Below are 45,765 nucleotides of genomic sequence, written 5' to 3' on the forward strand. Positions count from 1 at the left end.
TAGGCACGCCGCCAGCGTTCATCCTGAGCCAGGATCAAACTCTCCAATAAAGTTAGTTTGTCTAGCATCTAAAATAAAAATTGACGTTTCACGTTGTTTGTTTCGTTCAGTTTTCAAAGAACTACTTAGTCGCTCATTCGCGACTTCCTTATGTTAACATCTTCATTTTTCAATGTCAACTAAGTTTTTCAATTTCTTTTTTGTCGTTTTCTGCGTTTCCGCATCAGCGACGGTTATTAATATATCATGCAGTATATACATGGTCAATACTTTTTATAAAAAAAATTCACATCCCGTTAAAAACTTAAAAACCGCTGTAAAAATCATTATAGCGTCCATTCATTCTTCATGGTCCCCCTCCTATTCATTTCATATCTTATCCCTTTATCAATTTACACGAGAGTGAAAATTCTAAATTTTATGTTATATTATTAGTATAGGAGCGTGGTGAGAATGAGCATTAAGTATTCAAACAAAATCAATAAAATCCGGACCTTTGCATTAAGTTTAGTATTTATCGGCCTCTTCATTGCATACTTAGGTGTCTTTTTCCGCGAAAACATTATTATTATGACAACGTTTATGATGGTTGGCTTTTTAGCTGTTATCGCTAGCACTGTCGTTTACTTTTGGATTGGTATGTTATCTACTAAGACTATCCAAATTATTTGCCCAAGCTGTGATAAGCCAACAAAAATGCTCGGCCGTGTCGATGCATGTATGCACTGCAATCAACCTTTAACACTAGATCGAGATCTAGAAGGAAAAGAATTTGATGAAAAGTATAATAAGAAGAGTTATAAATCATAAGTATCAAGGGAAATACGAATTTGCAACACTACAAACGTTTCAACTCATTAAAAAGTTGATTTCTTAAAAATCAACTTTTTAATTGTTTTATTAAATTTATTACACCTATTTTTTCGAAATAACAGTAAACATCCCTGTCATATTAGGCGAATAATCTTTAAAATCATATTTTTCGTAGAATGATGTTTTACCTTGCGACGCAAACAAACCAATGAATGCTTTATCTGGAGCATTCTGATTTAAGTATTCTACTAAAGTATTCATTATTTTCTTTCCAATACCATTCTTTTGATACTCTGGATGAACCACTATATCTTGAATATAGAAATAGATAGCCCCATCACCAACAATTCTCCCCATGCCGATGATTTGATTATTATCCTTGACTGTTATACAGTAAATCGAATTTTGAAGTGATATTTCCGCCACCTCAAAGTTCATATAATTAGTCCATCCCACAGAATCACATAAATATTTATATTCTTCCAATGTTGGAATGTTATTTTTAATCTCATATTTCTTCAAAATGTCCCCTCCCAGAATTCATTTCCACTAACACAAAGTAAATTCGACAAACTTTTATCTAACCCTCCTTACTAACTTAGCACTGTAAATCCCGATTAACCTCACGCTAATCCTTATATAATAAAGAAAGAGGCTGACGTATAGCCGTCAGCCTCTTTCTTTATTATATATTACGCCTTATGACACTCTGGACAAACGCCATAAATTTCTAAGCGATGACTATTGATAACGAAGCCTGTCGTTTTCGCAGCTTCCTCTTCCAGCTTTTCCAAGCCTCCATAAGGAAAATCAACAATCTTACCACATTTTTCGCAAATCACATGATAATGTTGACTTGTAACATAATCAAATCTACTTGAAGCGTCTCCATAAGTTAATTCCTTTACAAGTCCAACCTCTTTAAACACACGTAAGTTATTATAGACAGTTGCAACACTCATATTTGGAAACTTACCTTCTAATGCTTTATAAATATCATCCGCTGTTGGGTGCGTCATTGATTCCACAAGGTACTCTAAAATAGCATGACGCTGTGGAGTAATGCGTACACCCGTATTTTTCAGCATTTCTAGCGCTTCTTTTAATTCTTCTTTGACCACCGTCATGCACCCCGATTCTATACGGATTATTATTTTATAATTCTTATAAAGAGTGTACTCCTTTTCTTATAAATCGTCAATATTTCTACTATAAGTATGTAGTTTATTTTTATATTCAGGACTTGTTTTTATGTATCTTTCCCTTTTTTCTTCATATATTCCATAGAAAAAAGTGCGACATAATCGCACTTGGAATACTATCATCTGAGGAGGTATGCCCTACACTTCCACTTTATGTAAGGGAGTAAAATATGTATAGACACTTGCCTTGTTTCTGCATATTTTATCTCCAATGTAGATTTATTTTATATAAGAAAGAACATCCTCAATATGTCCTTTCACTTTCACTTTACGCCACTCTTTTACAAGTTCACCGTCTTTATTAATAAGGAATGTAGAACGCTCGATTCCCATATACTCTTTCCCAAAGTTCTTTTTTAACTTCCAAACATCGTATAACTCTGCTACTTTATGATCTTCATCTACTAAAAGTGTAAATGGCAATTCATGTTTCTCAATGAATTTCAAATGTCTATTCGCTGAATCAGGACTTACTCCAAGAATAACCGTATCCTTCTCTTGAAATACTCCATACGCATCACGAAAATCACATGCTTCAGTTGTACATCCTGGCGTCATATCTTTCGGATAAAAATAGAGAACTACATTTTTACCGCGGAAATCAGCTAGGCGAACTTCTTCTCCGTTACTTCCCTCTAATGTGAATTCTGGTGCCATTTCTCCTACTGTAATCATAGTTATCACTCCTACTCTTTTCCTTTACTATAACAAATGCTTCCTTATTTTTCATTGTCTATTACAGACCTCATCACAAAAGCAAAAGGGAGTGTATATCCAATTAGCGCTTCTGCGATTGCAATCCATCGCCCAATTCCAATCGGAGATATGTCACCATATCCAACAGACAATAAAGTAACTGCGCTAAAATATAAACAAACTTCGACGAGTTGAAAAGAATGAGCGTTCAAACTTTCTCCGTCCTCTTTCAAAACTGCGAAACCCATTTCCTCTAATACAACGTAACTTAATCCAAATGCGATTAGTACTGTTGTATAGATTAAAAATAATGTGGCCAAATTATAGAGCGAAAAAAAACGCGTTGAATCCGAATAGGAACTCCATAATAATTGGACACTTTTCAAAATAGCGATTGCTGCAATTAATAGAATAAATCCCCATAACATGTCCTCCACCTCATTTTATATGTATGAGGTGGAGAACTGATTTATCCCTTAGAAACGAACAAGCTTCTATAATTAATTACCCGCGCCACGATACCTTTTTACCCCTTGGTTCCAGAGGGTGATTGCAATCGTAAAACAGATAATACCAACCATTGGCGTCGCAAATGCATAACTATTCCATTCTGTTTTTCTTAAAAAGTATGCCGCTGGATATACTCCAACAAATGCAAACGGTAAAACAAACGTTAAAATGAAACGAATTACACGATTATAAATATTAACAGGATAGCGCCCGTAATTACCTATGTTATACATAAGAGGCATAATTGAACTTTTCGCATCCGACCAAAAACCAAGGCTCGCCAGCGTAACAAATATCCCTCCATATACAAGTGCTCCTCCTCCTACCATCAATATAAATAAGAAGAAATCATACCAGTAAAAAGATAATTGTAACTCCACAGCTGCATATCCCATTACAACAATCCCTGTAATAGCTCCAATTAAAGATTCAAGTTCCATTCTTTCTAATATAATTTGAAATAGGCTATGGATCGGTCGCGTTAATACACGATCCATCTCCCCTTTAATAATATATCGATCATTAAAATCCCATATATTAAAGAAAGCTGAAAAGATGGCAAATGGTACTAAAAAGAAACCATAAATAAAGATTACCTCTTCTCGACTCCATCCCTTCAATGCTTGTGTATGCCCAAATACAACGAGAATAAATATTAAATTAACTGCTTGAAGCGATAAATCAGAAAGTAAACCAACGATAAAATCGCCTCGATACTCCAATTTCGTTTTTATATATTGACTTGCATATTGTAAAAATAAGTTTATATATAGCATCTCATCATCCCCCTTGTACAATTAGACGTTTTCTCGCCGTTCTCCACATGAGTACAATTGGAATAATAAGTACAATCGCCCAAATCACTTGAAATACTAAAGCCTCATACAACTTACTCCCCTGTATACCTTCAGAAAAAATCATACTTGGAATATAACTAATAGCCTGAAACGGTAAAAACATCATTGCTTTTTGGGCCCATAACGGATAAAAACTAATTGGTAATAATAGACCTGAAAATAAATCAATAACAACGCGTTTTGCATACATAATTCCACTATTATTAAATAGGAAAAACGTAAGCATTCCCGTCATTAAATTAATTTGTGTATTAATAATAAAGCTAAATATTAAAGATAAGAAGAAATATAACCAAGTTTGAAAATTCGTTGTAATTTGCAACGAAAATAATAACGTAACGATAACCATGCCTGGAATGGAAAAGAAGGCAAAACGGAATATTCCCTCGCCAAGACCTTGCATAACTTTCATTCCCAAATAGTTATACGGACGAATTAATTCTACAGCCACACGTCCTTCTTGAATCTCCATCGCAATTTCCCTATCTATATTATTAAAATAGAAGGCACGTGCCATCCACGCGATTGCGATATACGTGGTCATTTGCGAAATAGATAAACTTTCAATATTCTCTTTTCCGCTATAAATTGCTTGCCATAAAAAATAGTAAGCACCGATATTAATCGTATAAATTAAAATCCCGCTATAGTAATTTGTACGATACGCAAGCATCATTAAAAAGCGAATTCGAATCATTTCAATATACTTACCCATGCGTAATACCTTCTTCATAAATGTTACGAATAATTTCCTCTGTAGACACTTCGTTAATTTTTAAATCTTTAATTTGAAATGCTTGTACTACTTTAGAAATAAGCATTGAAATAATAACTTCTTCATTCGGAATTTTTGCAACCCATGCATTTTCCTCTTTCGCTTTCGACCAAACAACATGATTATCTGGCATAACCATTGATAAAGCCTGATAGGAAACTGGTGCAACAAACTGAAAGTGAATTTCCTTCTCTGCTCCCCACTGCGTACGAAGATTACTTAAAGAACCGTCATACATAATATTCCCTTCATCCAGCATGATAACGCGCTCACATAAAGCTTCAATATCAGTAATATCGTGTGTTGTTAATAAAATTGTTGTTTTATAACGTTCATTCATTTCTTTTAAAAATTCACGTATTTTCAATTTCACAAGTACATCTAACCCAATTGTTGGCTCATCTAAAAATAATAACGGTGGATTATGAATTAAGGCTGCCGCTAATTCACAACGCATCCTTTGACCAAGAGATAATTTTCGAACTGGTTTATCTAATAAAGGCCCTATATCTAACGTTTCAATTACGTGCTCCATATGCTCCTTATACTGAGCGTCTGATACACCGTACACTTTCTTTAATAAACGAAACGATTCTTGTACTGCAATATCCCACCAAAGTTGCGAACGCTGTCCAAAAACAACACCAATTGTTCTTACAAATTCTTCTCTTTGTTTATGTGGGTTCATTCCATTTACTGTGATTTGCCCTGATGTCGGAGTTAAAATCCCCGTAAGCATTTTAATTGTTGTTGATTTACCAGCACCGTTCTCACCGATATAACCAACCATTTCACCTTGCTTTACAGTAAAAGATACATCATTTACTGCTGGTACTATTTTATAATTACGATTTAATAAATCGCGAAATGCACCCTTTAAGCCCGGACGACTTGAATAGGCTGTAAACTCTTTACGTAACCCTTGTACCTCAATTACCGATTTCATAATCGGACCCCCCTCCTAAATGTCACAACGAATAGTTTACCCAACTGCCTGCGCTATCACAAACAATACGTCTTTTCAAAAAACATGTTAGAATAATACATAGATTTTTGTAAGGAGATGAATTGTAGTGAAATTCACAAAGTCAGAAGCATTACATAAAGAAGCTTTAGAGCATATCGTTGGCGGTGTTAATAGTCCTTCTCGTTCTTTTAAAGCAGTTGGCGGCGGCGCTCCTGTTGCTATGGAACGTGGGAAAGGCGCTTATTTCTGGGATGTAGACGGAAATAAATATATCGATTATTTAGCAGCATACGGTCCTATTATTACTGGACATGCTCATCCGCATATAACAAAAGCAATTACAACAGCTGCTGAAAATGGGGTACTTTATGGAACACCAACAGCGCTAGAGGTAAAATTCGCAAAAATGTTAAAAGAAGCAATGCCTGCATTAGATAAAGTCCGTTTCGTAAACTCTGGTACAGAAGCAGTGATGACAACGATTCGTGTTGCTCGTGCTTATACAGGTCGCACAAAGATCATGAAATTCGCTGGTTGTTACCACGGTCATTCTGATTTAGTACTTGTGGCAGCTGGATCTGGTCCTTCTACTTTAGGAACTCCTGACTCAGCTGGCGTACCACAAAGTATTGCACAAGAAGTTATTACCGTTCCATTTAATAATGTAGAAACTTTAAAAGAGGCTTTAGATAAATGGGGTCATGAAGTAGCAGCTATCCTTGTAGAACCAATCGTTGGAAACTTCGGTATTGTAGAGCCTAAACCAGGATTCCTTGAAAAAGTGAATGAACTTGTTCACGAAGCTGGCGCACTAGTAATTTATGATGAAGTTATTACTGCTTTCCGCTTTATGTACGGTGGTGCTCAAGACTTACTTGGTGTGACACCTGACTTAACAGCGCTTGGTAAAGTTATTGGCGGCGGCTTACCAATCGGTGCTTACGGTGGTAAGAAAGAAATTATGGAACAAGTTGCTCCGCTTGGACCTGCATACCAAGCTGGTACAATGGCAGGAAACCCTGCTTCTATGGCATCAGGTATCGCTTGTCTAGAAGTACTTCAACAAGCAGGGCTTTATGAGAAATTAGATGAACTTGGTGCAATGCTTGAAAAAGGAATTTTAGAGCAAGCAGCGAAACATAATATCGACATTACATTAAACCGTCTAAAAGGGGCTTTAACTGTATACTTCACAACAAACACAATTGAAGATTACGATGCCGCACAAGATACAGACGGTGAAATGTTCGGTAAATTCTTCAAGCTTATGCTTCAAGAAGGAGTTAACTTAGCACCTTCTAAATACGAGGCATGGTTCTTAACTACAGAACATACAAAAGAAGATATTGAATATACAATCGAAGCTGTCGGCAGAGCATTTGCTGCCCTAGCAGACAATAAATAATCCCGTCATTAAAAGGAAAAAAGAAAGCTCACCTTTCTTTTTTCCTTTTTTCTATTTCATAAATTCCGTATTAATAGTATAATTATTCATAATTATCTGTTTTATATTCTTTTACAGCATTACTATCTCTGTGTACAAGGTGATTCGCACCTTAAATAGTAAGATTATTCTAACTTTTACAAGAGGGGGGATTGACGGATGCTCAATAAAAAAAATACATGGACACCGTCTTTATTTCGAGATTATAGAAATGCAGAACATGATGCGTGTGGAATCGTTTCCGTTATGGAGAAACGAAAAATTGCTACAAAAGAAAACATTGACCTTTGCATACAATCACTCGTCAAAATGAATCATAGAGCTGGTTTCATTAATGGCGAGGGCGATGGCATCGGCATTCACATTGATGTACCAAAAACGCTTTGGAATGAAAAACTAAAAAGTAGCGGATATAATCCAACGATTGTGGATCATCCCCACTTTATCGTTGGACATTTTTTTCTAAATAAAAAAGAAGACATTACTGCCTTAAAAAATTATATTCGTACGCAATTAAACAACAAAAACTTTACTATCATTTTCGAAAATGATGATGTAACAAACTCAGATGCGCTCGGTCCACTTGGTAAACAAGAAGAACCTTTATTTTGGCAAGTTGCCCTTATCTCAGAAAACGAAATTACAAATATTGAGCAAACATTATTTTCTGTCACAATAAAAATAGAGGAAAACGAAGCAATTCATGTTGCTTCATTAAGTCGTGATCATGTTGTATATAAAGTTCTAGGTGCTGGTGATACGCTTGTTGCCTACTATAATGATTTACAACATCCGCTTATCGCTTCAACTATGACATTAGGACATAACCGCTACTCTACTAATACATTATCTAATTTTTTTCGTGTACAACCATTTAGCATTCTCGGACATAATGGTGAAATTAACACAATTGCGAAATTACGCGATCAAGCCGAAATGATTGATGTACCACTTACTGCAGGAGGCAGTGACTCTCAAGATTTAAACCGCACCTTAGAAACCCTACTTGTTCAATACAACTACAGCTTATTTGAAGCAATGGAAATTCTATTCCCACCAATTATTAATGAAATTAAACTTTATGAAACACCTTTACAAGATTTATATACGTATATACGTGAAGCATGGGGACATTTTGCCCAAGGACCAGCTGGCATCATTTCCCGTTTTAAAGATGAAGCTGTTTTCAGCGTTGATTCCCTTGGATTACGCCCAGTATGGAAAGTAGAGACAGAGAGCTCTTATATTTTCTCTTCTGAACCTGGAGTTGTATCACCAACTAAATATGTAGCAGAACCAAAACCACTCGCTCCTGGAGAAAAAGTCGGATTAAAATGGAATGAACAAGATGAACTTGTTCTTTATGAATATGACAAATATCAAATCCAAGTATATAACCGTTTTAAAAAGCGAATTGATACTACCAATTACCATTTAAATTTATCTATCCCTGAAACGAAAAAAATCCAAGGGCTATGTGATTCTGTTCAAGTTGAAACGAAACAATACGTCGCTTTCGGATGGGACCGAGAACATATTCAACTTCTTGAACAGATGGCAACAAAAGGCGTTGAGCCAATACGCTCACTTGGGCATGACTCACCACTTGCCGCACTTGATACTGATAGACGAAATATCGCTGACTTTATTAAAGAAAGTGTAGCTGTTGTTACAAACCCTGCAATTGACCGTGACCGTGAAATTGAACACTTCTCTACACGTACTGTACTTGGAGAGCGTCCAAGTTTATTAAGCGGCGCAAAACGGCCATTTGTAGTTGAAATGCTTTCACCAATTATTTTAGAAGGAAGCGTGGCACAACCTATTGCAGAGGAATTACACACAATTACGTACGAACAACTCATAGAGCTATTTAAAACTCATAACTCTATCGCCACAATCTCTGCTACATTCAGCTCGTCAGAAACTCTACAATGTGCATTAAGCCGCATTAGTTCTGAAGCGATAGCTGCTGTTAACAATGGTGCTTCCCTACTAGTATTAGATGACGCAAAAGCCCATCTAAATGAAAGATTGTGGATTGATCCACATTTAGTTACTGCTAAAGTACATCAAGCATTAAGTGAAAATAAATTACGCCGCAATTGTTCTCTCGTTATACGTTCTGGTGCCCTTCGCTCCTTACATGACATTGTCACGCTATATGGATTAGGAGCAGATGGTATTAATCCATATTTATTATTCGCGACTGTAAATGACGGAACAAAAACACCAATTACGAATCTGTATAATGCACTTAATAAAGGATTAGAAAAAGTCATTTCAACAATTGGAATTCATGAGTTACGTGGTTACGGACGTCTCTATTCATCTATTGGGTTACATGAAGAAATCGCAAATATATTACAGATTACAAATTTCTTCGGTTCAAATGATTTAGCTTTTTCACTTGAATCACTTGCTGAAGATGCAAAAATGCGAGCGGATGATTATAACAATCCTAAAATTAGAATGCGAAAATCATTTCATATATTCCCGCGAATTTGGAAAGCAATCGGCGATGTTGCAAAAGGAAATTCTTATGATGATTACCGTGACAAGTTAAGTGAACTAGAAGAGAATAATCCCATCGCAATCAGACACCTTGTTCAAACGAAACAAACAAAACATGTCGTTCCAACTGAAGAAGTATCTATCGGCATTAAAAACCATGATTTTCCATTTATTATTAGTTCTATGTCATTTGGTTCTCAAAACGAAATTGCCTTTCGCGCATATGCAGAAGCGGCCGATCAGCTAAATATGATTAGCTTGAACGGTGAAGGCGGCGAAATTAAAGATATGATTGGAAAATATCCACATACACGTGGACAACAAGTGGCATCTGGGCGATTTGGAGTAAATGCCGAACTACTAAACTCATCGAACTTAATTGAAATCAAAATTGGTCAAGGCGCAAAGCCTGGGGAAGGTGGGCATTTACCTGGTTCAAAAGTAACAGCCAAAATCGCTGAAGCACGTAATGCGACAATTGGCTCAGATTTAATTTCACCTTCTAATAACCATGATATTTATTCAATTGAAGATTTAGCTCAAATGATTACGGAAATTAAAACAGCTAATCAACTTGCCAAAGTAGCCGTGAAAGTCCCTGTCGTTCCTAATATCGGAACAATTGCTGTCGGTATCGCCAAAGCTGGTGCTGATTTTATTAACATTAGCGGATTCGATGGCGGAACAGGTGCTGCACGTATTCACGCCTTGCAACATGTAGGTCTTCCTGTAGAAATTGGTGTTAAAGCCGCTCACAACGCTTTATTAGAAGCGAGCATGAGACATAAAGTAGAGATTTGGGCAGATGGTGGTATTCGAAGTGTAAATGATGCCTTGAAAATCATGCTTCTCGGAGCAAACCGTATTGGATTTGGCACACTATCAATGATTGCAATCGGCTGCACTACTTGCCGTGGGTGTCATCTAGATACTTGCCATGTCGGAATTGCAACACAAATCGAGTCTGAAGCACAAGCAAAGGAACATGGGTTACGCCGCTTCGTCCCACGCGAATTAGAAAGCGCAGTTACTGGCCTGCTAAATTTATTCACCTCTTTCGGTATAGAACTAAAACGATTAACAGGACAGCTTGGGTATACAAATTTACAAGCAATTGTTGGGCGTTCTGATTTATTAGAGCAAGTTCGAGGCGAAAATTTATTAAACTTACGTAATTTATTACAAATAATAGAACATCCATCTGTTACAACAACAGATGGTGTACCAGAAAAACAATTTAAGACAGTTCATTCCGCTGACTCAAAAGAATTAGTAGGCGTTGGTGTAGAGCAACGCGTTATGGGTGGTCTAGAATCATGTTATCGCGTTCGCAGTAAACTATATGAAGCTACTCAACTTGAACCACTTACATTAAAGTATACGAATGGTTCTATTCCCGGAAATGGGTTAGGCGCTTACAATAGTGAAAATTTATTTATACACGTAAATGGCGGCGCACAAGATGGCATTGGTAAAACTTCCTTTGGTGGTGGGATTTATATAACGAAATCAAAAGGAAAAGACGGAGTATATTATAACGGTTCTGTCGGAAAAGGATTTGGATATGGTGCACAAAAAGGGGCACTATACGTGCAAGGGAACGCTGATGCTCGCGCTGGCATTCGCCTTTCTGGGGCAGACATGATAATTGGAGGTAGAATAACAAAACCACTCCGTGAAAAAGAGCAAGGAAATATAGGGGCATACTCCAATATTAAAGGTTTTGCTTTTGAATATATGACAAATGGGCGAGCGCTTGTTTTAGGTGACCCTGGTCCATGGATTTGCGCTGGCATGACTGGCGGTGTTGTTTATTTGCGTCATGATTCAAACTTAGGCCTAACAGAACAGGCCTTAAAAAGAAGAATTGCAAAAGGGGCAAATGTTACATTACAACCAATTAGTAAAAATGGTTTGAAAGATGTAACTGAATTATTGCTAGACTATATTCGTGTACTAAACGAACATGAGCAATATGAGGAAGTTGCTTTATTAACAGCATTATTAGATGATATACAGAACCAGTTTTTTGAGATTATCCCGAAAAAAGAACAGGCAGACCCATCTATCTCAACAGAGTAAAATGAGTAATTTTCATTATTAAGAAAAAATTGACGAAGTACGCTTCTCATAGTAATCTATAGTAACAATTTGAGACCTGCTGAAATTCAGCAGGTTTTTTTACTAAAAACTGATGTTTAAAAGGAATTAGGAAAAATTATGAAGTGAAACTTTAATTAGCCTACACCAATCGAGCGTTTACCGGCATCTAGCTTCTAATTTTTGAGGCAGGAATCTTACTACTCACAATTAGCGGGATAAAATGAACACTAATTTCTTTTAACGTCACTAAAATATCACTTGCTAACATATTGTAATGAATGTATAGTATCATGTTGTACATTCATTATGACAAGAGAAAGGATCTTATTAAGGGTATGAAACTTGGTGCTCGCATTTTAAAAACGGGTATTGCCATCACGTTAGCTTTATTTGCTTGTATTTTACTTCAATTACCGAGTCCGGTATTTGCGGGAATTTCAGCTATCTTTGCTGTTCAACCGTCTGTATACCGTTCTTATTTAACAGCACTTGAACAAATTCAAGCAAATGTAATTGGTGCGATATTTGCTATCGCATTTGCTACTGCTTTTGGACATAATCCTTTTATTATTGGATTAACATGTATATTAGTAATTGCTCTTACATTACAATTACGATTAGAAAACACAATATCAATTGCTTTAGTAACAGTTATCGCCATTATGGAGTATCAAGGCGAAGATTTCTTTAGTTTTGCCTTACTTCGATTTGCGACGATTATGATTGGTATTATTGCGGCTTCACTTGTAAATTTAGTATTTATGCCGCCAAAATATGAAACAAAACTTTATCATCGTATCGTTGATAATACAGAAGAAATTGTAAAATGGATTCGAATGAATAGCAGGCAGGCTTCTGATTTTACAACGCTAAAAACTGATATTGATCGTATGAAAGAAAAAATGATTAAACTAAATCATTACTATTTGCTGTATAAAGAAGAAAGAAGCTATACGAAAAAAGTAAAGTTCGCAAAAATTCGTAAGCTCGTTTTATTCAGACAAATGTTAGCGACAACAAGCCGTGCTTTAAGTACGTTAAAATCATTACACCGTACTGAAAATGAACTGCGCTATATGCCGGAAGAATTTCAGGAATCTATCCAAAATGAACTTGACTCATTAACGCATTATCATGAACAAGTTTTATTAAAATTTATTGGTAAAGCAAAAAAACAACAATCAGTTGAAATGCTTGATGAAGTTGAAACAGGTAAACAAGAATTAATTGATATCTTTATGGAATATCAAAATAAGGACGATGAAGAAGCATATAAAACATGGTTACATCTCTTCCCTCTTATTTCTTCCATCATTAACTATAGCGAAGAAGTAGAGCATTTAGATTTGCTTGTAGATAGCTTCTACACATATCATAAACCAGAAAAAGAACTCCAAATCGATGATAAAAAAGAAGACGAATAAAAAAACAGCTCCTTTTATGGTAAAGGAGCTGTTTCTGTTATATGTTGAAGTTGATATAAATTGTAATAAAATCCTCTTTTTCGCATTAACTCTTCATGAGAACCAGTCTCTTTAATCTCACCGTCTTCAATGTAAATAATCGTATCAACATGCGTAATCGTCGCTAATCGATGTGCGATTATAATCGTTGTCCGGTCAGCAGCTAACGTCTGAAGCGCCTCTTGAATATACCTTTCATTTTCTAAATCTAATGCTGAAGTTGCTTCATCTAATATAAGTACCGACGGATTCTTTAGAAACACTCGTGCAATTGCCACGCGTTGTCTTTGCCCGCCTGATAGCTTCACACCACGTTCTCCAACGACAGTATTATAACCATCTGGTAAGTCTATAATAAAATCATGAATTTGCGCAGCTTTGGCAGCTGCAATCACTTCTTTCTCTGTAGCTTTCGGATTTCCATATAAAATATTAGCTCCAATTGTATCGCTAAACAATAAATTATCCTGCAGTACAATTCCAATATGACTACGCAAATTTCTCATATTGTACTTTCTTACATCTATGCCATCTACATAAACCGCGCCTTCAGAAACATCATAGAAACGCGGGATCAAACTAGCAAGAGATGACTTTCCTCCCCCACTCGCTCCTACAAGCGCTACTTTCTCTCCAGGCTGCATAGTTAATGACAAGTTGTGTAATATCTCTTTTTCATCTGCATTATAACGAAAAGAAACATTGTCAAATACAATTTCTCCATTTAATTTTTTCGTTTGTACCGCATTTGGTACATTAACAATATCGTATTTTTCATCTAACAGTTCAAACACACGGTCCATCGATGCAAAAGATTGTGTTAATGTTGTAGATGAATTAACAAGGCGGCGAAGCGGACTATATAAACTATCCATATATCCAACAAAAGCTACCATCGTTCCTAGCGTTAACTGCCCTTGAATTACTTCATATGCTGCAAAACCAATCACAAGTAACGGACCTAAATCGGTTAACGTATTTACTGCCGAAAATGTTCTTGCCGTCCAACTTGTATGGGTTAATGCTTTCGTTAAAAATTCATTATTTCTTTTTTCAAACTGCTTCCCCTCATACTCTTCTAACGCAAAGCTACGTGTCACTTGCATTCCTTGAATACGTTCATGCAAATACCCTTGCATCGTCGCTAACGCTTGTGAACGCTCTTTCGTCAATTTCCGAAGACGTCCGAAAAAATATTTCACTGCAATTACATAAATAGGTAAAATCAATAACGCAACAAATGTTAATTTTATATTCATAGAAAACATAACAATGATAGCAATAGCAATTGTTGCAGTATCTAACCAGACGTTCATCAAACCAGTAATTACAAAATCCTTCGTTTGTTCTACATCATGGATGACACGCGAAATAATCTCCCCTGTTTTTGTATTGGAGTAATAACGTAAACTTAACTTTTGTAAGTGACCGAAAATATGCTTCCGCAAATCATACAGTATTGTATTTGCGATACGTTGGGCGAAATATTGACGATAATATTCAATCGGTGGTCTTAATACCGCAAAAATAAAAAAAGCAATTCCAATCGCTGTTATTAATTGAGATGTTTTATCTTGAAGTGAGCCCGCGCCTTGAATTACATCATCGATAATATACTTTAATAACCACGGCATAATAAGTGGGATACCGAACTTAACTAGTCCAATAATAATTGTAATAGCAATAAGCCATCGATATGGTTTAACAAATTGTAAATATCTTTTTATGCCTTGCACATAATCCCCCCTCTAATAGGACAAACCTGCCGGGAAGCCCCCTGCAGGTTTGTTTTAATTTCTGTACATTAAATATCGTTCATACCACATATCTACGAAGTCTGGTGCAAATGGACCTTTTCTTTGATGAATCCACTGTGTTAAATGTGCTACATTTCGTTTTAAAATTGTATCAATAACAGGTGGATACTGCATAATTTGACTATGTTTTTCATACTCATCTTCATCTAGAAGCGTATATGTCATATCTGGATATACTTTAATATCTAAATCATAATCAATATACTTTAATGCTTCAGGATCATACGCAAAAGGTGAGCTTAAATTACAATAATAATATACGCCATCTTCCCTAAGCATCCCAATCACATTAAACCAATAGTTGGCATGAAAATAACAAATTGCTGGTTCACGAGTAATCCATGTTCGGCCATCCGATTCTGTAACTACTGTACGATCATTCGCTCCGATTACAAGACTCTGTGTCCCTTTTAAAATTGTTGTTTCTTCCCACATTCTATGAATGGAGCCATTATGTTTATAACTATGTATTTGTACTTTTTCTCCTTCTTTGGGAAATCCCATATATGCTCCCTTCTTTCAACTGCAAATGCCCTTTGAACGGCATTCACTTTTTTTCTATTATAACTTTTTTGTCGAAATTTTAAAACTAAAGGGATAAGACTCTATTTTTCAAACTGAATATGCAGGAGGTTTATCGTTGAATACTATGCCCCAACTCTTCTTAAGAGATAGGGATTGTACTGCATTATTTATAAGCGAGGACATGTAATAGAAAAAGCCCTTCTCTATTTCCATACAAAGAAGGACTTTTCACCTGAAGATAACAATATATCTTACCCTAAATTTGAAATCATTTTTTCAGTTGCAAAAGATTGAATTACACTATTCGTTTGTTCTTCAAATTTCTCATGTAACATCTTCAACGCTACTTCTGTTCTATATATTTCCTGACGGATAAAATGCAGTTCTTTTTTATCGCACGTATCTTTTTCATTCATTTCGATTTGTTGATACTTCTCTAGATGTGCTTGTAACTTTAACAACTCATCCATCGTTTCTAATTGCTCCCCTACCAACTTATCAAAATCGTTCATTACTTACCCCCTTTTGGACTTATTCATCAGTTATTATTCCTAATTACATAATTCTAATTGTTAACTTCCTTCTCCTTTGACTACATTTGTTGACTTATTAGAAGTTATGTCGTTCGCTTTCTTTTCATTACAACGATCCACGCAAAAAGAAAACACTTCTCCCGAATTAGAGAAGTGTTTTTCTTTCATTACTGATTTGAGCTAGAAGATTGTGATTGTTTTGCAGCTGACTTAGCATTTTGTTTTTTCACAGAATGCACGTCTGTTTCAGTTGCAAATTCTGTACCATAACTAGCGTTTGCACTTTGTGCACCAGAAGCTTGTGCTTTCTTTGCTTCTGATTGTGCGTTTGCTTGTTTTACAGCTTGTACATCTGTTTCAGTTGAAAACTCTGTACCATAACTAGCATTTGTACTTTGAATGCTAGCACCAGAAGTTGCTTTGTTATAACCTTGTTGTTTTTTACTCATCTTTCTCACCTCCACAATCAATAATGTAACCAATTCACTTAGAAGCTATCCGTAATTTTCTTTTTTAAAATTTCCGCATATAACTTTTGTTACTCATTCAAACTATAGAAAATGGAGGTGTAAATATGTATATAGGACGCGATATGACTGAACTAACGATGATTTCAAAAAATGAATGGAAAGAAGATGAATTAGCTTATTTTCATCACTCACTACAACAGGTTCTGCCTTATTTAAATGTAGAAGGGCAAAGTATTTACAAAGAAATTGTAGTAGAAATCGAATCAAGAGGCGGCTTACAAGAAGGTGAAGCTAGTTGGACTCATGGGACAAAAATTTCTTACGATTAAAAAAGTGTTCCCTAGATTGGGAACACTTTTTTATTTATTGCATTGTAATTTTCTCCACACAATTTTCATAAATAGTACGGTGTGATTTTGAGAAAGGTAATTGCTCAAATACCTCTTTTGATACAAATTTTAATGTATCTGTATCAACAATATTACCTGTTACTTTTCCGTAAAATACAAATATATCCCAAGTACGATGTGTAAACGTATGTTGTACATTCATTGCGTATTCATCAATAGAAACCTCGAGCTCAAATTTTTCTTTCATATAATCTATAAGCTGTTCCTTCTGATTTCGAATACTTTCTCCAAGTTCCACATTCGGAAACTCCCACATGTTAGCTAACAAACCTGTACTTGGACGTTTATTAATAACGTAACGACCGTCTTCAGTTTGAAGTACACCTGCAACAATAGGTACCATTTTAGGAGCTTTCGCTTTACTTTTTACTGGTAATTCTTTTTGAACACCTTCAGCATATCCTCTGCAATGTTCACGTACAGGACAAAGTAAGCATGCTGGATTTTTCGGAATACAAATTAGTGCACCTAATTCCATCAATCCCTGATTAAAATAAGATGGGTTTTCTACTGAAATAATTTCACGCACAATCTCTTCAAAAACTTTTCGAGTCTTTGGTTTTGCAATATCATCCCATACTGATAAAATACGAGATAATACACGCATAACATTTCCATCAACTGCCGGCTCTGGTATACCATATGCGATACTTAAAATAGCACCTTTTGTATATGGTCCCACTCCTTTTAACTTTTCAATTTTCTTTACATCACTTGGTACAACTCCGCCGTATACTTCTTTTACCTCCTTTACTGCCGCATGTAAATTACGTGCTCTAGAATAATATCCTAAACCTTCCCATGCTTTTAATACTTCTTCATCATCTGCATTCGCTAACGCTTCAAGTGTAGGAAACTTCCCCATAAAATTTGCGTAATATGGTTTTACAGCTTCTACTCTTGTTTGCTGTAACATAATTTCAGAAACCCAAACGCGGTATGGATCTTTATTCTTTCTCCATGGTAAGTCGCGCTGTTCTTCTTCAAACCAACCAATTAAATCATTTTGAAACTGCTCTATATTAAAATTGTTTAGTATTTCAAGTGTCAAACTTGATCCCCCTCATTTTTTTGCATATAAGTACTATTATAAAGATTTTAGGAAAAAATTTAAGTAAGATGATACAGGAAATAGAAGGCAAAGGACTTGAGGTATCGAATAAAAAGAGTTACATTAATAAAAAACGGAGGTGGATTTCTATGGACACAGCCACTCACCTTGTTATGGGTATCACTTTAGGTAGCTTAGCAACATTAGATCCAGCCATAGCACAAAGTGATATTGGCCCCCAAGCTGTTATGCTTGCTACAATTGCTGGTTCCAACATTCCTGACATTGACACAGTTTTAAAATTGCGTAATAACGCTAAATATATAAGAAATCATCGTGGGATTACTCATTCTATTCCTGCGGTAATTCTTTGGTCATTCCTTATAAGTGGCATCTCTTTCGCCTTCTTTTCAGACGCTCCATATCTTCATCTACTGCTTTGGTCATTTATTGCTGTCTTCCTTCACGTCTTTGTAGATATTTTCAATGCCTATGGTACACAAGCATTACGGCCTTTCACAAAAAAATGGGTCGCACTCGGCGTGATTAATACATTCGATACCGTAATTTTCTTTATCCATATACTTGCAATTGCTTGCATGCTCGTCGGTTCTCATAAGGGATATACAGCTTTAGCGGCATATATATTAATGATTGTTTACTATATCGGACGGATTATGATGCACAGAAATATAAGAAGTGTTGTACACAAACGTTTCAAAAATGTCGAAAAGATTATCATTTCTCCTTCTTACCGATTTTACCATTACCATTTAGCAATCGTTACGGCTGATTATTACTACGTTGCGAGATGGCACCGTGGTAACATCATGATATATGATAAGTTCGATCGGGTACCGTTCCCAGACAATAATATTATGCGAGCAGCTAAACAAGATGAAAACATCTCGGCCTTTCTATCTTTCTCTCCTGTATATCGCTGGGATATTTTTGATCATGACCATTATTATGAAGTACGATTCATTGATTTACGATATCGAAGTAAAGATTATTATCCATTTGTTGCAATCGTTCAGCTCGACCACAATTTAAATATTATTAGTTCCTATACAGGATGGATCTTTAGTGAAGAAAAGCTTCGAAAAAAACTGGAATTACTTCCACATTAAAAAAAGCGACTTAAGTCGCTTTTTTAATGTTTCAAATGATCTTCTTGATTAATTAAATGACTATACTTCGGATTATTTGTACGCATTTCATGAAGGCGTACACCATGATTATTAATCCATGATCGTACCACTTGTTCCGTCATTTCATCGCCTTGATAACGACCTGATTTTGCATAAGTTGTTTGAAAATCTTCCCATAGTAACTCAACCCACGCACGAGCTTGTGCGTAAGAAAGCTTGTCATTCTTGTCTAATAATTCTTTCGTTAATGTTTCATAAATATCATTCATATTATAATCTCCTTTTACCTATTTATCCCTTCATTTCTAAAGGATAGTTTCTTCAATTTTGCACATTCTATAATTGATACTTCTTAAAGAGGTATCAACCGATAATGAGGAGGGCGTTCGTAATGGGTAAACAAGCCGAGTTTTGGTCTGAGTCAAAAAACAACAGCAAAATCGACGGTCAACCGAAAGCGAAATCACGCTTCGCTTCGAAACGACCTAACGGCACAATTAACACGCACCCACAAGAACGTATGCGTGCTGCAAATCAGCAGGAAGAGTAATACAAATTAAATTAACTTCCTACACGAGGTGATAAAGATGAGCTACCGTGATCGCTTAGATAGTCGTTCTGAATTATTTAACCATACGTGGACTCGTCCAAAACATGCGAAAGCGCAAGTTAACGGACAGACGCAACAAACCCAGTCTCTCATTATATTGGCAAATGAATGTAAAAAACGCCAATTTTAGAATCTCCTATCTCCTTTAACGCCTACCAAAGATGAAAACCAGAGAGATATATGCTCTCTGGTTTTTATTTTTCTTGCAATAAGGAAATTGGTATGCCAATCTCTTCATTATCATTTTGCTTATATCCCCAAGCAAATACCCCATTGAAATACGTAATTTTAAATAATACACCAGGTTCTTCTACTAATTCATATGTTTCACCAATACGGAATTTGTTTATATCCGTCATATAAGCACGAGCCATTGCCATTTTTCTCATTAATACATCAAATTCATTGACAATCCCAAGCTGCTCAGCTTTTACTGCTTGCTCCTTCAAAGCGCCAATTTCTTCCCTTAGCTCATGCGGTGTCATTTCACTGTAGCGTTTTGGCATATTCATCTTATTCTCCTCATTCCTCTTCGCGTTTCATTTGCAAAAATATCTCGATTTCATCAATAGAGAATCCTTTTCGATATAACGCTTGTTTCATCTTGTTTTCAAATGTCCATCCATCATGCTTCTTATATTTCTCATAATATTTATTCCCATGATAGTGTAACGCTTCTTGTTGCTTTTCGTCATCTTTTTCGTCTTTCAATTCTTCCAAACAAATTTGAATTACTTCTCTAGAATATCCTTTTCGAACAAGCATCTCATCTAACTTTAGTTTCATTTGTAAAAAAGAATGTTTTTGATAAGATTTTTTCTTCTTCTCTATGAGAAACAAGGCATTCTCAATTTGCTTTTCCTTCGGATATTCTTGTAAACTATGTGTAATAATTAAATCCTGAACACCTTTATTTAATAACTCTCTTTTAATAACAGTTGGACCTTTTCGATTCACATTACTTTGCGTTCGCGTATATAAAACAGCATACTCTTTATCATTAATATATCGGTCATGTAATAATTTCGAAACGACTTCAGAGATGATGGCCTGTCCCACTTCTTTTTTTCGTAAAAAATCTTCTATTTCTTGTTTTGTTCTCATTTGATAGGATAAATAGGAGATTGCTTGTAAATATGCTTTTTGCACTTCTTCATTGTACAAAATATTTCCTAACTCGATTTCATCAATTTCTAAGCCTTTTTGTAATCCATGTTTTATTAAGATTACTTGATCCACACTAAATCCATACTCTTCGCCTTGACCTTTATCAATATAAATATTAAATCGTTCTTTCGATCGTTTTTGTACTTCTATTTTTGTAATGACAGCCATACTCTCACCTCTCTATTATTTTAACATAGTCGAGGAACATTTTTTCTTTTCAAGAATATATATAATGAGGAGGAAATACTTGTGAAAATCGCAATTTCTGGTGGTACAGGCTTTATCGGTAAATCCCTTTCTACTTTTTTTATTCAAAAAGGATATACTGTTTACATTCTCACACGAAAAAAAACTACTGAAACTTCCGATCCTAACCTTCAGTATGTTCAATGGACACCAGATTTACAAACCTTCCCCCTCTCTTCTATTGATGTAGTTATTAATCTAGCCGGAGAGTCTATTAATAGTAGATGGACAAAGCAACAAAAGAAAGCCATTTTAAACAGTAGAATTCAAACAACAAAAGGACTCATTAAACAATTGCAGGGACTCCATACAAAGCCACACACATTTATTAACGCAAGTGCTATTGGATACTATGGAACGTCTGAAATAGAGTCTTTTACAGAACAGCATGAGACTCCTGGAAATGACTTTTTAGCAAATACAGTATATTCATGGGAACAAGAAGCATCTAAAGCACGTTCTCTCGGAATACGAACAATCTACGCAAGATTTGGAGTTGTATTAGGTGCAAATGAAGGAGCTCTTCCAAAAATGCTACTTCCCTATCAATTCTATATCGGCGGCACCATTGGTTCTGGGAAGCAATGGTTATCATGGATTCATATAGACGATGTCGTTCGTATGATGGATTTCATTATACACAAAAAAGAAATTGATGGTCCTCTTAATATGACAGCACCAACACCTATAAGAATGAAGGAATTTGGAGAAACCATTGCAACTATAATGAAAAAGCCTCATTGGTTGCCTGTACCTTCTTTTATCATTCAAACTTTATTAGGTGAAATGAGCATACTTGTACTAGAAGGGCAACGTGTATTACCCATTAAAGCAATTGAACATGGATACCAATACACATTTCCAGAAATAGACCATGCATTACAAAATATACTTTCGCATACAATGTAGTACTTCTAAAACACAATTTTACATGGGCTCTTTCAAAACTTTCATTTTCTAGGATCCGAAGCATTACCATACAAATAACCTTTCAGTTACTTTCCCTTAACTTCCATTAGCATTATAAAGTAACAGAAATGAGGTACCTATGAAAATATTGCTCAAACAAGCCATTGTATACCCTATTACATCTCAAAAGTTTCAAGGAGATGTACTCGTTACAGGAGAGCGAATTACCGAGGTCAAACCTTTTATTCCACCTACTCAAGATATGACCGTTATAGATGCACGAGCACTCCATCTCTTACCTGGCTTTATTGATGTCCATACTCACCTTGGTCTCTATGATGAAGGTACTGGTTGGGCTGGAAATGATGCCAATGAAACATCTGAAGTTTCAACACCACATATTCGTTCTTTAGATGGAATCCATCCTTTCGATATTGCCTTTCAAGACGCTGTACAAAACGGAATTACAACCGTTCACGTTATGCCTGGCAGTCAAAATATTATCGGGGGTACTACTTGTGTAATAAAAACAGCTGGAACTTGTATTGATCATATGATTATTCAAGAACCTGCTGGTTTAAAGATTGCCTTTGGAGAAAATCCTAAAAAAGTCCATAGTAATGGAACAAAAGAATCCATTACACGTATGGGGATTATGGGGTTACTTCGGGAATCATTCTATGAAGCACAACACTACGGGCACGAAGCTGATTTTCGAATGCTTCCTATTTTAAAAGCATTACGTCGTGAAATACCCGTACGTATCCACGCTCACCGAGCAGATGATATTAGTTCTGCTCTACGCTTTGCAACAGAATTCAATCTCGATTTACGCATTGAACATTGCACAGAAGGACACTTTATTGTTGAAGAACTTTCAAAACACAATTTGAAGGTTTCAGTTGGTCCCACTCTGACACGCCGTTCTAAAATCGAACTAAAAAACAAAACATGGGATACTTACCATATATTATCAAAAAATGGTGTGGAAGTTTCTATCACAACAGATCATCCTTATACACCCATTCAATATTTAAATGTTTGCGCTGCTGTTGCAGTAAGAGAAGGGTTAGACGAGAAAACAGCACTAGAAGGAATCACCATATTCCCAGCACGAAATTTGCGTTTAGAGGATAGAATTGGAAGCATCGAGGTTGGAAAAGACGCCGATCTCGTGCTATGGACTCATCATCCTTTCCATTATTTAGCCAAGCCTGTACTAACTATGATTGATGGAAAAATAATTTACAAAAAAAATAAAAAAAACTAGTTTATTTTTTTGACTAGATAAAGTATTATACGATTATAAACTGAATGAAACCATAATCAATTTGTGTCGTGATTATCATTTTCAAATTGATGAATGGGGAAGGCAAATGGTGCGCCACCAGCGTTAGAAACTGGTTCTAGTGGGTTCGATTCCCACCCCGAAATTTTTTAAAGATTGATATAAAAATTTCGAGGGTGGGGTGTTTTTTCGTCATGCTACCCTCGTGTGAGGAGGAGTTAGTATGTTGAAAAAACGCGACTTACACGACAGCCACGTTCTATACGAGTTAATGGTGGATCCAGCTGTCTTCCCTTTTGTGCGTCAAAAGGCTTATTCTTATGAAGAATATTTATTCTTAACGAAACAAACGATTGAAGCTGAAGAGCGTGGTGAATTAATTTCACGCACAATTTTAGATGAATGGGGTAACCCTATCGGAACAATTACTTTATTTGATGTGCAAGAAAAAGCTGGATTTCTCGGGACATGGCTTGGCAAACCATATCATGGAAAAGGCTATAATAAATTGGCAAAAGATTCATTTTTCAGTGAACTTTTCTATGAATTAGATATTGAAACAATTTTCATGCGTATTCGTAAAATAAATATTCGTTCTATTAAAGCTGCAGAAAAACTGCAATATGTGAATCTAGCAAACGAAACAAGAAAAGCCGTATATGATGAAATTAACGCAAACGAAGAAGTGTATAACTTATATGAAATTCCAAAAGATCAATACACACTTGCTACAATGCGAGATACAACCTTCCAAGATGCTCATCAATTAAAAGAAGCGTAATCTAAATTTTCTGAAATGATAATCAATCGTTAACATTTTCCATATGCGTATATCCCCTCATGTCTTTGGAAACGATAAATAGTAACTTTAAGACACGAGGTGATTTGTAATGGATAAAAAGAAACGTGATAAAGCAAAAAACACATTATCTAGTACACAAGAAGTTCTCTATCAACGCGAATTTCAAAAAGCAGATCGTGCAGCAGGATATCGCTCGAAAAGCATTTAAAGTGAAAATGAATAATTAGAAGTTTCCCCCCTAATTATTCATTTTCATTACATAATTTTCTCGACTGATAGAAGTAAGCAAAAAAGCCCCTTATACATAAGGGACTTTTTTGCTGTGGACAACTTTATCCACAAAACTGATGAAATTGTTAGTAATTTTCAAAAACATTTAATATTTTTCTATATTAAAGCATATATCAGCTGTTTTAATTGTGGATATTTTTCTAAAAATTGTGGACAATGTGGATATAGTTGTTAATATTCCGACTTTACTGTTTAATGAAAGCGCAATCCTTTTGTGGATAACTTGCTAAATTTTCTTTAAAATTAATAAAGAACCCTCTTTACATATACAAAGAGGGTTTCATATTAAGTAAAAGATTGTGCAAGAGCAGGTGATTTAATAGGTATATGACGCGGTTCTGCATGATTTTCCGCCAAAATTGCATCTACAATATGGCCAGCTGGCTCTGGAAGATAGATGCTTTTCATTGCTTCTTTCATTTGAAGAAGCTTCACATCATCTTGTAATAATGCCTCTGTTTTTGCAAAAACCTCACTATCATCGCGAATGACAACTGCTGCTCCCTTTCTTTCAAAGTACATCGCATTTTCATTTTCTTGTCCTGGAACAGGCTTATATAAAATGACAGGTACTTGCAACGCTGCTGCTTCACTTAATGTTATTCCGCCTGGCTTCGTAATCATACAAGAAGTAACACGGAATAATTCATCAATATTTTCAACATACCCAAACACTTTTAATGCATCGGAATTTTGCTTCTGTAAACTTAATAAATCCTGTTTTAAAGCTTCATTTTTCCCACAAACGACAACTACTTGTAAATTAGGCACTGACATAAATGATTGGCATAGTTCTTTTACATTTCCTAATACCCCATGAGCACCTGCTACAATTAGTAAAATCTTTTTATTCTTACATAACTGATATTTATTATATATGATTTCTGGATTTACCTTTAACTCAAAACTACTCCGAATTGGAATTCCTGTTTCAACAATTTGTTCCGCAGGTACACCGATATCAACCATCAATTCTTTCACATGATCCGTTGCAACAAAATAACGATCTACTTCTCGATGAATCCATATTTTGTGCACGCAAAAATCCGTTAATACGTTATAGACAGGAATTGAAATACCTGTTTGTTTCTTCAATTCTGGTACAGCGATAATTGGAAATGTATTAATTACAATATCTGGTTTCTCCACCTGTAAAAGTGTTTTCAAACGTTTCCTTCCAAAGTTCGCATACCAAGATGCTATTTTCTTATCATAAATTTTTTCTACCCCGTAATAAAACAAACGATATAATTCTTTTCCTATTGTATAACTTTTTAAATATAGATATTTTGTAATGTCAGTTATAAATGGATGTGATTCTCCAAACAAGTCGCATACAATAACATCTTCAATTCCTTTTTGGCGAAATGTTTGTTCTAATGTTTTTGCTACTTGCACATGACCATTACCGTAATGTGCAGTTAATATTAAAACCTTGGGGTTTTTTATCAAACAAATCCACTCCTAGCTTTTTGTTTCTCCATATTGCATATACGACAATAGGAAAAACATTTTCCTTAAAAATTACATAAACAGATTTTAATAATTCCCTTTCAGCTATGTACCTGTCGTGGATATGCAAAGCATATAAGATTGACCCCTTAATCCTATCTGTGCTCATATCTTTACATTATACTTTCCTATAAGAGCTTTCGCAATAACTTACAAATGTTCTCTATTCCATGATACTCACTCTTTTACTTCTTAATTCTTTTTACTATTTTGATTTCCCTTTACAATTATGTAAATTTCTCCATTTATTCCGTACAAAATTATGGATATTCTATTTTCAGTATACTCTTTTATCAATATATACTCTAGATTTTATTGTAAAGAAAGCAAAAAGCCTAATCCAATATTTGGATTAGACCGCTTGTAAAATATATTTAGCATGTTCTACATTTTTCTCAGTAGGTGGTTCTACATTTGCGAGTGGATACTTGTGTCCAAGCGCCTCCCATTTATATACACCAAGCTTATGATATGGTAACACTTCAACTTTTTGAACATTAGACAGACTTTGAATAAAGCTAGATAGTTTTTGTAGATCCTCTTCATTATCCGTAACACCAGGAACTAATACGTGTCGTACCCAAATCGGTTTATTCTTATCCGATAAATAACGAGCAAATTGTAAAATATGTTCATTTGGTTTCCCTGTTAATTTACGATGCTTTTTGGAATCGATATGTTTCAGATCCAATAAAACTAAATCTGTATAATCCATTAAAATATCTAGCTTATTTTGGAATTCTGGTTCCTCAGAATAACAACCACCAGAAGAGTCGATTGTTGTATGGATACCAGCCTCTTTACACTTTTTAAACAACTCAATTAAAAAGTCTAGCTGTAATAATGGCTCTCCACCGCTAACTGTTATACCGCCTCCGGAAGCTTCAATAAATGGAAGGTAACATGTCACATCCTGCATCACTTCTTCAACTGTTATTTCTTTACCTTTACCGATTTCCCACGTATCAGCATTATGACAATATTGACAACGTAATAAACACCCTTGTGTAAATATGACATAACGAATCCCTGGGCCATCAACAGTACCACAAGACTCTACAGAATGTATTCTTCCTTTTACCATGTTACTTCCTCCTTTATTGAAACAGCCTCCCTTCGCTATATATTAAGAGCGAAGGGACACTTTTTTTCATTTACATGCTTTCATGCATTGTACGGTTAATTACATCAATTTGTTGTTCACGAGTTAATTTAATAAAGTTTACAGCGTAACCAGATACGCGAATTGTTAATTGTGGATATTTCTCAGGATGTTCCATTGCATCCATTAATGTTTCACGGTTAAATACGTTAATATTTAAGTGGTGGCCTTCTTTTACTGCATAGCCATCAAGCATTGATACTAAGTTACGTACTTGTACATCATCTTCTTTACCAAGTGCTTTCGGAATAATAGAGAATGTATTAGAAATACCATCTTGTGCATCTTCATATGGTAATTTAGCCACAGATAATAATGAAGCTAATGCACCTTTTGTATCACGTCCATGCATTGGGTTCGCACCTGGTGCAAATGGTTCTCCAGTACGGCGGCCATCTGGAGTATTACCAGTTTTCTTACCGTATACAACGTTAGATGTGATTGTTAAGATTGACATTGTATGAACAGAATTTCTGTATGTTTTATGTTTACGAAGTTTATTCATAAATGTTTTTACAAGATTTACAGCAATCTCATCTACACGATCATCATTGTTACCGTATTTAGGGAAATCTCCTTCAATCTCGAAGTCAACTGCAATACCATTTTCATCACGAATTGGTTTTACTTTTGCGTATTTAATTGCACTTAATGAATCTGCTACTACAGATAGACCAGCAATACCTGTTGCCATTGTACGAAGAACGTTTGTATCATGAAGTGCCATTTCAATACGTTCATAGCTATATTTATCATGCATGTAATGGATAACATTTAATGTGTTTAAATATAGACCCGCCAACCATTCCATTGTCATATCAAACTTATGCATAACTTCTTCATAATTTAATACTTCAGAAGTAATTGGTGCGTACTCAGGACCAACTTGTGCTTTAGATTTTTCATCTTTACCACCGTTAATCGCATATAATAATGCTTTCGCTAAGTTTGCACGAGCTCCGAAGAACTGCATTTGTTTACCGATTCTCATTGCAGATACGCAACATGCAATACCGTAATCATCGCCGTATTCAGGGCGCATAATGTCATCATTTTCATATTGAATTGCTGATGTTTTAATAGACATTTTCGCACAGTAGTTTTTAAAGTTCTCTGGTAATTGTTTAGACCAAAGAACAGTTAAGTTTGGTTCTGGAGCTGGTCCTAAATTATCTAATGTATGCAAGAAACGGAATGAGTTCTTTGTTACTAATGGACGACCATCTAATGCCATACCACCGATAGATTCAGTTACCCAAGTTGGGTCACCAGAGAATAATTCATTATAATCAGGTGTTCTTGCGAATTTCACAAGACGTAATTTCATAATGAAGTGATCTACAATTTCTTGTACTTCTTCTTCTGTTAAAGTACCATTTGCTAAATCTCTTTCAATGTAAATATCTAAAAATGTAGAAGTACGTCCAAGACTCATTGCAGCCCCGTTTTGCTCTTTAATCGCTGCAAGGTATGCGAAGTATAACCATTGGAATGCTTCTTGCGTGTTTGTTGCTGGCTTAGAAATATCGAAGCCATGAGAAGCGGCCATTTCTTTTAACTCTTGAAGTGCACGCATTTGCTCAGATAACTCTTCGCGTAAACGCATTGTATCTTCGCTCATTACACCGCCAGTTAAATTCAAATCAGCTTTTTTCGCTTCAATTAAATGATCAATACCATATAACGCTACTCGGCGATAGTCACCGATAATACGTCCACGTCCGTATGCATCTGGAAGACCCGTAATAACACCTGATTTACGTGCATTTCTCATTTCTGGTGTGTATGCATCAAATACACCTTGGTTATGAGTTTTTCTCCAATCTCTAAAAATACGACTAAGTTCTTTATCCATTTCGTATCCATAAGATTCACAAGCTTGTTCTGCCATACGAATACCACCATATGGTTGTAAAGAACGTTTAAATGGTTTATCAGTTTGGAAACCGACTACTTTTTCAATATCTTTATTTAAGTATCCAGGGGCATGTGATGTAATAGAAGAAACAATTTTTGTATCCATATCAAGAACGCCACCGTTTTCACGTTCTTTCGTTGTTAAATCCATTACTTGATCCCAAAGTTGTTTCGTTGCTTCAGTTGCTTCTGCTAAGAAAGATTCGTCTCCTTCGAAAACGTTTACATTATTTAAAATGAAATCGCGAACATCAATCTCTGCTTTCCATTTTTCACCTTTAAAGTTTTCCCATGCGTTTTTAACATTTTCTAATACTTGAGTCATCCTAATCTCCTCCATTTTTGATTAGTACAGGACTAAGATTTTTTATATAACAGCTTACACACTTAGAATACTACTTTTTTACGAAAGTGAACGAAATAGTTGTGACATGTTTGTGAAATGTTGAGCAAACTACTATATATATAGTGTTAACTTCATTTAAAAGTCTTTAAAATTAACCCTTTCCTTAATTGTATTTTTTTGGTATCCTTATATACGAGTCCTATTTTGTAATATAAGAACAATACCCATTGTAGAGCTGTAATACTCTTATCTCCTAATCTGTTATAGTTTTTATAACAGAACAAAAAAGTGTACACATGTTGTACACTTTTTTTGTTACTTCTATAAAACATCTCTTTTTCTATTGCCATCATAGAATCCGCCACGATTGTCTGTTAATGAAATTATTTGCTCTAGCCCCTCTATATGATCACCTATAATTCGAAGTACAGCTGGAGGGTGACCTATTTTTGCGAAATGTTCACTGGGACGAATACGGTTCATTTTATCAACCTCAACACGATATACACATGCAATTTCAAATCCAGACAGAAGAGCCTTCACTTGTGCTACACAAGGTGACAATAAAGATTTATACCCAATTGCTTTCAAACACTTTTGGCTAAATGCATTAGGTACCGCAATAAGTGAGCCTACCCCTAAATCCTTTCTATCACAAGCTAAATTTAGTGCATACTTAAATGCAGTTACAAGATGAAGCGGTACTCTTAAATCTAAATAATGATTTAAATCATTTAATGCGACGTCCTTTCCATCTGCTATAGCTTTTGCAAAAGGATATAGCTCACTCGCTGGAATAACAAAATCGCCGTCTATAAATAACACAATTTCTCCTTTTGCAAAATACGTTCCAAGTGAGCGCCCCACATCATTTCCGAGTGCTTCTTTATATACAATTGTCGTTGCCCCTTTGTCTTTTGCAATTTTTTTCGTTTTATCTGACGAACCATTTACGACAACGATAATTTCGAAGGGTTCAATTTTGCGAAGCTCTTCTATAACGTTTCCGATTGTTTTCTCTTCATCTTGTACGGGAATAACAACAGATAGTTGCTTTCCTTTATACAAATTAGATGTGACGCCCCATCCTTGATAAAACTCTTCAAAACTTAAAGTATGATAGACACTATCCCTTTTCCTATTTCCATCATAATATCCTCCGCGCTCATCACTGCTTAATATCCGTGCCGCTACTGCTTCTATATGATCACCTATCATTCTTTTTTCAGATTGGGAAAGATTTGTTCCATATGCAGCATGTTGGAATGGACGAAATTTATTTGGCGTAATAACGTCAATGGCGCAATGACGACTAATTCTCCATTTACTTTGAAGTAGGCGTAAATGAGCCACAATAGGATTAACAAAACATTCATATCCGATGCTTTGAACGACTTCTTTCGTCAGCGCATGAGGTACATCTAATAAAGAATTAATTTTTAATTCTTCACGCTCTAACATTGCATTTAATATTTGGCGCCATACTGTAATAGAAGTAGGTTTTTGCCTTTTTAAAAATAATGCATCCAAATTATTTAAAACTACATCTGCCTGATCGTATAAAATCGGATTAAGGAATAATTTTAATTTTGAAGTTTGAATAGCAAAATCACCATCTATAAATAGTAATACATCACCTATCGCATGTTTTGCGCCGACTGCACGTCCAACATCGTTCCCTAGTAGCTCTGTATGTTTGATTACTTTACACCCTAAACGATCTGCAACATCTTCTGTTCCATCATTACAACCATTTGCTACTACAATAATTTCTACTGGATTTAATGGTCTTACCGATTGAATAACGTCTGAAATCGTATCGACCTCATTACATGCAGGAATAATAACAGATAATGACTTAGCCATTGTTTTGTTCACGAAACCACTTAATTGTTTCCTTCAATCCGTTTTCCCACGTTACTTTCGCCTGAAATTGAACAAGCTTTTTTAATTTTGTTACATCTGGTCTTCTATTTGGAATTTCTTCAAAACCATGAGGATATACTTCTTCAAAAGGCACTTGTACAATCTTCGAAGAAGAATTCGTTAATTTTTTAATTACTTCTGCTACTTCTTTTATACTCTGTTCATTCTCAGAACCTATATTAATAATCTCACCATTTACCTTCTCATCCATTGCCCGAATTGTTGCTTCTACCGCATCACTTACATACGTAAAACAACGTGTCTGCTTTCCATCTCCATATACGAGAATGTCTTCTCCTTGCAAAGCCGCACTAATAAATCGCGGGATTACTCCTGCATACGGACCATCTTTCGCTCTTGGACCATAAATATTAAAATATCGAACAATCGTTACCGGTAAACCTTCTAATGCGTATCCTAAACATAATGTCTCTTCCAACGTTTTACAAACTGCATAACTCCAACGAATTTTAGAAGTTGCCCCGTATAATCGATCTCCCTCTTCAGAGAAAGGCGGCTTGGCCTTACCATATACTTCTGAAGTAGAAGCAAAAACTACTTTCTTCTTTCCTTTTAACGCTGCTTGTAAAATATTTCTCGTCCCATCAAAATTCGTTTCTATGAGCTCTATACTTTTTTCCATTGTTGTTTTCACACCTAAAATTGCTGCTAAATGAAACACGACATCATGCTGATCTACTAATTCATAAATAGAATTTTTATCTAAAACACTTATTGGAATAACACGGATTTTTTTCATTAACTCTTCATGGTACTTATTTTTACCTTTATAAAAGTTATCCACAACAGTGACCTCATAACCTCTTCTCATCAACTCTTCAGCTAAATGCGACCCGATAAATCCGGCCCCACCTGTAATTAAACATTTCTTACTCATTTACTCACCTTCTTTACAATCCCGCGTGTATCTATTACTCGGTCCATTCCTTTAAAAAGCTTCCAATCAATATTAGAATGATCCGTTAAAATTAAAATACAATCCGCATTTTTAACTTTTTCTTTATCTAAAGAAACAGATTGATACACCTTATCTCCAATTTCCGCGAAAGAAATATAAGGATCATGATATTCTATCTCGTATCCTTGATTTCTTAATAATTGAATAATCGGTAACGCTGGTGATTCTCTCAAATCATTTACATCTTTTTTATACGCAATCCCTACAATTAACACCGTTGCAGGTGATTGCACCACACTTTTTACTTTCCGGACCATTTTCTCTGGCATTTCTTCATTAATTATATGTGCTGCCTCAATTAATTGACTAATTGCCCCATTCTTTTTTATTCTCCATTGAAAATATAAAGGGTCTACTGGAATACAGTGTCCCCCTATCCCTGGCCCTGGCCAATATGGAGTAAACCCAAATGGTTTTGTAGATGCCGCTTCAATGGCCTCATAAAAATCAATGCCTAAACTTTCACATAGTGTGTTTAGTTCATTTACTAAAGAAATGTTAACTAAGCGCTGAATATTTTCAAATAGCTTACACATCTCTGCTACTTTCGGAGAGCTAACAGGTACAACTTCGTCAAAAATGGTACTATATAAATCCTGTACCTTTTGTCTACACTTTTCTGTTTGTCCACTAATAACTTTTGGAATAGCTTGAACTGAATATTGACTATTTGCTGGATCAATTCTCTCAGGCGAATATCCGATATAGAAATCTTCCCCTACCTTGTTACTATTTTGAGAAATAATAGGTAGGATGACTTCTTCAAGTGTGCCTGGATATGTGGAGCTTTCAAAAATGAAGGTTTGTCCTTTTTGAAGGTTTTGTTGTATATAATGCGAAGCTGAAATGAGGGCACTTAAGTCTGGTTCTCTTTGTTCATTAATTGGAGTCGGGACAGTGACAATAACATAATCACTACTTTGAAAATCAGCAATGCCTTGATCCGGTGTGTTTACTGTTAATTTTTTTTTCGTCAATAAACTTTGTAACTCTTTAGAAGAAACATCTGGAATATAACTTTCTCCTTTTATAATTGAGTCTATTTTTCTAATATCTTTATCTAATCCAAGTACTGTATGCCCTCTTTCTGCAAAATGTACCGCTAAAGGAAGGCCAACATACCCTAACCCAATAATAGCTACTTTACTACTATTCATTTGTATTCTCTTCTTCCCTTCTCAATTGTTGAATGATATCTCTATCTCTATCTCCATCAGTAAAGCCACCACGTTCGTCCGTACGTTGTAATAAATACGTAACCGCCTCAAGTTGATCACCGAAAATACGATCAAACGCTGAAATACGCCCATTTACAAATTCGTGTTGCTCTGGACGTACTTGATTTGTTTTTATAACATCTACTAACTCTACTGTTGTAATAGAGAATCCTTCTAAAATAGCTTTCACTTGTGCTAATGGCGGAATGATAAGGGAGTCATATCCTATTTTCTCTATTACCTTCTTATGAATGACATGTGGTACAGCAGTTAGTGAGTTATTCCATAAATCTGGTCTTTTCGCTACCAAATTCAAAAAGTATTTTCCCATACTAATTGGATCTGCTGGATGAAACATATCTAATAAGCATTGTAAATCATTTAACACCACGTCATTTCCATCTTCAACAGCATGTAAAAATGGAGTGAGTTTTTTTGCTGGAATAACAAAATCACCATCAACGAATAAACAAATATCTGCCGTAGCATGCATGGCCCCTATTGCTCGTGCTACATTATGTCCAAGCGCCTTCGTAAATTCAACTACAATAACATTCTCTAGCTTTGCCTGTTTAACAGTCTCAACATCTGCTCCATTCGCGACAACTATAATTTCATCTACACCTGCTTCTTTCACTTCTTGTATAACAGACCTTATAGTTATTTTTTCTTCTGATACCGGGATAATGGCACTATATTTCGCTTTTTTCTTTTGTAATAAAACTGGTTTATACTTTCCTACAAACGCTCTATCTCTATTGTCCTCTGAAAAACCACCGCGATTACCGTATGTTTCGATTACGTATTGTAAAGCACGCAAATGATCACCCATAATACGACTAGTCGCTTTCGGATAAGGCGAGCCAGGTGATGTGCCCGTATGGACAGGACGAACTTTATTTGTGTAAATGACATCAACTGAAGCCATATCAGAAATATCTACTCCTCTAGACATCGCCATCGCTTGAAATAATGCTGGATCTGCTAAATTCCACCACCCCAGTTTTTCAATCACTTTACGACTTATCGCATGTGGTATTGCAATTAAAGATCCTACAACAAACTCCTTCTTGTTCAAATAACGATTTAACATATATTTTCCAACCGTCGTATAATGCGGTCTCATCTTCAAATAAACGGACCATGTTAAATTATTTAAAACAATCTCATGTCCTTGCTGTATTCCTTTAATAAAATTGTATAATTCTTCACTTTTCATGACGATATCACCATCTAAAAATAAAACAATTTCACCTTTTGCTTCTCTAGCACCAATTGCCCGTCCCACATCATTACCAAGGGAATATCTATAATAAATTACACGGCAATTATGCTGTAGCGCTATTTCTTTCGTACCATCTGTCGATCCATTATCTACTATGATAATTTCATATGGTTCGAGCTTTCTTACTTCTACTAAAACTTTTGATAAAGTACTTGCTTCATTATGCACTGGAATAACAACTGACACTCTCATACTTGTATCACTCTTACCCTTCCAAGCGAACATAAGCAATAATAGGAATACGCACAACTACATCTTCTGGTGGTCCATAAGAAGGAGAAGTACGAACAATTACTGCCCCATCCGTCACAGATAAAAGAACGCCTGCAATGATTTCTACAGCTGTCACAACTTGCACTAGTTCCCCAACATGGTTACGTAATTCATCAGTAAATAACATATATAACGCTCCTTTCTTACGCTTCTTTAATTGATATAATACTTGTAAATGGTAATAAAACTTCTGTTCCTATTCCTTCTTGCAATGTTAAGAAGTCATCACCAACTGCTACAATAACGCCTGTTAACTGTCCCACTGTCACAGTAATTTCTACGTTTTTACCTAAATACTGCTCTGCAATTTCTTTAAAAGGTGATGTAGTACATTCTTTTAAAATGTTACAAATAATAGATTGAAATCTACTTGATTCAATAACTTCTTCAGTAGCTTGCTTAGAGTTTCTTTGGATAAATCTCGCGAAGTTTTGTGAAAATAAAAGTCTTTCCACAGCAGGTAATAACTTATTATCTAAAAAATATTCTAATTGCCTATTAAACACTCTCGATAATTTATGCCAATATTTTCTGAACAGACACATACACTTCTCCTCCTATTATTTTTAGATTATAAAATTTCACATCCATACATCTTAATGTATACAAAATAGATATTTTTGTGATAGGTAAGACATACATTTTCTAAAAGAAATATTTAGTTCAAGGCATAAAAAAAACTATCCAAAAGGATAGTTTCTTACACTTCAATATTCCGCAATATCGAATAAATGTCATTATTCACTTTACCAAATGATTTAATGTTATTTTGAATGTTAGATAATAAAACAATATATACACTACCATTTTTACTAAATCCGTTTAAGCAATTCCATCCTGGCATTACACCGTGATTCGAATAGCTTCCTGGGTCTACGTACCATCCAAACCCGTAATCCTTTTTTCCACCCTTAAACATTTGATCGTAACTCTCTTTTGAAATTAATTTACCAGAGAATAGTGCTTCGTTAAATAAATATAAATCATGCGCACTTGTGTATATATCACCACAACCATATAGTTGTGACATGCTCGGAATATTAGGTGTTGTCATATTATTATTTACTATTTTATAACCCGTTGATGGGAATCTTGTTTGTTCTAACGCTGTGCCAAAACCAGAATGTTTCATACCCGCAATAGCAAAAATATGTTGTTTAATATATTCTTCGAGCGACTGTCCACTTACCTTCTCGGCAATGTATGCAAGTATAGAGTAGTTCGAATCAGAATACTTCCACTTCTCTCCTGGACCACCAATACGCTTTTGATTTCCTATCCGCTTTATCAGTTCTTCATGAGAAATATCTTCTTTTCCCTGCTCATATTCGGGAATCCCTGATGTATGTGTTAATAGATGTTTTAGCTGAATACTATTACCTTGAGGAAAATTTGGAATATACTTTGCAACAGTATCTTCTACTTGTAATTTATTTTGATCTTTCAACTGCATAATAGCAGTTGCTACAAACGCCTTTGAAATAGAACCAATATAAAAAGTCGTCTCTGAATTATTCGGTACTTGCTGCTCTTTATTTGCCATACCGTATCCTTTATTCAAAAGAACTTTTCCATTCTTCACAATAACAGCCGTCCCACTAAAGCCTGCGTTTTTTAAATACTGGTCCAATTGAGCGTTTTCATTAATTTCTTGAGGTGGTCCTTCAGCAGGCTGTTCCGCAACTTGCGCTTGTTTCACTTGTTCTTCCTGCTCTTTTTGTTTTTGTTCTTCTTGCTTCTTTTTTTCTTCTACTTTCTTTTTTAGCTCTTCTTGTTTCTTCATTTCTGCTGCCGCTTTTAAAGTTTCTTCTTTCTTATTATGCGCAACAATTTTTGTATACATGAAATATACAAGTGATAATAGTAAGACGAGAATGATTGTTCTTTTTATGTATACAATCGGCCGACGTACTTTCCCATTCGCATTATTTTTTTCCTGATCCATAATTGCTTTTTTCCCCTTACTCACCAATAATTTAATTCCTCTATTAAAGATTTATTTTAGTAGATTATGGATAAACCATTCTATATCATCCCTACTTTATCACGCACTGCACATATTACCAACCTATATGTACAAAAAAGAAAAAGAAAATTTACAAAAGTAAGATTCCCGTTAAATTATTAACAAAAAAAGAGGATATCCTCTAAAAAATTGATGTTATCAATCTTTTTGGACATCCTCTTATCTCATTATTTATACGTGTTTTTTCATATCATCGGCAACAGATTCAACATTTGTACCTACGATAACTTGTACACTTGTATTACTTAATTTCATAACACCTTTTGCACCAGCACGTTTTAATGCTGCTTCATTTACTTGACCAGCATCTTTTACTTGTAAGCGTAGACGTGTTGCACAGTTATCAATAACTGTTAAGTTTTCTTTTCCGCCTAAAGCTGCTACGTAAGTTTCACCAATTGAACCTGCAACTGGTGCATCACCATCTTCAACTAACTCATCGTCATCTTCACGACCAGGAGTTTTTAAATCGAACTTCTTAATTAAGAAGTAGAATACTATGAAATAAATTGCTGCGTAAATTAAACCAATACCTGCTAGTAAGACTGGTTTTGTTGCAATACCGAAGTTTAAAGCGTAATCGATTGCACCGGCACTAAATGAGAAACCATCATGAATGCCAAGCGATGTTGTAATGAATAAAGAAAGACCTGTTAATACAGCATGAATACCATATAATACTGGTGATAAGAACATGAATGAGAATTCAATAGGCTCTGTAATACCAGTTAAGAATGAAGTTAATGCTAGACCAGCTAACATACCAGTAACTGCTTTACGCTTTTCTGGTTTAGCAGCTGCAATCATTGCGAAACATGCTGCTGGTAAACCGAACATCATAACTGGGAAGAAACCAGTCATAAACATACCTGCTGTTTTGTCACCTGCAAGGAAACGAGCAATATCACCATTAACAACATTACCTGCTGCATTTGTAAAGTCCCCAAATACAAACCAGAAGTATGTGTTCATTACGTGGTGTAAACCAATTGGGATTAATAAACGGTTTAATAAACCAAATAATCCTGAACCAATTGCACCTAAATTAACAATTCCATGAGCTAATGCATCAATACCATTTTGAATTGTTGGCCAAATTTGTGCAAATAGAATTCCTAATATCAGCATCACGACTGATGTAACAATTGGAACGAAACGTTTTCCAGCAAAGAAACCTAACCATTCTGGAAGTTTAATCTTATGGAATTTATTATAAAGAAGTCCTGCTATAACACCAACAATAATACCACCTAAGACTTTCATATCTACTTTAGTCGATAATTCAGCAGCCTTAGATACTTGTGTCATTGTATCCGCAAGCTTAGATGGATCTACATTTGCGCTATTACCTATTAAATCTTGGACTTTACTTAATTTACCTTGTAATTCAGCAGTTGAATACCCTTTGCTAAGTGCATCAATACTATTTTTCATAACAAGATAACCAATTGCACCTGCAAGACCTGCTGCACCACTACCATCCACTGAAAGACCGATTGCAATACCAATTGCAAAAATAAGTGCTAAGTTATCAAAAACTGCTGCGCCGGCCTGTGCCATAACAGGAATATCAAATACATCTGGTTGCCCTAAACGAAGCAATAATCCTGCTGCTGGTAGTACTGCGATCGGAAGCATTAAAGCTTTACCAATACGTTGTAAAAACTGCAACATTTTAATTCCCCCTAATCAAATTTATGAAATCGTTATCATTATAAGTACGCTTTAGAAAACGCTTTCTATTACATAACCATAATAACATATAGTTGTATAGATGTGTAGTTTTTATTTCTGAACTTTTTATGGATAAATCTCCTATTTCCAAACTGTTATATAAAAGGAAAATTCTCCTTTTTAAAATACAGAATACTCGAAACGAAAGACCTATTATAGCACATTGAACTTTCGTTTTATCATTCCACTTTTTCATGTTATTATTTATTTCCGAGCATATCGGGAAAAGTAAACTTAGTTAATTCAAAATAGGAGCGTTGGTACTATGCAGTGCATTGAAACAAACAACTTACAACAGTTGTTAGAACAAGTAAAACCATATACGAAAAAAGGAAAACTTGCTACTTATATCCCCGAACTAGGAAATGCAAATCCAGACGATTTAGGGATTGCCATTTTCCATAAAGAAACAGAATATATCCATGCAGGCAACTCACAAACACTATTTACTCTTCAAAGTATTTCCAAAGTAATTACACTTGCCCTTGCCCTTTTAGACCGTGGTGAAGAATATGTATTTTCTAAAGTTGGAATGGAACCAACGGGTGACCCATTTAATTCTATTATTAAGTTAGAAACGACAAGTCCATCCAAACCCCTTAATCCAATGATAAATGCAGGGGCTTTAGCTATTACAAGCATGCTAGCAGGAAAAGATAACGAGGAAAAAATGGAACGTATTCTTCATTTTGTACGTGAAATAACAGATAATCCTACTATTAATTATTCCTCTAAAGTTGCCGATTCAGAACTAGAGACAGCTTACCTAAACCGTTCACTTTGTTATTATATGAAACAAAACGGAATTATCGATTGTGATATTGAAGAACTTATGGATTTATATACTCGTCAATGCGCAGTTGAAGTAAACTGCATCGATTTAGCACGTATCGGCTTAATTTTTGCAATGGATGGATATGATCCATATAAGAAAAAACAAATTATCCCTAAGCATATTACAAAAATTTGCAAAACATTTATGGTCACATGTGGTATGTATAACGAATCTGGTGAATTTGCAATTCGTGTTGGTATTCCTGCAAAAAGTGGTGTAGCCGGTGGTATTTTTGGCTGCGTAAAAGGAGACATGGGAATCGGTATTTTCGGACCAGCTTTAGATGCAAACGGAAATAGTATTGCCGGTTTTAAAATTCTTGAACTTCTTTCTGCTCAAGAAGGTTGGAGCATTTTTTAATCGCGAGTTATCCTGCTATACTAGCAGGATTTTTTATTTCGCCAAAACCTCACTTTTGTCAGTTATCAATCCTCTTACAAAAACAGTGCTGAAAGTTTCTCTATATCATGCATATTTGTTCCCCCCTCCTGAATAATATAGTACAACCTAGCGCTATATGTGGAGGTGTGAAAGATGAAACTAATATTTCAAATGGGAAAACAACCTGTTCTTGAAAAAACAATCCTTCTTTTTATATTGAGTATTGTAGAAAGCTTGAAGTTAAAAGTTGTTTCACTCGACGAAGCTCACCGATACATATTCAATTTAGAAGTACTTGAATTATTAATGGATCGGAACATCGATGATCAAGTACTTGAACTTATTCATTTCGGGATGGGACTTGAAGACATTTATCATGTGCTTCCTGAAGAACTTGAGCATACGATTGAGGAATTAAAGTGGCTTTGCATTCAAGTATTAAGTGAGTACAGTATGCATGAAGAATCCGAACAATTAATTGAAGATATACGGTAAAAAAGCACCTATGTAGGTGCTTTTAATGTTTTTTTAAACTATTTTTATACGCCTCAATATTTACTGGTAGCTCTTCCTCTTCCAAAGTATGTTCATTTACATCTTTATGAATGAACGCACCTTTAGGTGGTTGATGATCATGCCCTTTTTTCTTATGATCAAATGCTTTCCCGCGTCCCATACAAATCCCCCTTTCTTAAAAGAAATCCGTATTAGTATGGAGAAAAGTACGTCGATATATGCAATCTCTTGCTGTATTTCCAAGGAAATACTCGAACCTTGTTTTCTACTCTCCTTACAACAACTGATCGATCCCAATAAGAATTAATAATAGTCCTGCGATAACTGTCGCCCATTTCCCTAAGTATTCTGCCAAAAATCGTTTTCCTACATACGCAAAACCACTAATATAAATAAAACTAAACACCCCAGAAATAGTCGCTGTAAGCCAAAGATTTAAATTTGTTACCCCTGCATCAAATCCACCTGCAATATTATTAATAGACAACGCAACTCCTAAAACAATTGCTTCTGAGAAACTAATTGTTTTAGAACCATCAAAATCTGCTTTTTCCGGATTACGTAAAATGCCCATAAGTACATTACCATCTTTAGAACCTGCAGTATTTTTTTGACCCAAGAAAGGCTGGCACAAAATAAACACACCGATTACCCCTAAAACGATTGCTCCAATCAGATTTGCTGTAAACTCTGAAATAAATAACGCAATCCAGTTTCCAAAAAATCCAGCTAGTAAAGTAAATAAAAATCCAAAGAATGCGATGATAAAATTGTTAAACCACGAAATACGAATTTTACGAATGCCATATGCAATTCCAACACCTGCATTATCTAAATTAGAAGCGATCCCGATTAAAAAAATTGAAAATAAGCCTACTGTACTCATAAATAGTCACCCCTTTTTCTCACTTTTCAATGCATATTATGAAAATGTTGAGCAACTGTGCCTGTCTGTTTCATATACTTGTAATAAATGCTCAATATTTTTTCAATACTAAAAAAGGAGTGCCTACACTATGGCTAATGAAAACCCGAATGATCGGCTTGGCAAATTAATAAAAAAACTTTTAAAAGAACGTGCCTTATCTATGCGCCAACTAGGAATACTTACAAATATTGATCCTGCAACAGTCTCAAGAATTATTAATGGCAAACAACCGCCAAAACAAAAACATCTACAAAAATTTGCAGAATGTCTTCAAGTTTCACCCCAATTGTTATTTGATGAAATGTACCCTGATTCTCCTCACATAAATAAAGAAAAAACAGATATGTACACATCTATTGATACCATTCAGCAAACGCTACAATCCTCTAACTTATTCGATTTCGATTACACTACAACTCGCGTAAAACAAGAACTCGAAAATTACGAACGCTACGCCCAGACAACAGAAGGCGAAAAACGTATTCATGACAGTTTCGCAAGTAAATTAGAGCAAATTGATAGTGCTGGTCCTTTTATTGAACAATTAACAGATATGTATCAACAATTTTGCAATGAAACCATTTCAAAAGAAGAACGTGCAGTTCTTGGGAGCGCATTACTGTATTTCATTTTATCGACAGATATTATTCCCGACTATCTCTTTCCAATTGGCTATTTAGATGATGCGATCGCCGTTGAATTAGCAAAAGAGAAATTACTTGAAATAAAACGAAAGACATAGCAAAATAAAGAACTATTTCAGTTGTTTATTTTCACCTCTGAAATAGTTCACTAAAAAATCGTACAAGTATACATACTCGTACGATTTTACTATACAAATCTATTTTTTCGTGTGGCACCATTCATATATAAATGCCGTTATTACTTTTGTAAATTCAATTAACTGTTCAATTTCAACTTTCTCATTTACAGAATGTGCTTCTTCTAATGTACCTGGTCCATATATAATCGCTGGAATATGAAACTCACTAAACCAACCGCCATCAGTTACCGTTGCAGACATATCTAAAATTGCATTTTTTGATAAAATAGACTCGTGTACTGAGCTAAGTTTTTTTACAGCTGCATGTTCCCTATCTACTTCTAATGAAGGGAAAATTTCACCACGATCTACAATCATTGATTCTCCGCCCCACTTAAATTGTGGCGGATTTTCGCTTAACCATGGATCGGCAGCTGCTACCTTTCCAATATATTCTTCAATTTCTTTTATTATTTGTTCATGTGTTTCGTTCGGATAGAAGTGCACGGTTATCCATAACTGGCACTCATCCGCAATAAACGCCGCATGCCTTCCCCCCTCAATAACAGCTGGATTAATTGTTGTTCCAGATGGATAGCCTTCATATGTTTTCATGACTGCCCAGTGACGCTCTAATTCTTGTAAGCTCTGCACAATTTTCATCATTTTTTCAATCGCACTCGCTCCAAATAAACGTCCTCCAGCATGGATCATTTGTCTGCGCGTTGCATCATGAAACGTTTGCGGACTTTTCACTGTAATCCATCCAGTAATTACACCACCTTGCCCTTGCATATGTAAATCACTCGTATCCACTACGACTGCAAAGTCAGCATCGTAACCTCGCCTACAGCATTGAAGTGTTCCTGCCTCTCCAACTTCTTCCCCTATTACTGATTGAAAGATTAAATCTCCAGGTAATTCAATACCAGCTTCTTGTAAAAGTTGAATGGCAAATAGCGCTCCAGCCAGCCCACCTTTCATATCTGCTGCGCCACGTCCAACTAACCAGCCATCTTTTATAAATGGATCAAATGGATCTGTTTCCCACGCCTCATCTGCTGACACTTCAGCTACATCCATATGACCATTAATAATAAGACTTTTATATGAGTCACTTTTTATTCCTTTTTTTACCCCAACAACGTTCGGATCATTCGGATATACATCCCATTTATTAATACTAAAATTTCGTTTTCTTAAAAACTCTGCAACAAATTCTTGCGCTTCATTTGTATTTCTCGCTGGCGGTGCTGGTGTTTCAAAACGAATTAATGTTTTTGTAAGTTCTAACAATTCCTCTTTCCTTGAATCTATTTGTTTTAACAACTGCGAAATTTCTCGATTCATCGCTAATTCCCCTTTGCATACATAGTATGTTTCCAGCTTTATTTTCACAAAAAAAGAGACTGTTTACAATTTTACAGTCTCCTAATTGATCACTATTATAAACTCTCTACTTCCGTTGTATTTGTCTTTTCAATATGCTCTACATTACTTCCCTTATTTCTTGTAGCACGATAAAACAGTAAACAAACAATCATAAATGGAATACCACAATACAATGCCATTCTTTGTTCTGGAATAAAGGCCATGCCAACGATTACTGTTACATTTAATACTAACGCAAGCAGTGGTACGAATGGATACAGCGGTGTTTTAAATTTCAGGTCTTTCACATCCCCGCCCTGCTTTATGTATGACCTTCTAGCTAATAAGTTAGATAGAGCAATAGATGCCCAAACTAGTATCGCTCCAAATCCAGCGATAGAAAGCAGCCATAAATAAACTGTATCTTCCGCATAAATACCTGATAATAATGAGAGACAACCTACAATTGTGCTTACAATCAATGCATAAATAGGAACACCGTTTTTAGATAACTTACCAAAAATCGGACTAATCATTCCTTGATTAGACATAGACCATAGCATACGAGAAGTTGCATATAATCCTGAATTCGCAACGGATAGTACTGCTGTAATAATAACGAAATTTATAATATCGGCTGCATAAGGAATACCAATTTTATCAAATACAACTACAAATGGACTTTCTATTACTCCTGCTTGCTGCCAAGGGAATAGTCCAGCAAGAATAAAAATAGATAGTACAAAGAAAACAAGTATACGCCAAACTGTATTGTTAATTGCCTTCGGGATCGTTTTCTCTGGATTTTCACTCTCACCTGCTGCAATACCAACTAGTTCTGTTCCTTGGAAAGAAAAATTAACTGCAATCATCGTAATTAAAATGGCTGATAATCCATTCGGAAACAGTCCCCCGTAATCAGTAAAGCTAGAGAACATCGGTGCTGGTTCATTTCCTTTCATATCTAGAAAACCAAACATTGCCGCCCCGCCTAAAATAATAAATGCAATAATTGTAATTACTTTAATACTTGCAAACCAAAATTCCACTTCCGCAAAACTTCTTGAAGATAACGCATTAATAGCAAAGAGCAGTACCGCGAACACTACACACCAAATCCATGACGGTACATCAGGAAACCAACGTTTCATCAAAATACTAACTGCAATTAATTCAATACCTATCGTAGCAGACCAGTTTAACCATGACATCCATCCCACTACATAACCTGCTGCAGGGGAAATATGCTTTGTCGCATACGTTTGATAAGACCCTGCGTCAGGCATCGCAACAGCTAATTCTCCAAGACAGAGCATCGTTAAATACATTACAAATCCACCGACAAGATACGCTACAATTGCTCCTCCAGGTCCAGCCTCATGAATCGTATAACCTGACCCTAAAAAAAGTCCTGTACCAATAACTCCACCGAGTGCAATCATAAATATGTGCCTACTTTTCAATTCTCTTTTTAATCCTTGGTTTTGATCCATCATATAAATCCCCCCTTTTCACTTTGCCAACCCATTTAATGTAAGCGTTTTTAAAAGTATTCATTGTAAAAATAATGATTGAAAAGAGCAAAAATACACGTCACTTACATTAATCACTGCCTGTTACTAAAAGGTCATCCCTTACTGTTATTAATAATTTTTGATCAGCAATAGCTTGTCCTTCTACTACTTCTAATGATTCAATATAACCACTGATCCCTATCTTAATTTCTACTTTCTGTTTATCTATTGTTTCAATTAACGCTAATTTCTCCCACTCGTATACGTAAGAACTTTCCGTAACAAATAACTTCTCTACTTTTCCATAACAAGGACTATACACACCTTCTATAACTGTCTTCACTTTATAAATTCCTCCCTCTTATTAATTGACACCAAAACGTTGTATATCCTGTAAAAATTCATATTCTCCCCTCTAGAGATTTCGAATATTATTTATGCAAAATACGTACCAAGTCTCTAATTC

47 protein-coding genes and 1 pseudogene are annotated in these 45,765 nt (G+C 35.4%); 15 read left to right on the top strand and 33 right to left on the bottom strand.

Annotated features, from left to right (window positions below; translation table 11 throughout):
* Positions 1-453 precede the first annotated feature (453 nt).
* A complete protein-coding gene (locus tag GBN78_RS16070) occupies positions 454-810 on the top strand; it encodes a YgzB family protein (protein ID WP_000025058.1) in 357 nt (118 codons plus the stop codon).
* A gap of 105 nt (positions 811-915) precedes the next feature.
* Here GBN78_RS16070 and GBN78_RS16075 read toward each other — a convergent pair whose 3' ends face one another.
* The 7 genes from GBN78_RS16075 to GBN78_RS16105 all read right to left on the bottom strand — a co-directional run bounded on the left by GBN78_RS16075 (position 916) and on the right by GBN78_RS16105 (position 5,799).
* On the bottom strand, positions 916-1,335 hold the full coding sequence (locus tag GBN78_RS16075) for a GNAT family N-acetyltransferase (protein ID WP_000759738.1): 420 nt from the start codon (positions 1,333-1,335) through the stop codon (positions 916-918).
* 170 nt (positions 1,336-1,505) lie between these two features.
* A complete protein-coding gene (gene perR, locus GBN78_RS16080; RefSeq protein ID WP_000237829.1) occupies positions 1,506-1,934 on the bottom strand; it encodes a peroxide-responsive transcriptional repressor PerR in 429 nt (142 codons plus the stop codon).
* A gap of 300 nt (positions 1,935-2,234) precedes the next feature.
* Positions 2,235-2,690, bottom strand: coding sequence for a thioredoxin-dependent thiol peroxidase (gene bcp, locus GBN78_RS16085; protein ID WP_000633710.1), 456 nt, complete (start codon positions 2,688-2,690; stop codon positions 2,235-2,237).
* Between the two features lie 44 nt (positions 2,691-2,734).
* Complete coding sequence (locus GBN78_RS16090) at positions 2,735-3,139, bottom strand: potassium channel family protein (protein WP_000964343.1); 405 nt, start codon at positions 3,137-3,139, stop codon at positions 2,735-2,737.
* 72 nt (positions 3,140-3,211) lie between these two features.
* A complete protein-coding gene (locus tag GBN78_RS16095) occupies positions 3,212-3,997 on the bottom strand; it encodes an ABC transporter permease (RefSeq protein WP_000965775.1) in 786 nt (261 codons plus the stop codon).
* Positions 3,998-4,001: 4 nt separating this feature from the next.
* Positions 4,002-4,793, bottom strand: coding sequence for an ABC transporter permease (locus GBN78_RS16100; protein ID WP_000521519.1), 792 nt, complete (start codon positions 4,791-4,793; stop codon positions 4,002-4,004).
* A complete protein-coding gene (locus tag GBN78_RS16105; RefSeq protein ID WP_000843658.1) occupies positions 4,786-5,799 on the bottom strand; it encodes an ABC transporter ATP-binding protein in 1,014 nt (337 codons plus the stop codon). Before GBN78_RS16105 ends, GBN78_RS16100 begins: the two co-directional genes overlap by 8 nt.
* A gap of 127 nt (positions 5,800-5,926) precedes the next feature.
* Between GBN78_RS16105 and hemL the strand changes: the two genes are divergently transcribed.
* From hemL to GBN78_RS16120, 3 genes are all read left to right on the top strand, one after another.
* Positions 5,927-7,225: a glutamate-1-semialdehyde-2,1-aminomutase gene (gene hemL / locus GBN78_RS16110; protein ID WP_000673236.1), complete on the top strand. Its 1,299-nt coding sequence runs from the start codon at positions 5,927-5,929 to the stop codon at positions 7,223-7,225.
* 198 nt (positions 7,226-7,423) lie between these two features.
* The gene (locus GBN78_RS16115; protein ID WP_098299471.1) at positions 7,424-11,860 is read left to right on the top strand and encodes a glutamate synthase-related protein; all 4,437 of its coding nucleotides are present in this window, start codon (positions 7,424-7,426) and stop codon (positions 11,858-11,860) included.
* A 356-nt stretch (positions 11,861-12,216) separates the two neighbouring features.
* Positions 12,217-13,305, top strand: coding sequence for an aromatic acid exporter family protein (locus tag GBN78_RS16120; protein WP_000765787.1), 1,089 nt, complete (start codon positions 12,217-12,219; stop codon positions 13,303-13,305).
* Between the two features lie 14 nt (positions 13,306-13,319).
* Here the strand turns inward: GBN78_RS16120 and GBN78_RS16125 are convergent, their stop codons facing one another.
* From GBN78_RS16125 to GBN78_RS16140, 4 genes are all read right to left on the bottom strand, one after another.
* Positions 13,320-15,080 carry an ABC transporter ATP-binding protein gene (locus GBN78_RS16125; RefSeq protein ID WP_001161596.1) on the bottom strand — a complete coding sequence of 587 codons (1,761 nt, stop codon included), beginning with the start codon at positions 15,078-15,080 and terminating at the stop codon, positions 13,320-13,322.
* A 54-nt stretch (positions 15,081-15,134) separates the two neighbouring features.
* Positions 15,135-15,665, bottom strand: coding sequence for a nucleoside tri-diphosphate phosphatase (gene ntdP / locus GBN78_RS16130; protein ID WP_000506624.1), 531 nt, complete (start codon positions 15,663-15,665; stop codon positions 15,135-15,137).
* Positions 15,666-15,937: 272 nt separating this feature from the next.
* Complete coding sequence (locus GBN78_RS16135) at positions 15,938-16,198, bottom strand: YgaB family protein (protein ID WP_000997575.1); 261 nt, start codon at positions 16,196-16,198, stop codon at positions 15,938-15,940.
* 188 nt (positions 16,199-16,386) lie between these two features.
* On the bottom strand, positions 16,387-16,668 hold the full coding sequence (locus GBN78_RS16140; RefSeq protein ID WP_000039046.1) for a gamma-type small acid-soluble spore protein: 282 nt from the start codon (positions 16,666-16,668) through the stop codon (positions 16,387-16,389).
* Between the two features lie 125 nt (positions 16,669-16,793).
* Here GBN78_RS16140 and GBN78_RS16145 point away from each other — a divergent pair, with 125 nt between their 5' ends.
* Positions 16,794-17,018: a hypothetical protein gene (locus tag GBN78_RS16145; protein ID WP_000275436.1), complete on the top strand. Its 225-nt coding sequence runs from the start codon at positions 16,794-16,796 to the stop codon at positions 17,016-17,018.
* A gap of 34 nt (positions 17,019-17,052) precedes the next feature.
* On the opposite strand, the gene mutY is transcribed toward GBN78_RS16145, so the two are convergent.
* Positions 17,053-18,150: an A/G-specific adenine glycosylase gene (mutY, locus tag GBN78_RS16150; protein WP_000171395.1), complete on the bottom strand. Its 1,098-nt coding sequence runs from the start codon at positions 18,148-18,150 to the stop codon at positions 17,053-17,055.
* Positions 18,151-18,299: 149 nt separating this feature from the next.
* Here mutY and GBN78_RS16155 point away from each other — a divergent pair, with 149 nt between their 5' ends.
* On the top strand, positions 18,300-19,280 hold the full coding sequence (locus GBN78_RS16155; RefSeq protein ID WP_000379106.1) for a metal-dependent hydrolase: 981 nt from the start codon (positions 18,300-18,302) through the stop codon (positions 19,278-19,280).
* A 23-nt stretch (positions 19,281-19,303) separates the two neighbouring features.
* Here GBN78_RS16155 and GBN78_RS16160 read toward each other — a convergent pair whose 3' ends face one another.
* The gene (locus GBN78_RS16160; protein WP_000998166.1) at positions 19,304-19,570 is read right to left on the bottom strand and encodes a YfhJ family protein; all 267 of its coding nucleotides are present in this window, start codon (positions 19,568-19,570) and stop codon (positions 19,304-19,306) included.
* A gap of 122 nt (positions 19,571-19,692) precedes the next feature.
* Here GBN78_RS16160 and GBN78_RS16165 point away from each other — a divergent pair, with 122 nt between their 5' ends.
* On the top strand, positions 19,693-19,851 hold the full coding sequence (locus GBN78_RS16165; protein WP_000517891.1) for a small, acid-soluble spore protein K: 159 nt from the start codon (positions 19,693-19,695) through the stop codon (positions 19,849-19,851).
* 37 nt (positions 19,852-19,888) lie between these two features.
* Complete coding sequence (locus GBN78_RS16170; RefSeq protein WP_000122093.1) at positions 19,889-20,041, top strand: YpzG family protein; 153 nt, start codon at positions 19,889-19,891, stop codon at positions 20,039-20,041.
* A gap of 64 nt (positions 20,042-20,105) precedes the next feature.
* On the opposite strand, the gene GBN78_RS16175 is transcribed toward GBN78_RS16170, so the two are convergent.
* Together GBN78_RS16175 and recX are read right to left on the bottom strand one after the other, a co-directional pair.
* The gene (locus tag GBN78_RS16175; RefSeq protein ID WP_001057024.1) at positions 20,106-20,423 is read right to left on the bottom strand and encodes a YfhH family protein; all 318 of its coding nucleotides are present in this window, start codon (positions 20,421-20,423) and stop codon (positions 20,106-20,108) included.
* Positions 20,424-20,433: 10 nt separating this feature from the next.
* Positions 20,434-21,246 (bottom strand): recombination regulator RecX, encoded by an 813-nt coding sequence (recX, locus tag GBN78_RS16180; RefSeq protein ID WP_000268502.1) that lies wholly within the window; start codon positions 21,244-21,246, stop codon positions 20,434-20,436.
* 81 nt (positions 21,247-21,327) lie between these two features.
* On the opposite strand from recX, the gene GBN78_RS16185 reads away from it, so the two are divergent.
* From GBN78_RS16185 to GBN78_RS16200, 4 genes are all read left to right on the top strand, one after another.
* Complete coding sequence (locus GBN78_RS16185) at positions 21,328-22,233, top strand: TIGR01777 family oxidoreductase (protein WP_000684380.1); 906 nt, start codon at positions 21,328-21,330, stop codon at positions 22,231-22,233.
* Positions 22,234-22,372: 139 nt separating this feature from the next.
* A complete protein-coding gene (locus GBN78_RS16190) occupies positions 22,373-23,503 on the top strand; it encodes an amidohydrolase (RefSeq protein WP_000698314.1) in 1,131 nt (376 codons plus the stop codon).
* A gap of 241 nt (positions 23,504-23,744) precedes the next feature.
* The gene (locus GBN78_RS16195) at positions 23,745-24,302 is read left to right on the top strand and encodes a GNAT family N-acetyltransferase (RefSeq protein WP_000914737.1); all 558 of its coding nucleotides are present in this window, start codon (positions 23,745-23,747) and stop codon (positions 24,300-24,302) included.
* Positions 24,303-24,411: 109 nt separating this feature from the next.
* Complete coding sequence (locus tag GBN78_RS16200) at positions 24,412-24,531, top strand: YfhE family protein (RefSeq protein WP_000358482.1); 120 nt, start codon at positions 24,412-24,414, stop codon at positions 24,529-24,531.
* A gap of 368 nt (positions 24,532-24,899) precedes the next feature.
* On the opposite strand, the gene GBN78_RS16205 is transcribed toward GBN78_RS16200, so the two are convergent.
* The 13 genes and pseudogenes from GBN78_RS16205 to GBN78_RS31010 all read right to left on the bottom strand — a co-directional run bounded on the left by GBN78_RS16205 (position 24,900) and on the right by GBN78_RS31010 (position 39,187).
* The gene (locus GBN78_RS16205) at positions 24,900-26,066 is read right to left on the bottom strand and encodes a diglucosyl diacylglycerol synthase (protein ID WP_000594688.1); all 1,167 of its coding nucleotides are present in this window, start codon (positions 26,064-26,066) and stop codon (positions 24,900-24,902) included.
* Positions 26,067-26,478: 412 nt separating this feature from the next.
* Positions 26,479-27,210, bottom strand: coding sequence for a pyruvate formate-lyase-activating protein (gene pflA / locus GBN78_RS16210; protein WP_000238467.1), 732 nt, complete (start codon positions 27,208-27,210; stop codon positions 26,479-26,481).
* A 70-nt stretch (positions 27,211-27,280) separates the two neighbouring features.
* Positions 27,281-29,530, bottom strand: coding sequence for a formate C-acetyltransferase (gene pflB, locus GBN78_RS16215; RefSeq protein WP_000195464.1), 2,250 nt, complete (start codon positions 29,528-29,530; stop codon positions 27,281-27,283).
* A gap of 152 nt (positions 29,531-29,682) precedes the next feature.
* Positions 29,683-29,904 (bottom strand): hypothetical protein, encoded by a 222-nt coding sequence (locus GBN78_RS16220; RefSeq protein WP_002094217.1) that lies wholly within the window; start codon positions 29,902-29,904, stop codon positions 29,683-29,685.
* Positions 29,873-31,417, bottom strand: a complete 1,545-nt coding sequence (locus GBN78_RS16225; protein ID WP_033685777.1) for a glycosyltransferase family 2 protein — start codon at positions 31,415-31,417, stop codon at positions 29,873-29,875. The genes GBN78_RS16220 and GBN78_RS16225 overlap by 32 nt, the downstream gene beginning before the upstream one ends.
* Positions 31,410-32,375 carry an NAD-dependent epimerase/dehydratase family protein gene (locus tag GBN78_RS16230; RefSeq protein ID WP_000037016.1) on the bottom strand — a complete coding sequence of 322 codons (966 nt, stop codon included), beginning with the start codon at positions 32,373-32,375 and terminating at the stop codon, positions 31,410-31,412. Before GBN78_RS16230 ends, GBN78_RS16225 begins: the two co-directional genes overlap by 8 nt.
* The gene (locus GBN78_RS16235) at positions 32,372-33,613 is read right to left on the bottom strand and encodes a nucleotide sugar dehydrogenase (protein ID WP_001088934.1); all 1,242 of its coding nucleotides are present in this window, start codon (positions 33,611-33,613) and stop codon (positions 32,372-32,374) included. Before GBN78_RS16235 ends, GBN78_RS16230 begins: the two co-directional genes overlap by 4 nt.
* Positions 33,606-35,150 (bottom strand): glycosyltransferase family 2 protein, encoded by a 1,545-nt coding sequence (locus GBN78_RS16240; RefSeq protein WP_152127517.1) that lies wholly within the window; start codon positions 35,148-35,150, stop codon positions 33,606-33,608. Before GBN78_RS16240 ends, GBN78_RS16235 begins: the two co-directional genes overlap by 8 nt.
* A 13-nt stretch (positions 35,151-35,163) precedes the next feature.
* Entirely contained in the window at positions 35,164-35,358 is a 195-nt protein-coding gene (locus GBN78_RS16245; RefSeq protein ID WP_000899469.1) for an LSm family protein, read from the bottom strand.
* Positions 35,359-35,374: 16 nt separating this feature from the next.
* Positions 35,375-35,776, bottom strand: coding sequence for an LSm family protein (locus tag GBN78_RS16250; protein ID WP_000335545.1), 402 nt, complete (start codon positions 35,774-35,776; stop codon positions 35,375-35,377).
* A gap of 155 nt (positions 35,777-35,931) precedes the next feature.
* Positions 35,932-37,176, bottom strand: a complete 1,245-nt coding sequence (locus GBN78_RS16255; RefSeq protein ID WP_152127518.1) for a serine hydrolase domain-containing protein — start codon at positions 37,174-37,176, stop codon at positions 35,932-35,934.
* Positions 37,177-37,428: 252 nt separating this feature from the next.
* Positions 37,429-38,931, bottom strand: coding sequence for an N-acetylglucosamine-specific PTS transporter subunit IIBC (gene nagE, locus GBN78_RS16260; protein WP_000938902.1), 1,503 nt, complete (start codon positions 38,929-38,931; stop codon positions 37,429-37,431).
* Between the two features lie 141 nt (positions 38,932-39,072).
* Positions 39,073-39,187, bottom strand: a pseudogene (locus GBN78_RS31010) (transcriptional regulator).
* Positions 39,188-39,256: 69 nt separating this feature from the next.
* Here GBN78_RS31010 and glsA point away from each other — a divergent pair.
* Both glsA and GBN78_RS16275 read left to right on the top strand, forming a co-directional pair.
* On the top strand, positions 39,257-40,186 hold the full coding sequence (gene glsA / locus GBN78_RS16270) for a glutaminase A (protein WP_001149850.1): 930 nt from the start codon (positions 39,257-39,259) through the stop codon (positions 40,184-40,186).
* A gap of 174 nt (positions 40,187-40,360) precedes the next feature.
* Positions 40,361-40,702, top strand: coding sequence for a DUF3969 family protein (locus tag GBN78_RS16275; protein ID WP_000766604.1), 342 nt, complete (start codon positions 40,361-40,363; stop codon positions 40,700-40,702).
* A gap of 22 nt (positions 40,703-40,724) precedes the next feature.
* Here GBN78_RS16275 and GBN78_RS30225 read toward each other — a convergent pair whose 3' ends face one another.
* Both GBN78_RS30225 and ytaF read right to left on the bottom strand, forming a co-directional pair.
* Entirely contained in the window at positions 40,725-40,883 is a 159-nt protein-coding gene (locus GBN78_RS30225) for a hypothetical protein (RefSeq protein ID WP_000532409.1), read from the bottom strand.
* Positions 40,884-40,997: 114 nt separating this feature from the next.
* Positions 40,998-41,609 (bottom strand): sporulation membrane protein YtaF, encoded by a 612-nt coding sequence (gene ytaF, locus GBN78_RS16280; protein ID WP_152127519.1) that lies wholly within the window; start codon positions 41,607-41,609, stop codon positions 40,998-41,000.
* A gap of 130 nt (positions 41,610-41,739) precedes the next feature.
* Between ytaF and GBN78_RS16285 the strand changes: the two genes are divergently transcribed.
* On the top strand, positions 41,740-42,393 hold the full coding sequence (locus tag GBN78_RS16285) for a DUF1232 domain-containing protein (RefSeq protein ID WP_001262779.1): 654 nt from the start codon (positions 41,740-41,742) through the stop codon (positions 42,391-42,393).
* 99 nt (positions 42,394-42,492) lie between these two features.
* On the opposite strand, the gene GBN78_RS16290 is transcribed toward GBN78_RS16285, so the two are convergent.
* From GBN78_RS16290 to GBN78_RS16300, 3 genes are all read right to left on the bottom strand, one after another.
* The gene (locus tag GBN78_RS16290; protein WP_152127520.1) at positions 42,493-43,764 is read right to left on the bottom strand and encodes an acetylornithine deacetylase; all 1,272 of its coding nucleotides are present in this window, start codon (positions 43,762-43,764) and stop codon (positions 42,493-42,495) included.
* 95 nt (positions 43,765-43,859) lie between these two features.
* On the bottom strand, positions 43,860-45,281 hold the full coding sequence (locus tag GBN78_RS16295) for an amino acid permease (RefSeq protein WP_000969250.1): 1,422 nt from the start codon (positions 45,279-45,281) through the stop codon (positions 43,860-43,862).
* A gap of 106 nt (positions 45,282-45,387) precedes the next feature.
* Entirely contained in the window at positions 45,388-45,642 is a 255-nt protein-coding gene (locus tag GBN78_RS16300; RefSeq protein ID WP_000859489.1) for a biotin/lipoyl attachment domain-containing protein, read from the bottom strand.
* Positions 45,643-45,765 lie beyond the last annotated feature (123 nt).

It is taken from the genome of Bacillus sp. B2-WWTP-C-10-Post-4 (assembly GCF_009183805.1).
Taxonomy (GTDB): Bacteria; Bacillota; Bacilli; order Bacillales; family Bacillaceae_G; genus Bacillus_A; species Bacillus_A cereus.

Bases quoted from the DNA above. Each gene is read 5' to 3' on its own strand.
- GBN78_RS16070 (WP_000025058.1), top strand. From the start codon at position 454: ATGAGCATTAAGTATTCAAACAAAATCAATAAAATCCGGACCTTTGCA.
- bcp (WP_000633710.1), bottom strand. From the start codon at position 2,690: ATGATTACAGTAGGAGAAATGGCACCAGAATTCACATTAGAGGGAAGT.
- GBN78_RS16090 (WP_000964343.1), bottom strand. From the start codon at position 3,139: ATGTTATGGGGATTTATTCTATTAATTGCAGCAATCGCTATTTTGAAA.
- GBN78_RS16095 (WP_000965775.1), bottom strand. From the start codon at position 3,997: ATGCTATATATAAACTTATTTTTACAATATGCAAGTCAATATATAAAA.
- GBN78_RS16100 (WP_000521519.1), bottom strand. From the start codon at position 4,793: ATGGGTAAGTATATTGAAATGATTCGAATTCGCTTTTTAATGATGCTT.
- GBN78_RS16105 (WP_000843658.1), bottom strand. From the start codon at position 5,799: ATGAAATCGGTAATTGAGGTACAAGGGTTACGTAAAGAGTTTACAGCC.
- GBN78_RS16115 (WP_098299471.1), top strand. From the start codon at position 7,424: ATGCTCAATAAAAAAAATACATGGACACCGTCTTTATTTCGAGATTAT.
- GBN78_RS16120 (WP_000765787.1), top strand. From the start codon at position 12,217: ATGAAACTTGGTGCTCGCATTTTAAAAACGGGTATTGCCATCACGTTA.
- ntdP (WP_000506624.1), bottom strand. From the start codon at position 15,665: ATGGGATTTCCCAAAGAAGGAGAAAAAGTACAAATACATAGTTATAAA.
- GBN78_RS16135 (WP_000997575.1), bottom strand. From the start codon at position 16,198: ATGAACGATTTTGATAAGTTGGTAGGGGAGCAATTAGAAACGATGGAT.
- GBN78_RS16140 (WP_000039046.1), bottom strand. From the start codon at position 16,668: ATGAGTAAAAAACAACAAGGTTATAACAAAGCAACTTCTGGTGCTAGC.
- GBN78_RS16145 (WP_000275436.1), top strand. From the start codon at position 16,794: ATGTATATAGGACGCGATATGACTGAACTAACGATGATTTCAAAAAAT.
- GBN78_RS16155 (WP_000379106.1), top strand. From the start codon at position 18,300: ATGGACACAGCCACTCACCTTGTTATGGGTATCACTTTAGGTAGCTTA.
- GBN78_RS16160 (WP_000998166.1), bottom strand. From the start codon at position 19,570: ATGAATGATATTTATGAAACATTAACGAAAGAATTATTAGACAAGAAT.
- GBN78_RS16165 (WP_000517891.1), top strand. From the start codon at position 19,693: ATGGGTAAACAAGCCGAGTTTTGGTCTGAGTCAAAAAACAACAGCAAA.
- GBN78_RS16170 (WP_000122093.1), top strand. From the start codon at position 19,889: ATGAGCTACCGTGATCGCTTAGATAGTCGTTCTGAATTATTTAACCAT.
- GBN78_RS16175 (WP_001057024.1), bottom strand. From the start codon at position 20,423: ATGAATATGCCAAAACGCTACAGTGAAATGACACCGCATGAGCTAAGG.
- recX (WP_000268502.1), bottom strand. From the start codon at position 21,246: ATGGCTGTCATTACAAAAATAGAAGTACAAAAACGATCGAAAGAACGA.
- GBN78_RS16190 (WP_000698314.1), top strand. From the start codon at position 22,373: ATGAAAATATTGCTCAAACAAGCCATTGTATACCCTATTACATCTCAA.
- GBN78_RS16195 (WP_000914737.1), top strand. From the start codon at position 23,745: ATGTTGAAAAAACGCGACTTACACGACAGCCACGTTCTATACGAGTTA.
- GBN78_RS16200 (WP_000358482.1), top strand. From the start codon at position 24,412: ATGGATAAAAAGAAACGTGATAAAGCAAAAAACACATTATCTAGTACA.
- pflA (WP_000238467.1), bottom strand. From the start codon at position 27,210: ATGGTAAAAGGAAGAATACATTCTGTAGAGTCTTGTGGTACTGTTGAT.
- pflB (WP_000195464.1), bottom strand. From the start codon at position 29,530: ATGACTCAAGTATTAGAAAATGTTAAAAACGCATGGGAAAACTTTAAA.
- GBN78_RS16220 (WP_002094217.1), bottom strand. From the start codon at position 29,904: ATGATGGCAATAGAAAAAGAGATGTTTTATAGAAGTAACAAAAAAAGT.
- GBN78_RS16225 (WP_033685777.1), bottom strand. From the start codon at position 31,417: ATGGCTAAGTCATTATCTGTTATTATTCCTGCATGTAATGAGGTCGAT.
- GBN78_RS16230 (WP_000037016.1), bottom strand. From the start codon at position 32,375: ATGAGTAAGAAATGTTTAATTACAGGTGGGGCCGGATTTATCGGGTCG.
- GBN78_RS16235 (WP_001088934.1), bottom strand. From the start codon at position 33,613: ATGAATAGTAGTAAAGTAGCTATTATTGGGTTAGGGTATGTTGGCCTT.
- GBN78_RS16240 (WP_152127517.1), bottom strand. From the start codon at position 35,150: ATGAGAGTGTCAGTTGTTATTCCAGTGCATAATGAAGCAAGTACTTTA.
- GBN78_RS16245 (WP_000899469.1), bottom strand. From the start codon at position 35,358: ATGTTATTTACTGATGAATTACGTAACCATGTTGGGGAACTAGTGCAA.
- GBN78_RS16250 (WP_000335545.1), bottom strand. From the start codon at position 35,776: ATGTGTCTGTTCAGAAAATATTGGCATAAATTATCGAGAGTGTTTAAT.
- GBN78_RS16255 (WP_152127518.1), bottom strand. From the start codon at position 37,176: ATGGATCAGGAAAAAAATAATGCGAATGGGAAAGTACGTCGGCCGATT.
- nagE (WP_000938902.1), bottom strand. From the start codon at position 38,931: ATGTTGCAGTTTTTACAACGTATTGGTAAAGCTTTAATGCTTCCGATC.
- glsA (WP_001149850.1), top strand. From the start codon at position 39,257: ATGCAGTGCATTGAAACAAACAACTTACAACAGTTGTTAGAACAAGTA.
- GBN78_RS16275 (WP_000766604.1), top strand. From the start codon at position 40,361: ATGAAACTAATATTTCAAATGGGAAAACAACCTGTTCTTGAAAAAACA.
- GBN78_RS30225 (WP_000532409.1), bottom strand. From the start codon at position 40,883: ATGGGACGCGGGAAAGCATTTGATCATAAGAAAAAAGGGCATGATCAT.
- ytaF (WP_152127519.1), bottom strand. From the start codon at position 41,609: ATGAGTACAGTAGGCTTATTTTCAATTTTTTTAATCGGGATCGCTTCT.
- GBN78_RS16285 (WP_001262779.1), top strand. From the start codon at position 41,740: ATGGCTAATGAAAACCCGAATGATCGGCTTGGCAAATTAATAAAAAAA.
- GBN78_RS16290 (WP_152127520.1), bottom strand. From the start codon at position 43,764: ATGAATCGAGAAATTTCGCAGTTGTTAAAACAAATAGATTCAAGGAAA.
- GBN78_RS16295 (WP_000969250.1), bottom strand. From the start codon at position 45,281: ATGATGGATCAAAACCAAGGATTAAAAAGAGAATTGAAAAGTAGGCAC.